55 protein-coding genes, 3 tRNA genes and 1 pseudogene (1 of these 59 running past the window's edge) are annotated in these 56,252 nt (G+C 57.7%); 25 read left to right on the forward strand and 34 right to left on the reverse strand.

The window, feature by feature from the left end:
* Positions 1–380 precede the first annotated feature (380 nt).
* Positions 381–1,050: pseudogene (locus ACR0MV_RS08950) on the forward strand (IS6 family transposase).
* Positions 1,051–1,233: 183 nt separating this feature from the next.
* Positions 1,234–1,905, forward strand: coding sequence for an ion channel (locus ACR0MV_RS08955; protein WP_170390285.1), 672 nt, complete (start codon positions 1,234–1,236; stop codon positions 1,903–1,905).
* A 6-nt stretch (positions 1,906–1,911) separates the two neighbouring features.
* On the opposite strand, the gene ACR0MV_RS08960 is transcribed toward ACR0MV_RS08955, so the two are convergent.
* Positions 1,912–2,706, reverse strand: a complete 795-nt coding sequence (locus ACR0MV_RS08960) for a bestrophin-like domain (protein ID WP_171722199.1) — start codon at positions 2,704–2,706, stop codon at positions 1,912–1,914.
* Positions 2,707–2,733: 27 nt separating this feature from the next.
* Positions 2,734–2,925 carry a hypothetical protein gene (locus tag ACR0MV_RS08965; RefSeq protein WP_171722200.1) on the reverse strand — a complete coding sequence of 64 codons (192 nt, stop codon included), beginning with the start codon at positions 2,923–2,925 and terminating at the stop codon, positions 2,734–2,736.
* A gap of 262 nt (positions 2,926–3,187) precedes the next feature.
* Between ACR0MV_RS08965 and ACR0MV_RS08970 the strand changes: the two genes are divergently transcribed.
* A complete protein-coding gene (locus tag ACR0MV_RS08970; RefSeq protein ID WP_480701873.1) occupies positions 3,188–3,583 on the forward strand; it encodes a hypothetical protein in 396 nt (131 codons plus the stop codon).
* 318 nt (positions 3,584–3,901) lie between these two features.
* Here the strand turns inward: ACR0MV_RS08970 and ACR0MV_RS08975 are convergent.
* Together ACR0MV_RS08975 and ACR0MV_RS08980 are read right to left on the reverse strand one after the other, a co-directional pair.
* Positions 3,902–3,978: transfer RNA gene (locus tag ACR0MV_RS08975), tRNA-His, on the reverse strand.
* A gap of 47 nt (positions 3,979–4,025) precedes the next feature.
* A complete protein-coding gene (locus tag ACR0MV_RS08980) occupies positions 4,026–4,508 on the reverse strand; it encodes an N-acetyltransferase family protein (RefSeq protein WP_480701874.1) in 483 nt (160 codons plus the stop codon).
* Positions 4,509–4,585: 77 nt separating this feature from the next.
* On the opposite strand from ACR0MV_RS08980, the gene ACR0MV_RS08985 reads away from it, so the two are divergent.
* Positions 4,586–4,774, forward strand: a complete 189-nt coding sequence (locus ACR0MV_RS08985) for a DUF6324 family protein (protein ID WP_209224730.1) — start codon at positions 4,586–4,588, stop codon at positions 4,772–4,774.
* A gap of 3 nt (positions 4,775–4,777) precedes the next feature.
* On the opposite strand, the gene ACR0MV_RS08990 is transcribed toward ACR0MV_RS08985, so the two are convergent.
* From ACR0MV_RS08990 to ACR0MV_RS09020, 7 genes are all read right to left on the reverse strand, one after another.
* Complete coding sequence (locus ACR0MV_RS08990) at positions 4,778–5,209, reverse strand: MmcB family DNA repair protein (RefSeq protein WP_480701875.1); 432 nt, start codon at positions 5,207–5,209, stop codon at positions 4,778–4,780.
* 330 nt (positions 5,210–5,539) lie between these two features.
* Positions 5,540–6,922, reverse strand: coding sequence for a PIG-L family deacetylase (locus tag ACR0MV_RS08995; protein WP_480701876.1), 1,383 nt, complete (start codon positions 6,920–6,922; stop codon positions 5,540–5,542).
* A 125-nt stretch (positions 6,923–7,047) separates the two neighbouring features.
* Positions 7,048–7,344, reverse strand: a complete 297-nt coding sequence (locus ACR0MV_RS09000) for a hypothetical protein (RefSeq protein ID WP_480701877.1) — start codon at positions 7,342–7,344, stop codon at positions 7,048–7,050.
* A 61-nt stretch (positions 7,345–7,405) separates the two neighbouring features.
* Complete coding sequence (gene nusB, locus ACR0MV_RS09005; RefSeq protein ID WP_170422055.1) at positions 7,406–7,888, reverse strand: transcription antitermination factor NusB; 483 nt, start codon at positions 7,886–7,888, stop codon at positions 7,406–7,408.
* A complete protein-coding gene (locus ACR0MV_RS09010) occupies positions 7,885–8,436 on the reverse strand; it encodes a 6,7-dimethyl-8-ribityllumazine synthase (protein ID WP_475204160.1) in 552 nt (183 codons plus the stop codon). The genes nusB and ACR0MV_RS09010 overlap by 4 nt, the downstream gene beginning before the upstream one ends.
* Before the next feature lie 2 nt (positions 8,437–8,438).
* A complete protein-coding gene (gene ribB, locus ACR0MV_RS09015) occupies positions 8,439–9,560 on the reverse strand; it encodes a 3,4-dihydroxy-2-butanone-4-phosphate synthase (RefSeq protein WP_480701878.1) in 1,122 nt (373 codons plus the stop codon).
* Between the two features lie 110 nt (positions 9,561–9,670).
* Positions 9,671–10,258: a riboflavin synthase gene (locus tag ACR0MV_RS09020; protein ID WP_480701879.1), complete on the reverse strand. Its 588-nt coding sequence runs from the start codon at positions 10,256–10,258 to the stop codon at positions 9,671–9,673.
* Positions 10,259–10,397: 139 nt separating this feature from the next.
* Here ACR0MV_RS09020 and ACR0MV_RS09025 point away from each other — a divergent pair, with 139 nt between their 5' ends.
* From ACR0MV_RS09025 to ACR0MV_RS09035, 3 genes are all read left to right on the forward strand, one after another.
* Positions 10,398–11,696, forward strand: a complete 1,299-nt coding sequence (locus ACR0MV_RS09025; protein WP_480701880.1) for a capsule biosynthesis protein — start codon at positions 10,398–10,400, stop codon at positions 11,694–11,696.
* An 80-nt stretch (positions 11,697–11,776) separates the two neighbouring features.
* Positions 11,777–12,910, forward strand: coding sequence for a polysaccharide biosynthesis/export family protein (locus tag ACR0MV_RS09030; RefSeq protein WP_480701881.1), 1,134 nt, complete (start codon positions 11,777–11,779; stop codon positions 12,908–12,910).
* Positions 12,910–14,907 carry a capsular polysaccharide biosynthesis protein gene (locus ACR0MV_RS09035; RefSeq protein ID WP_480701882.1) on the forward strand — a complete coding sequence of 666 codons (1,998 nt, stop codon included), beginning with the start codon at positions 12,910–12,912 and terminating at the stop codon, positions 14,905–14,907. Before ACR0MV_RS09030 ends, ACR0MV_RS09035 begins: the two co-directional genes overlap by 1 nt.
* Here the strand turns inward: ACR0MV_RS09035 and ribD are convergent.
* The 6 genes from ribD to ACR0MV_RS09065 form a co-directional block, all read right to left on the reverse strand.
* Complete coding sequence (gene ribD, locus ACR0MV_RS09040; protein WP_480701883.1) at positions 14,904–16,004, reverse strand: bifunctional diaminohydroxyphosphoribosylaminopyrimidine deaminase/5-amino-6-(5-phosphoribosylamino)uracil reductase RibD; 1,101 nt, start codon at positions 16,002–16,004, stop codon at positions 14,904–14,906. The genes ACR0MV_RS09035 and ribD overlap by 4 nt on opposite strands.
* Entirely contained in the window at positions 16,001–16,471 is a 471-nt protein-coding gene (gene nrdR, locus ACR0MV_RS09045; RefSeq protein ID WP_170324479.1) for a transcriptional regulator NrdR, read from the reverse strand. The genes ribD and nrdR overlap by 4 nt, the downstream gene beginning before the upstream one ends.
* A gap of 121 nt (positions 16,472–16,592) precedes the next feature.
* Positions 16,593–17,006: a secondary thiamine-phosphate synthase enzyme YjbQ gene (locus ACR0MV_RS09050; RefSeq protein ID WP_170423251.1), complete on the reverse strand. Its 414-nt coding sequence runs from the start codon at positions 17,004–17,006 to the stop codon at positions 16,593–16,595.
* An 18-nt stretch (positions 17,007–17,024) separates the two neighbouring features.
* Entirely contained in the window at positions 17,025–17,426 is a 402-nt protein-coding gene (locus ACR0MV_RS09055; RefSeq protein ID WP_480701884.1) for a hypothetical protein, read from the reverse strand.
* A gap of 78 nt (positions 17,427–17,504) precedes the next feature.
* On the reverse strand, positions 17,505–17,996 hold the full coding sequence (locus ACR0MV_RS09060) for a DUF4166 domain-containing protein (protein ID WP_480702258.1): 492 nt from the start codon (positions 17,994–17,996) through the stop codon (positions 17,505–17,507).
* Between the two features lie 57 nt (positions 17,997–18,053).
* On the reverse strand, positions 18,054–18,557 hold the full coding sequence (locus ACR0MV_RS09065) for a thiol-disulfide oxidoreductase DCC family protein (protein WP_480701885.1): 504 nt from the start codon (positions 18,555–18,557) through the stop codon (positions 18,054–18,056).
* A 208-nt stretch (positions 18,558–18,765) separates the two neighbouring features.
* Between ACR0MV_RS09065 and ACR0MV_RS09070 the strand changes: the two genes are divergently transcribed.
* Positions 18,766–19,773, forward strand: a complete 1,008-nt coding sequence (locus ACR0MV_RS09070) for a helix-turn-helix transcriptional regulator (protein WP_480701886.1) — start codon at positions 18,766–18,768, stop codon at positions 19,771–19,773.
* A 191-nt stretch (positions 19,774–19,964) separates the two neighbouring features.
* Here the strand turns inward: ACR0MV_RS09070 and rpoD are convergent, their stop codons facing one another.
* The 4 genes from rpoD to ACR0MV_RS09090 all read right to left on the reverse strand — a co-directional run bounded on the left by rpoD (position 19,965) and on the right by ACR0MV_RS09090 (position 25,960).
* The gene (rpoD, locus tag ACR0MV_RS09075) at positions 19,965–21,953 is read right to left on the reverse strand and encodes an RNA polymerase sigma factor RpoD (protein WP_480701887.1); all 1,989 of its coding nucleotides are present in this window, start codon (positions 21,951–21,953) and stop codon (positions 19,965–19,967) included.
* A gap of 114 nt (positions 21,954–22,067) precedes the next feature.
* Positions 22,068–24,014, reverse strand: coding sequence for a DNA primase (gene dnaG / locus ACR0MV_RS09080; protein ID WP_480701888.1), 1,947 nt, complete (start codon positions 24,012–24,014; stop codon positions 22,068–22,070).
* Between the two features lie 80 nt (positions 24,015–24,094).
* Positions 24,095–24,391, reverse strand: a complete 297-nt coding sequence (locus tag ACR0MV_RS09085) for a hypothetical protein (RefSeq protein ID WP_480701889.1) — start codon at positions 24,389–24,391, stop codon at positions 24,095–24,097.
* Positions 24,392–24,529: 138 nt separating this feature from the next.
* Entirely contained in the window at positions 24,530–25,960 is a 1,431-nt protein-coding gene (locus tag ACR0MV_RS09090; protein WP_170422092.1) for a Glu/Leu/Phe/Val family dehydrogenase, read from the reverse strand.
* A gap of 330 nt (positions 25,961–26,290) precedes the next feature.
* On the opposite strand from ACR0MV_RS09090, the gene ACR0MV_RS09095 reads away from it, so the two are divergent.
* Genes ACR0MV_RS09095 through ACR0MV_RS09105 form a run of 3 tightly spaced genes read left to right on the forward strand, consistent with a single transcriptional unit; the run spans position 26,291 to position 29,212 of the window.
* Positions 26,291–28,051: a TadE/TadG family type IV pilus assembly protein gene (locus ACR0MV_RS09095; protein ID WP_480701890.1), complete on the forward strand. Its 1,761-nt coding sequence runs from the start codon at positions 26,291–26,293 to the stop codon at positions 28,049–28,051.
* Positions 28,048–28,581, forward strand: a complete 534-nt coding sequence (locus ACR0MV_RS09100) for a TadE/TadG family type IV pilus assembly protein (protein WP_480701891.1) — start codon at positions 28,048–28,050, stop codon at positions 28,579–28,581. Before ACR0MV_RS09095 ends, ACR0MV_RS09100 begins: the two co-directional genes overlap by 4 nt.
* A 1-nt stretch (position 28,582) precedes the next feature.
* The gene (locus ACR0MV_RS09105; protein WP_170422100.1) at positions 28,583–29,212 is read left to right on the forward strand and encodes a TadE/TadG family type IV pilus assembly protein; all 630 of its coding nucleotides are present in this window, start codon (positions 28,583–28,585) and stop codon (positions 29,210–29,212) included.
* Here ACR0MV_RS09105 and ACR0MV_RS09110 read toward each other — a convergent pair.
* Positions 29,151–29,771: a hypothetical protein gene (locus ACR0MV_RS09110; RefSeq protein WP_480701892.1), complete on the reverse strand. Its 621-nt coding sequence runs from the start codon at positions 29,769–29,771 to the stop codon at positions 29,151–29,153. The genes ACR0MV_RS09105 and ACR0MV_RS09110 overlap by 62 nt on opposite strands.
* Positions 29,772–29,797: 26 nt before the next feature.
* On the opposite strand from ACR0MV_RS09110, the gene ACR0MV_RS09115 reads away from it, so the two are divergent.
* Positions 29,798–30,709, forward strand: a complete 912-nt coding sequence (locus ACR0MV_RS09115) for a pirin family protein (RefSeq protein ID WP_480701893.1) — start codon at positions 29,798–29,800, stop codon at positions 30,707–30,709.
* Positions 30,710–30,722: 13 nt separating this feature from the next.
* Here ACR0MV_RS09115 and ACR0MV_RS09120 read toward each other — a convergent pair whose 3' ends face one another.
* Positions 30,723–31,310: a TetR/AcrR family transcriptional regulator gene (locus ACR0MV_RS09120; RefSeq protein ID WP_170422108.1), complete on the reverse strand. Its 588-nt coding sequence runs from the start codon at positions 31,308–31,310 to the stop codon at positions 30,723–30,725.
* A 100-nt stretch (positions 31,311–31,410) separates the two neighbouring features.
* On the opposite strand from ACR0MV_RS09120, the gene ACR0MV_RS09125 reads away from it, so the two are divergent.
* The 6 genes from ACR0MV_RS09125 to ACR0MV_RS09150 all read left to right on the forward strand — a co-directional run bounded on the left by ACR0MV_RS09125 (position 31,411) and on the right by ACR0MV_RS09150 (position 36,232).
* Complete coding sequence (locus ACR0MV_RS09125; protein ID WP_480701894.1) at positions 31,411–31,659, forward strand: hypothetical protein; 249 nt, start codon at positions 31,411–31,413, stop codon at positions 31,657–31,659.
* Between the two features lie 127 nt (positions 31,660–31,786).
* Positions 31,787–33,073 carry a homoserine dehydrogenase gene (locus tag ACR0MV_RS09130; RefSeq protein WP_480701895.1) on the forward strand — a complete coding sequence of 429 codons (1,287 nt, stop codon included), beginning with the start codon at positions 31,787–31,789 and terminating at the stop codon, positions 33,071–33,073.
* A 69-nt stretch (positions 33,074–33,142) separates the two neighbouring features.
* On the forward strand, positions 33,143–34,126 hold the full coding sequence (gene glpX / locus ACR0MV_RS09135) for a class II fructose-bisphosphatase (RefSeq protein ID WP_170464342.1): 984 nt from the start codon (positions 33,143–33,145) through the stop codon (positions 34,124–34,126).
* Positions 34,127–34,217: 91 nt separating this feature from the next.
* On the forward strand, positions 34,218–35,960 hold the full coding sequence (gene recJ / locus ACR0MV_RS09140) for a single-stranded-DNA-specific exonuclease RecJ (RefSeq protein WP_480702260.1): 1,743 nt from the start codon (positions 34,218–34,220) through the stop codon (positions 35,958–35,960).
* Positions 35,961–36,058: 98 nt separating this feature from the next.
* Positions 36,059–36,133, forward strand: a tRNA-Glu gene (locus ACR0MV_RS09145).
* Between the two features lie 24 nt (positions 36,134–36,157).
* Positions 36,158–36,232 (forward strand) — tRNA-Glu (locus tag ACR0MV_RS09150).
* Positions 36,233–36,243: 11 nt separating this feature from the next.
* Here the strand turns inward: ACR0MV_RS09150 and ACR0MV_RS09155 are convergent.
* The 8 genes from ACR0MV_RS09155 to ACR0MV_RS09190 all read right to left on the reverse strand — a co-directional run bounded on the left by ACR0MV_RS09155 (position 36,244) and on the right by ACR0MV_RS09190 (position 45,225).
* Entirely contained in the window at positions 36,244–38,085 is a 1,842-nt protein-coding gene (locus ACR0MV_RS09155) for a V-type ATP synthase subunit A (protein ID WP_480701896.1), read from the reverse strand.
* The gene (locus ACR0MV_RS09160; RefSeq protein ID WP_480701897.1) at positions 38,082–38,774 is read right to left on the reverse strand and encodes a hypothetical protein; all 693 of its coding nucleotides are present in this window, start codon (positions 38,772–38,774) and stop codon (positions 38,082–38,084) included. Before ACR0MV_RS09160 ends, ACR0MV_RS09155 begins: the two co-directional genes overlap by 4 nt.
* 1 nt (position 38,775) lies before the next feature.
* Positions 38,776–39,453 carry a hypothetical protein gene (locus ACR0MV_RS09165; RefSeq protein WP_480701898.1) on the reverse strand — a complete coding sequence of 226 codons (678 nt, stop codon included), beginning with the start codon at positions 39,451–39,453 and terminating at the stop codon, positions 38,776–38,778.
* Positions 39,453–39,896 (reverse strand): ATP synthase subunit C, encoded by a 444-nt coding sequence (locus tag ACR0MV_RS09170; RefSeq protein WP_170422131.1) that lies wholly within the window; start codon positions 39,894–39,896, stop codon positions 39,453–39,455. Before ACR0MV_RS09170 ends, ACR0MV_RS09165 begins: the two co-directional genes overlap by 1 nt.
* Complete coding sequence (locus ACR0MV_RS09175; RefSeq protein WP_480701899.1) at positions 39,893–41,689, reverse strand: V-type ATP synthase subunit I; 1,797 nt, start codon at positions 41,687–41,689, stop codon at positions 39,893–39,895. The genes ACR0MV_RS09170 and ACR0MV_RS09175 overlap by 4 nt, the downstream gene beginning before the upstream one ends.
* Positions 41,686–42,291, reverse strand: coding sequence for a V-type ATP synthase subunit D (locus ACR0MV_RS09180; RefSeq protein WP_480701900.1), 606 nt, complete (start codon positions 42,289–42,291; stop codon positions 41,686–41,688). The genes ACR0MV_RS09175 and ACR0MV_RS09180 overlap by 4 nt, the downstream gene beginning before the upstream one ends.
* On the reverse strand, positions 42,269–43,630 hold the full coding sequence (locus ACR0MV_RS09185) for a V-type ATP synthase subunit B (RefSeq protein ID WP_170422140.1): 1,362 nt from the start codon (positions 43,628–43,630) through the stop codon (positions 42,269–42,271). The genes ACR0MV_RS09180 and ACR0MV_RS09185 overlap by 23 nt, the downstream gene beginning before the upstream one ends.
* Positions 43,631–43,833: 203 nt before the next feature.
* Positions 43,834–45,225: an MATE family efflux transporter gene (locus ACR0MV_RS09190; RefSeq protein WP_480701901.1), complete on the reverse strand. Its 1,392-nt coding sequence runs from the start codon at positions 45,223–45,225 to the stop codon at positions 43,834–43,836.
* A gap of 222 nt (positions 45,226–45,447) precedes the next feature.
* Between ACR0MV_RS09190 and ACR0MV_RS09195 the strand changes: the two genes are divergently transcribed.
* The 6 genes from ACR0MV_RS09195 (at position 45,448) to ACR0MV_RS09220 (ending at position 52,655) form a co-directional block, all read left to right on the forward strand.
* Positions 45,448–46,860 carry a GMC oxidoreductase gene (locus ACR0MV_RS09195; protein ID WP_480701902.1) on the forward strand — a complete coding sequence of 471 codons (1,413 nt, stop codon included), beginning with the start codon at positions 45,448–45,450 and terminating at the stop codon, positions 46,858–46,860.
* Positions 46,857–47,288 carry a hypothetical protein gene (locus ACR0MV_RS09200; protein WP_480701903.1) on the forward strand — a complete coding sequence of 144 codons (432 nt, stop codon included), beginning with the start codon at positions 46,857–46,859 and terminating at the stop codon, positions 47,286–47,288. Before ACR0MV_RS09195 ends, ACR0MV_RS09200 begins: the two co-directional genes overlap by 4 nt.
* A 126-nt stretch (positions 47,289–47,414) precedes the next feature.
* A complete protein-coding gene (locus ACR0MV_RS09205; RefSeq protein WP_480701904.1) occupies positions 47,415–49,337 on the forward strand; it encodes a DUF3604 domain-containing protein in 1,923 nt (640 codons plus the stop codon).
* A gap of 33 nt (positions 49,338–49,370) precedes the next feature.
* Complete coding sequence (locus tag ACR0MV_RS09210; protein WP_480701905.1) at positions 49,371–50,201, forward strand: peptidyl-prolyl cis-trans isomerase; 831 nt, start codon at positions 49,371–49,373, stop codon at positions 50,199–50,201.
* Positions 50,198–51,199: a HupE/UreJ family protein gene (locus ACR0MV_RS09215; RefSeq protein WP_480701906.1), complete on the forward strand. Its 1,002-nt coding sequence runs from the start codon at positions 50,198–50,200 to the stop codon at positions 51,197–51,199. Before ACR0MV_RS09210 ends, ACR0MV_RS09215 begins: the two co-directional genes overlap by 4 nt.
* Positions 51,200–51,317: 118 nt before the next feature.
* A complete protein-coding gene (locus tag ACR0MV_RS09220; RefSeq protein WP_480701907.1) occupies positions 51,318–52,655 on the forward strand; it encodes a serine hydrolase domain-containing protein in 1,338 nt (445 codons plus the stop codon).
* A gap of 29 nt (positions 52,656–52,684) precedes the next feature.
* Here ACR0MV_RS09220 and ACR0MV_RS09225 read toward each other — a convergent pair whose 3' ends face one another.
* The 3 genes from ACR0MV_RS09225 to ACR0MV_RS09235 form a co-directional block, all read right to left on the reverse strand.
* Positions 52,685–53,467, reverse strand: coding sequence for a COG3904 family protein (locus ACR0MV_RS09225; protein WP_480701908.1), 783 nt, complete (start codon positions 53,465–53,467; stop codon positions 52,685–52,687).
* Entirely contained in the window at positions 53,464–54,744 is a 1,281-nt protein-coding gene (locus tag ACR0MV_RS09230; protein WP_480701909.1) for a hypothetical protein, read from the reverse strand. Before ACR0MV_RS09230 ends, ACR0MV_RS09225 begins: the two co-directional genes overlap by 4 nt.
* 122 nt (positions 54,745–54,866) lie before the next feature.
* Positions 54,867–55,535 carry a TetR/AcrR family transcriptional regulator gene (locus ACR0MV_RS09235; RefSeq protein WP_480701910.1) on the reverse strand — a complete coding sequence of 223 codons (669 nt, stop codon included), beginning with the start codon at positions 55,533–55,535 and terminating at the stop codon, positions 54,867–54,869.
* A 67-nt stretch (positions 55,536–55,602) separates the two neighbouring features.
* On the opposite strand from ACR0MV_RS09235, the gene ACR0MV_RS09240 reads away from it, so the two are divergent.
* A protein-coding gene (locus ACR0MV_RS09240; protein ID WP_480701911.1) for a flavin-containing monooxygenase crosses the window boundary here: on the forward strand, positions 55,603–56,252 show its start. 706 nt of this gene lie beyond the right edge of the window; only the first 650 of its 1,356 coding nucleotides appear in the window; its start codon is at positions 55,603–55,605; the stop codon falls past the right edge of the window.

Below are 56,252 nucleotides of genomic sequence, written 5' to 3' on the forward strand. Positions count from 1 at the left end.
CAGAATGTCTTCGTCCGAGTATCGCTTCCGAGCCATCCCTTGTTCCCCCCTCTCGACCAAAGTAGTGGCCCAATTTTACGGGGCAAAGACATGACATGATCCATCCTCCCAAACAGGATGAATCACAGATCAAGCTTCAAGGGAATCCCAACGATTCAGGTTTTCGGCGGGACGCTTTAGGCATTGTAGAACCTTGTTAGTATAGCGCGAGGTCCGCAATCGTGGTGCAAGCCTCGTCTAAAAACGCCTCTAGATACGAAAATTTCGTAGATATGTCGTTAACGCTTTGAAGGGGTTGTGTCGCGAATTTTGACCGAGGTTGACGAAATCGCGTGCTCTGGTGCTTGTCGCTTTCAAATCAATCGCGAGCAGGTTTCAGATTGGTTTCTTTGAAAGGCTGCCACTTCGCGAAGGATGTGGATTTGTACGCTGTGGTTTTCTATCTGCGCTACACTTTTTCCTATCGCGACCTTGAAGAAATTATGGCTGAACGGGGCGTTTCCGTCGATCACGCCACGTTGAATAGATGGGTTGTAAAATATTCGCCGATGATCGCTGCGCGCGCAATCGAAAAAGCGCCCAACACAGAAATCCTGGAGAGTGGACGAAACCTACCTCCGTGTGCGCGGTAAGTGGGTGTATCTCTAACGGGCCGTCAACAAAGCGGGAAACACCCTTGATTTTATGCTGTCCGAGCGAAGGAACGGTCCCGCAGCAACCAGATTCTTTGCCAAAGCGCTGTCTTCAAACGGAATCCCAGACAAAGTCCTCATCGATAAGAGCGGAGCCAACGCAGCCGGTATTCGAGAAGTGAAGAGGATTTTGAAGCGGTTTGGTTGCCAAGCCAAGGTGCAGACAATCAGGTCCAAATTTTTGAATAACATGATCGAGCAGGATCATCGGTTGATAAAACGGCGTGTTCGACATATGTGTGGGTTCAAATCCCTCGCATCCGCGTCCGCTACGCTGGATGGTATCGAGGTCGCCAACATGATCCGAAAGAAGCAATTCTCCAGCGCAGCTACCTCTGGCTTTCGGGTGTTTGCTTAGACGGCAGGATAGGTGTGCCTGGTAAGACGCTTACTCTGATCGTTCCAAAAATTTGCAACACAACCCTCGCCTCCTCCTTGCGAGTATGACTGCCATTTCTTTGGAATGACAGCGTTCGCAGCCCAAGTACGCACTTCGGAAATTGGTCTCGCGCTTTACCTTCGTGAGATTTAAGCTTGTACAATGAAGCCGATAATCCATCATCATCCGTCGATTGCGGTCTGGGGAGAACTGCTGCTCCCCTTATGTCTGCTTTTGACGTTGCTTTGGTGGCCGTTCTTTTTGGGAACTCAAGTCTCAGAGCAGACCTTTGAGGGCGTTTTTCTGCTTCTCATCGTTGTTGCCGCGGCGGCGGCATCGACCCGCCGCGTCACATTCGTCGCCGTGGTGGCATTCGGGCTGCTCTCCTTCATTCTGGACACGATGTCGAGCGACATGCTCCCGGCTTTCGAGCGGCTTGCGATCATCTTTGACCTGCTGTTCTCGTTGACCCTTGCCATCGGATTACTTGAGAAGATTTTTAGAACAACCGGTGACGTGAACTGGAGAGTGGTTGCCAACGCTCTCAGTGTTTATCTGCTCATCGGGTTCACCTTCGCCGCGATCTACAATCTGGTCGGGCTCGGCGACGTGTCCCTTGAGCTTGGATTCGCCGAGAGCGACCCGGATCTGGCGGCCTTCGTCACCACCTATTTCAGCTTCGTGACCATGACAACGCTCGGATACGGTGACATTGCGCCCGAAAACGCCCGCATTGCGAGCCTTGCGGTGGTTCAGGCGCTGATCGGGCAGTTTTACCTCGCGGTGATCGTGGCCCGGCTGGTCGGACTCGTGGTGGCGAGGCCTGTGAAGTGATTCCGGTCACTGAGCGGTTTCGATAGTCCGCTGCAGAACTTCTAAAAACGGCGTTGGCTGGATAGGGAATGCGGTCGAAAAAGGGTGTGAAAAACCAATGATGGCAAAGAACACTAATCCATTCATTCCCGCGAACATACCCAGAAACGACGAGCGCAGCAGTCCATGCGGCGTCGGAAAAAACGACAGGCAGGTCAAAACAAGCCCGACAACCGCAATCATCCAAAACATCGGGCTGATCGGCTCCTCGATATCGAAACTGCGCTGACCGCGTTCGTTTTCTATGTCGTTTATGTCGTTCAACATCGCTGACGCCGAATTCGATCTTTCCGCGTTATCCGCCAGCACAATGATCTGACGATAAATCGCATCGACCAGCAAATCCGCCTCTTCCAGCGGTCTTCCCGTCGCCATACTCGGCCATTCCTCATTCACGACCAGCCGGGTATAGCGCTCCAAGTCTTCTCGAATCGCTTCAGATTCATCGGTGCCGAACTCCTGAAGTTGGCGATAGAGTTGCTCGATCGCCAATGCCTCGTTGTCTATGCTTTCCCCAAGTTCATTGTATTCTGATCGCACGCTGGAAAAGGCGAGCGCAAGAATAAGGGCATGAACGGCACCGATCCTGACAGCCCCCCATTTGGCTGCATCCAGTGTCTCCTCTGATGGCTTATTCGGAAACAGCGCATGCGCACCCCAATGCGCGATCATCGCAAACAACGCAGGGATTAGGAACCAAAGCGCGGCTTCCAAAATAGGTAATGTCATCATAGCTTCGGCCCGCACTTCAAAGGGTTCCAATGGAACTCTAGATCGAAGGGTAGATAATCACAATCGTGCCATGACTGGTGCATCGGTTTGGCAATTTTCCGTTGAGCCCATCAGCGCTGCTGTGCCGCGAACAGCAGTTTCGTCCGCGACTCGGGCTTCGGTCTTGGACGCGGCGAATGTCGGCAGTCCGCCCTTCATGACGGGTGCTGCGCGTTTTACCAATGTGCAGTTCGGGCTCGACTCGGTCATCCGACTGTTTTTCTCAGATGACGGCTAAGCCCCGCTAAGAGGTCCTTCGGCAGCAGACAGTCCAACTTTCTGCATTTAGTGATCGCTCGGCACGATAGCAATCGCTGGCGATAATAGTCCGCTGTGCCTGTCGTTCGAACAAAACTACCGCCCAGCCATGCCGTAAAAGGCATAAATATTCGCAACTCATGCCGAATTACGATATATAAAATACATACTTATCACCTGGTGCCTTCACCTTCTGAGAACAGAGGAGTCTACTGTGCCAACACCTCTCTTCAAGCCTGGTCATTCTGGTAATCCGGGTGGGCGACCCAAGCTGGACCCAGAGACAAGAAAGTTGATCCAGTCGAACGGCGAGGTCGCTGTGAAACGCATGAACGATCTGTTGTCGATGGACGAACTCTTCAATCGCCGAGATGAGAATGGTGAGTTTGTATCAGGAAAACTTTCGGGGAAAGAACAAATTGCCTTGCTGGCCTTAGCTCAGGACCGAGCATTCGGACGCGCTGATGGCGTTAGCATCACGCACACCCACAGCGGAACTGTAGGCATGAACGTCAATCCAACACAGCGACTCAAAGACATCAGCGACCGCCTTCCAGAGAGATTGGCTCAACAGAAGGTGATTGAGGCAAAGCTGGATGACGATGAATAGCCTCCAACCATCTCGTAGCTGCTGCCAGGTTTGGAGGTTTGGGTTTGTATGCACAGGTCAATCGCTCGCGCGCGATAACGTAAGATTGACCAACCATTCTTGTGCGTTCGGTCCCTTCTGGTGGCATAGTGATCGACGGCGCTTGACACATCGCATCAGGAGAGTTTGGTAACCCTTGGGCTATAGCGCCACAAGAAGTGCGGCTAGAAATCCAATCATTTCGTGTAGCGCAGTTGCCTTAGAGTTGCCTTTAGGTGAACGTCCCTACGATAATCAAGTGGCCTAACCACGTAAAATAATGAAATTAAGATATAAAATTGGTACCGCCTCCCTGGCTTGAACAGGGGACCTCTGGATCCACAATCCAGCGCTCTAACCAACTGAGCTAAGGCGGCACTCGTGAGGGGCGATGTACCGAACGTGCCGGGGGAATGCAAGAGGATTAAAGACGAATTTTCCAGCTTTGTTCGACAAGATCGACCCCGAACGAGTGAACCTTTTTGCTGCCTGTCAGCTGCCAGCCAGACGCCCTGTACAGCCCACACGCCGCCCGGTGGCTTTCATGGGTCCATAGCGCCATTTCGCGGTAACCAGCGCTGCGCGCAAACGCCATGCAGGTCTGCAACAACCGTTTGCCCAGTCCCTGCCCTCGCGCCTCGGGCAGCAGCAGAAACAACCGCAGTTTCGCGGTGTGATCGTTCAGCGCAACGCAGAATATACTGCCCAGCCGCGCACCTGCCTGTTCGGCAATCCATCCGCGTTCACGCTGTGGGTCATGCGAGGCTACGAACTCAGCCAGGATCCCCTCCACCAAAGGCGCAAAGGTGTCATCAAACCCCTCGTCCCTTTGATACAGGCGGCCATGCTGTTCAACCAGCCAAGGTGCATCTGTAGCGCGGAAAGGTCTGATCCGAATCTCATCCATGCCTTAGCAGACCGCAAAGGCGGCTTGATTCTCAACCCTTTGCGCGCTAGCACGAACGTTCAGTCCCGGAGGCGAACATGGGCATCAACACCGAACGTGACATTCAGGCAAACCTGCAGATCGGCCCGACCGATCATGGAATGGTGCGCCTGTTCATCGAGGCCGACAATATCGAGATACCGATGGATTTCGATCCCGAAGAAGCCGAAGAGATTGCGGACGAAATCCGCGCTGCCGCACAAGCTGCTCGGGCCGTCAAAAGCTGACCCTTACAGTCTGGGATCGCGCAACGCCTGCAGCCTGCGAGCGGTGTCTGTTGCGAACTTCTGGATCATCTTCTTCCGCCGCGCCGGAGCAAGCTTGTCCTCGGGTGCCATACGGACAATTTCCGCGTCATATGCATCGGCAATGATCAGGCCGGTTTCCGTCGGCAGCAGCTCGGTCGGGAACTCGGTATCGACCGCCCAGAAAAAACGGTCACACCATTCCAAATAGCCCTGCCACTTGGAATCCGACAGATAATCGGCTCGGCTGGACTTACACTCTATCACCCAAAGCTCGCCCTTTGGCCCCAGGCCCATTACATCCACGCGCAAACCGCGTGCCGGGACAAATTCCTCAACAGATACAAAGCCATGCGCCAACAAGTGGCGCGAGACCCCGCGCGCGAGCCTCTGTCCGGGTTGCAGATCCAGTGTCATATGGGAAATGTGAACAATTCGTGAACAAAAATCAAGCGGAACAAGAGTTCCACAAAATCCAAGGCTCAATCAGCGCGCAATACAACATCGCCGCCGGATTGAATGGAAACTGTTGGGTCAGCCCCCTTGCGCAAAGCCCCGACGCACCCTAGTTAAGCCCTTGGCGGGTTCTGCCCTTCTTGTGATTGGTAGCATTCTGGTGGCCTTAAGCAATTCCGAGGGGGCTGGCTCTGTTCAGGTCCTGGCCTGATTACCTGGCGCCCACCTGTACATACAGGTCCTCGGGAATCACACCGCACGGTTGACTGGTGGTCCCGCCACATCACCACCCTAGTCGTCGACCGAAAGCTCCTGTTGCACAAACCCCTCATCCGACAGAGCGAAATCATACAAATTCCTGCCCTTCCACTGCGGCATGTATTCGTCGAACAACTGGTTCTTCTGTTCGGGGCAGGACGGCACAACAAAATCCACATCGGGCAACCCGACACCAAAGCTTAGAACCTTTGCGCCCTGGTACCGCTGTGCGGCCTGCAGAACCGCGTGGTGCAGCAGGACATGTTCGATGTGACCGTACTCTCCCACTTGATTATGGGTGATGATGGTCGACGGCCCAATCTGTCGCATCAGGGCAAAGGCCGATCCGCTCAGCAGGTCGAATAGAGGATGCCGACGCAAAGGGCGCAGCAACTCAGGAGGATTGTCCGTCGGCTCGGACGGCATCCTGATAAAGCGCCGTAACCGCCTGTGATCCTCCTCGACGGCAAAGGGAAACTGAATCCTCCGGGCCCCGACCGCATCGCATACTCGCTGCATTGCTGCTTCGCGCGTGTTTGTATCACGGCGGTTGGGCGCGGGTCGAAAGAAGCTGGCGACCGTCACATCTGCCTTTCCCTTCAGGCGTGCCAGGGTCGATCCGCAAAACAACGTCTCGTCATCCTGATGGCACACACACACCAATATCCGTTGACCCAACAGGTTTTCGAAATTGGCCTCGCTCGCGACAATATCCGGCCCGGTCGTCAACACATCGTAGGTGGCGTTTTGGATATCCTGAAACTGCGCAGAAGTGACCCGACGTGCCCGCCCCTCCGCGATCATTTTCTCAGAACTGTCCTGAACATGGCCGTTCTTATTGTCGCCCTGCAATAGATAGCAGCGCCCGGCCAATCCTGGCCAAACGGCCTCGACCTCTTGAATTCTGGTTTTCTTCAATGCGTCGAGGTGCAACAGGTCGATCTGGCCAAAAGGTCGTTCTGCCGCCGCCTGACGCAACCCGTCGATGGCGTCCGAGATGTACAGTTTCACACGCCCCGGAAACCTGTCTTCCAACCATTTGAAAACAATTGGAACATAGATGTCCACCGGCGGCCAGGACGACCTGAGCCGCTGCCCTAGATCGATCCCAATAAACTTGAGTTCAGGGTTGGAGTGCAAGGCCAGCAAAGCTGCATGTCCCCCGGCGACGCCGACCTCAACAAAACAGGAACTGTCTTGCGCCAACAGATGCAGAGCCCGTCGCTTGGGTTCCATTCCGGGTTCCAGATCGCCCAGATGGAAGTCCGGGCGCATATGGCCGTAGCAGACGTTCCCGTTGATGGCGACAGGTTCGCCTGCCCGTTTTAGCCCCTCTGCAATGACATGGTTCAGGTCTGCAAGATCCTCGCGAAACGCCCGAGAGTCGACGACCTCTTCGTAAGTTCTGGTGTTCACAGAATGTTTTCTTTCGCTGCCGGTTGCTGTGTTTGGCCGGCATCAGATTGTAACATGTTCCGACATTCAAGCGATTTACGCGCAACCGCTGTGAAAAGGTCAGGCCGCCAACCCTGATTCAGGTATCAGCTGTTATCGGCCTTGACCATCACGGGCTCGAATTTGGCGGCCACCGGCGTTCCGCTGCGCGGATCCTGCGGCTTTTCGGCCATGCTCATGATGGCATAGGCGAATTGCACCCCTGCGAAGACGATCCCGTTCATGAACCAGATCATGCCAAGCGCGATCAAGCCCATTTCCGAGCTTGTAATCAGATGGCGCAGATTTGCGACGTTCAGCGCCATAAGAACACCGACAAACACCGCGGAAATCACAAACCCCCAGGCAACCTGAGCGATATACAGCCGGATCAGTTTGGGCATGGCGAAACTCCTTGCGCTATGTCTCATTCTGTTTAGCGCATGCAAGTCCCGCGTAAAGGCGTCAGAACGCCTCGGGCTGGGCCTCACGCGCCATGTGATCCAGAACAGCGTTGACGAATTTCGGCTCTTTGCCTTCCGGGAAAAATGCGCGGGCCACGTCGACGAATTCGTTGATCACGACCTTGGGCGGTGTGTCGTTTTGGGTCAGCTCGGCCCCGGCGGCGCGGAACGCCGCGCGCAGGGTCGGGTCGATCCGTGCAATGGGCCATTTGGCCACTAGCGCGCGGTCGGTCATCTGGTCGATGGGGGCCTGATAGTTCACCGCATCTTCGACCAGTTTCCGGAACAGGCGAATGTCGCCGTCCAGCATTTCCTCGCCCTCATAGACAGCGCCGAACCGGTGATCCAGAAACTCGTTCACAACCTGTTCGGTCGTCTGGCCCGATTGCTCCATCTGGAACAGAGCCTGCACGGCATAAAGCCGGGCGGCGGATTTCATCAGGCGTTTCTGGTTGGCCGGTTTCGGCGCGTCGGTCTGGGTCATGCTGTCGTGGGTCCGTTGCTGTCGCCCGCCACAAGGATGGACTCGGACGGCGGCTTAAATCCGACGCCCTTTTTGGAAGAGCCCCACTTACGGCTGAGCGCGATCAGATGCAAGGCCGCAGCGGCTGCTCCGCCGCCTTTATTCATCTTTTTGGGATCTGCGCGAACTTCTGCCTGATCATCGTTTTCAACAGTCAGGATACCATTGCCGATGCACAGCCCCTGCAGACCCATCAACTGGATGGCACGGCTGGAATCGTTGCACACCGTTTCGTAATGCGTGGTCTCACCCCGAATAACACAACCCAGCGCGACATAGCCGTCAAAGTTGCACTGACGATCTGCCATTGCGATGGCCGTGGGAACCTCAAGCGCGCCCGGGACCTCAACGACCTCACAGGTTCCACCTGCGCCCTCGATCTCGGCCTTGGCCCCCGCGACAAGGTTATCCGCGATCGCGCGATAGAACGGAGCCACCACGATCAGCAGTTTAACCGGCTTGTCGAAGGTCGGGGTCGGCAATACGCCGTGTTTGTCTTGTTCAGCCACGATTATTTGTCCTCAAGTATCGAACGGGTACCGACGATGGACAGACCATATGCGTCCAGCCCCAGGTATTTCGTTTCCGGTGTATTGGTCAGCAGGACCAGTTCCTGAATGCCCATCTTGGACAATATCTGCGCGCCCAGACCAGTCTGCTTGATGGTCCGGGGACCTTCGTCCTCGGCCGCATACAGCGCATTGCGCGGTTCGCGGAACAAGCAGACGACCCCGCGCCCTTCCGCAGCGATCTTTTTCATCGCCCAAGGCAATTCCATCGGTGATTTCGGGCCAAGGCCCAGAATGTCAGGGGCTTCGTGCAAGGCATGGGTCCGGGTCAGGACCGGCTCGGGCGTGGTGATGTCTCCCTTCACCAGAACGACATGCTCGATGCCATGGGTCTGATCGGTGAACAGGCGCATCTCCCACACGCCACCATATTCAGAAGTCACTGTCTGGCGCGAGGTTTCGACGACCAGATTGTCATTTCGCGACCGGTAGGCAATCAAATCGCTGATCGTGCCGATTTTCATGTCGTGCTCTTTGGCGAACTCGACCAGATCAGGAAGGCGGGCCATGGTTCCGTCAGGTTTCATGATCTCGCAAATCACACCCGCCGGATTTAGCCCAGCCAAACGAGAGATATCCACGGCTGCCTCGGTATGACCGGCGCGCACCAGCACCCCGCCCCGTTTTGCGCGAAGCGGGAAAATATGGCCCGGCGTCGCGATTTGAGCCATGGTGTTCTGTTCGTTGATCGCAGTGGCCACGGTCAGCGCACGGTCTTCGGCAGAGATCCCGGTCGACACACCTTCGCGTGCCTCGATCGACACGGTGAACGCGGTTTCGTGACGTGAAGAGTTGTTGACGGCCATCATCGGCAGGCCAAGCGCTTCGACGCGCTCCGCGGTCATCGGCAAGCAGATCAGGCCGCGCCCGTGGGTGGCCATGAAGTTGATCGCAGCCGCATCCGCGAACTCGGCGGCAATGACCAAATCGCCTTCGTTCTCACGGTCTTCGTGGTCGACCAGAATATACATCCGGCCCTGGCGCGCCTCTTCGATGATATCTTCAATCGGGCTGATCGCATCGCGCAGCTGGGCCTCGACCGGGCCGGGTGTTTCAAAGCTCATAGAGCAGCCTTTCGAAAGAGCATGTTTGAACGGCTGATAGACCACCAAGCGCTCAAAAGCCAGAGCACTTGGTGGTGCAGATCGCCAAAACGCGGCGTCGAAACTTGCGGTCAGGCCATCTCGTTCAGGCGCGCGACATAGCGAGCCAGAGTATCAATCTCGAGGTTCACTCGATCCCCGACCGAAACGTCGCCCCAGGTCGTCACCTCTTTGGTGTGTGGAATGAAGTTGATGCCGAAATCGCGGCCGTCGACGTCGTTGACGGTCAAAGACGTGCCGTTCAACGCAACGGAACCCTTGGGGGCGATAAACCGCGCGAGGTCTTCGGGTGCCTTCAGGGTCACGCGGGTGCTGTCGCCTTCATCCTCAACCGCAACCACATCGGCTACGCCGTCGACATGGCCCGACACAATATGGCCACCCAACTCATCCCCGACCTTCAGGGCACGCTCAAGATTGACACGTTTGCCGACCGCCCAGCTGTCCAGATTGGTTTTCGAAACCGTCTCGGCGCTGATCTGCACGTCATACCAATCATCGCCCAGGGCGATCACGGTCAGGCATACACCGTCGCTGGCAATGGATGCGCCAATGTCGATACCCGCAGTGTCATAATCCGTTTTGATCCGAGCCCGCAAATCGCCCTGCTGGTCCAACTCGGTGACCGTTCCAATATCGGTGATGATCCCTGTGAACATTGCCTTTACCCTTTGTCTTTAACCTGTGCCTAGTTTTCCACATCGAGGTAAGCCCATGCAGCCCTGCGAGCAAGCCCTGCCTTGCCGGGATTGGCGCAAAAGGGCATAATTTCGGAACCAAACAAAAAGAGCAGCACGGATGCCATCACTCACCGCAGGCTCGCATCGCCGCTTGTTCCTGTTTCTGCAAGGACCTCACGGCCCTTTCTTCAGCGCGTTGGCGCGCGCATTGCGCGCGGCCGGAGCTGACGTTCTGCGTGTGGGCTTCAATGCGGGCGATCAGGCCTTTTGGTTCGATCGGCGCAGCTATATCCCGTTTTTGAAGGATCCCGAGAAATGGCCGGACACGCTGCAAGAGTTGATCCGGTCGCGCGACGTGACGGACATCGTGTTGTACGGGGATACCCGCCCAAATCACTCTCGGGCAATCGAAGTCGCCCACGCCATGGGCGTAACGGTCCATGTATTCGAGGAAGGCTATCTGCGCCCTTGGTGGGTGACCTATGAACGTGCCGGATCAAACGGAAATTCGCGCCTGATGGAACTGGATGTCGCGCAGACGCAATGCGCGCTGGACCAGTCGGACGCGCAGACCCCACCGCCTCCGTCGCATTGGGGAGACATGAGGCAGCACATATTTTACGGCGCGCTGTATCATTGGTTCGTCCTGTTTCTGAACCAGCGCTATCCCAACTTCAAACCGCATCGGGAACTGCCCGTGTCCAAAGAGTTCCGCTTGTATTTCAAACGCCTTGCACTGATGCCGTTTCACAGGATTCGGCGGGCTTGGGCCACTGCTCGCGTGCGGCACAGCGGTGCGCCTTATCACCTGGCCCTATTGCAACTAGGGCATGACAGTTCGGTTCAGGCGCATTCGGATTACACCTGCATGGCAGACTTTCTTGAGCATGTGATCTCAGGTTTCGCCAAAGGCGCCCCGCGCCACCACCGGTTGGTGCTTAAGGAACATCCGCTGGAAAACCATCGTGAACCTTTGCGTCGCAAGGCCCGCGACATCGCCCACGCACATCAGGTGGCGGATCGAGTGCATTACGTGCCCGGCGGCAAACTCGCGCGATTGCTGGACGACGCGAAATCGGCCGTGACCATCAACTCGACCGCAGGTCAGCAAGTTCTGTGGCGCGGCATCCCTTTGCGCAGTTTCGGCAGATCGGTCTATGACAAACCGGAATTTGTGTCCCGACAATCCATCGCCGACTTTTTTGCGAACCCGGATACACCCGACCACGATGCGTATAGGTCGTATCGCCAGTTTCTATTAAAAACCAGCCAGTTACCCGGCGGCTTTTATTCGCTCCGCGGACGCAAACAACTGCTACGCCGTGCCGCTGATATGATGCTGCAGGATCATGACCCCTATCAGCAGGTGTTGTCCCATAACGCGGCACCACCGCCACAGTTAAAAATCGTCAACTGACACGGGTGGGTTGGTGCTGGATGTTGTAGATCGAACAGGCTAACTTGTCGCAAACAAAAGACGACCGAGGATTAACGGCAGTGCAATGCGTTCCATTTCGTTGGGTACGAGGGGCATCCCTTGTGGCCGTGTTCGGCCTTCTGGCAGCTTGTCAGCTTCCCAAATCGGGTCCAAACAAGAACGAAATTCTGGCAGGAGCTGTCGAGAACGGCGGCAACGCCTTTGTTGTCGAGGTCGATGACAGGGTAGCCCAGGCCACATCCGCGGTGCCGCAATTCGGCTTTTCATCCTCTTTCACCAGTGCGCCCAGCCTGACCGCAGATGTTGTGCGTCCCGGGGACGTTTTGGGGTTAACGGTCTGGGAAAACGTCGATGACGGGCTGTTGTCCGGCGAAGTCGGCTCCGCGACCACGCTCAATGAAGTGCAAGTGGACAATGATGGGTTTATTTTTGTTCCCTATGCCGGACGTGTCCGCGCGGCAGGCAACACGCCCGAACAATTGCGTCAGTTGATCACGCAAAAACTGCAAGACCAGACACCTGACCCACAGATCGAGGTTCGTCGCTCTGCCGGGAGTGGCGCAACTGTTTCGTTGACCGGCAACATTGGGGTGCCAGGCCTATACCCGATTGAACTTCCGACCCGCACCCTTTCAGGCATGCTGTCAGAGGCGGGTGGCGTATCAGTTGGCTCGGACATCGCGCTTGTGACGCTGATCCGAGGCAATCAAAAAGGAACAGTCTGGTACGAAGATCTGTTCAGAAATCCCAAGCTGGATGTCGCGCTGCGCGGTGGCGACCGCATCCTGGTTGAAGCTGACAGCCGGTCCTACATCGCGTTGGGCGCGACCGGCGGGCAGTCCCGCGTTGCATTTGATACTCAGGACCTTTCGGCCCTTGAAGCCTTGGCGCAGGTTGGCGGCCTGCTGTCACTGTCTTCGGACCCAACCGGAATCTTTGTTTTGCGCGAAGAACGTCAGGACATCGCTCGTAAAGTCATGGGCCGTCCCAGCCTTCAAGGCAATCAGCGCATGATCTATCTGCTGAACCTGACAGCTCCTAACGGGCTGTTCGTGGCGCGGGACTTTGTGATCCGCGACGGTGACACGATCTATGTGACCGAAGCCCCGTATGCGCAGTGGACCAAGTCCATCTCTCTGATTGCAGGTGGTCTTACACCGCTGGCCAATGTCGCCACGCTGACGGGCAACTGATGTCTTTTGAAACAACAGCCGGGTCAGAACGCACCCGGCTGCTTGTTTACAATGGTGGCTTTCTGACATCTCGCCGTATTCGGCGCATATTGTCCCTGTCCGGTTACGACATCCGCCTCGGGCGCCCCAAAGACGGGGACATCGTGGGGGTTTGGGGCAACAGCCCAACATCACATCGCGGCCTGGGCGTTGCCGAACGGCACAGTTTTCCGGTTCTGCGGGTCGAGGACGCTTTTCTGCGTTCCTTGCATCCCGGACGCAGCGGAGAAGCCCCCTTGGGCTTGCTGCTGGACCGGTCCGGTCTGCATTTCGACCCTGCGCGAACCTCTGATCTGGAAACGTTGCTTGCCACGCACCCGCTGGACGACACCGCCCTTCTGAACCGAGCGCGCGGCGGAATCGCGAGGATGCGCGAGCTGCATCTCAGCAAGTATTCGGCCTATGACCTGAGTGTTCCACCACCAGACCCCGGCTATGTGCTCGTGGTGGATCAGGCCAGCGACGATGCAGCCGTCACAGCCAGCAAGGGTGATGTGGCCCGATTCCGGGAAATGCTTGTAATGGCGCAAGAGGAAAACCCAGGCGCCCGCGTTCTGATCAAGAGGCATCCCGACACGATTGCCGGGCATCGCTCCGGCTATTTCTCCGAGGCGGACCAATCCGACCGCGTATCCATCCTAAGCTCATCCATTAGCCCATGGGCGCTGCTTGAGGGTGCGGTTGGCGTGTATACCCTGTCTTCTCAGATGGGGTTCGAGGCGATCCTGGCAGGACACAAACCACGGGTTTTTGGTCAACCATTCTATGCCGGTTGGGGGCTGACACAGGACGAAGACCCGCTGGCGCGCCGCCAGCGCAGCCTGACGCGCGCACAGTTATTTGCAGCCGCGATGATCCTTTACCCCACATGGTACGACCCATATCGCGACCAGCTTTGCGAGTTGGAAACAGTATTGGATACGCTTGAGGTACAGACACGCGCCTGGCGGCAGGATCATAAGGGTTGGACCGCTTCGGGTATGCGCTTGTGGAAACGCAAGCACCTGCAGCAGATGTTCGGACGCGAGAAAAAGATCCGATTTACCGAGGACCAGCCTGCGCAACCCGACCGTCCTCATATGATCTGGGCCAGCAAGGTTCGTGTTGCTGAAAATGCAGTCCGGGTTGAGGACGGTTTCCTGCGGTCGCGTGGGCTGGGGGCCAGCCTGGTACCACCGCTTTCGCTGACGACGGATGATAGGGGCATCTACTATGACCCCACGCATCCCAGCCAGTTGGAAGACCTGATCGCAGCCAGAGAAACGCTAAGGTCCGATCAGGCGTTGCGCGCCGAGAAACTGATCGCAAAGATCGTGGCGGCTCGGATCACCAAATACAATTTGGGCGGCGGCGCGCCGGAGCTGCCGAACGGGTACCGCATCCTTGTTCCCGGACAGGTCGAAGACGACGCCTCGGTCCTGCTCGGCACAAGCACCGTCCGGACCAATGCTGATCTTTTGCGCGCGGCACGCGAGGCCAATCCGAAGGCAATTCTGATCTATAAACCACACCCTGATGTAGAGGCCCGCTTGCGCGATGGCGAGCTGCACGACACCGACCTCGCAGATGTCGTCGCCACACAGTGTGATCCAACAGCCCTTTTGCCCGAGGTTCAGGAGGTCTGGACCATGACCTCATTGCTGGGGTTCGAAGCCTTGATGCGCGGGATTCGCGTGACCACGTTGGGCGCGCCTTTCTATGCCGGCTGGGGTCTGACGAACGATTTGGGCAACGTTCCGGCGCGGCGCGGCGCACGGCCCAGCCTGTTGGGCTTGGTTCACGCCGCCCTGATCGACTATCCCCGATACATGGACCCAACCACTGGTGAGCCCTGCCCCGCCGAGGTCGCAGTCGAGCGTCTGGCGCAAAACAATATACCCGCGGGCGGTCCGGTGGTTCGCCTACTGTCCAAATTGCAGGGCGCGTTCGCGACCCATGCGCACGTCTGGCGACGTTAGCGCAGGGCTCGTGCCCAACGATGCATGACGTCCGGGCCAATCACCTGCGTCTCGATCAATTCAAACCGGGGCGCTGCGTCCAGTTTATCCAGCCCGAGCGTCCCAATGGCCGACAACCCTTCGGCCCCGATAGCCAGACCGGCTGTGAAGCCGACCAACTCGTCTACCAGATCAGCGGCCAGTAACGAGGCCGCCAAGGCAGCCCCACCTTCGCAGAATACGCGGGTCAGACCCGCCTGCCCCAACTGATGCAGAAGATCTGCGGCGTCGATCTGGTGTTCGTCCAGCGCGCAGGGCACCAGTTTGGCCCCCAACCCTTCCCATGCGCGGGCGCGTTCGGCGTCCGGCCCGGGACCATGGCAAAGCCAAACAGGTATGTCTTTGGCCGTGCGCGCCAGTTGCCCCATCAAGGGAATGTCCATATGGCGCGAGACCACAATCCGAACCGGCTGCGCCTCGACCCCAATATCCCGAACGGTCAGCGACGGATCATCGGCGCGAGCCGTACCCGCCCCAACCATCACCGCATCATGGCGCGCCCGCATTGCATGTACGGCACGACGGGCCTTTGGCCCCGTGATCCATTTGCTGTGACCCGTTACCGTGGCGATCCGACCGTCGAAACTGCTGGCGAGTTTGAGCGTGACGAAAGGACGGCTTTGTTCGGTCTTCAGAAAGAAGCCAGCCAGATCGCGCTCGGCCTCTTCAGCCAGCACGCCCGTCGTTACTTCGATCCCCGCCTCGCGTAACATGGCAAACCCCTGACCGGCCACGCGTGGATCGCTGTCTTCGATTGCGCACACAACGCGTGACACCCCGGCGGCGATTAAAGCCTCGGCGCAAGGCGGTGTCTTTCCATGGTGGGAACAGGGTTCCAGGGACACATAAGCCGTTGAACCACGTGCGGCGTCACCGGCCTGCGCCAGCGCTACGGGCTCGGCATGCGGTCGACCACCAGGCTGTGTCCAGCCCCGCCCCACAATGCGTCCGTCGCGCACAATGACGCAACCAACGGCAGGGTTTGGCCAGCACGTCCCTTGACCGCGTCGCCCCAAGGACAGGGCCAACGCCATGTATCGCTTATCTGTTTCGCTCACTCGTCCGTCGAAGGCTGCGGCGGGCGCAGTTCGTGGACAAACTCCTCGAAGTCATCGGCCGCCTGGAAATTCTTGTATACGCTCGCAAAGCGAACATAGGCGACGGTGTCAATCCGCGCCAGAGCTTCCATGACGATCTCGCCGATTTTGCTGGATGGGATATCGGTCTCGCCCATGCTTTCCAGACGGCGCACGATCCCCGAGATCATCTGGTCGATACGGTCGGGTTCAATCGGGCGTTTCTGCATCGAGATACGGATCGAGCGTTCCAGCTTATCCCGGTCGAAATCTTCTCGCTTTCCGTTGGTCTTGATCACAACCAGATCGCGCAGTTGCACACGTTCATAGGTCGTGAAACGACCGCCGCAGGCAGGGCAGAACCGGCGCCTGCGAATGGCTACGTGATCCTCTGCCGGGCGAGAATCTTTGACCTGAGTGTCGATATTTCCGCAAAACGGGCAGCGCATCCGCCGTCTCCTCGTCCCTTGTTCCGCCTCCATTTGTAAGCGCTACGGCTTACTTATCCACAACTATAGGGCAGCCGCTAGGATTTGGGTAGTCGGAATTTTTCACCGCAAGATAAAGGGGTCAGGCGAAATGCGCCGCAACCCGCCTTTGATGCGCTGCGGTACGGTGTTCGAACAAGTAGATACCTTGCCATGTTCCCAAAGCGGGCTGGCCGCCAGACACGGGAACAGACAACGAAACGGGTAACAAAGCCGCCTTGATATGGGCCGGCATATCGTCGGGCCCTTCGTAGGTGTGGCGCAGATAAGCCATCGCCGGGTGATCGGACGGCGGAACCAACCGGTCCAAAAATGCCTGCAGATCTGTCTGCACTTCTGGGTCTGCGTTTTCCTGAATAGCCAGCGAACACGAAGTGTGGCGCACGAATAGCGTCAGCAACCCATTCCCTGAGACCGAGTTGAGCCAGTTGCGCACGTCCGAGGTGAATTCGTACAACCCCGGACCATCCGTCGAAATAATGAACTCGGTCTGCATCTTGTTGGTCACTATGGATCAGTTGAGGAACGGACGAACGTTACAGCGCCCATTGGCCCCTTGAACAGACATGCTTTCACCGGGATTAAAACCGGAAGACACAAAACTGCCCTGCTGTGGCGTACCTCCAGCAGGTGGGCTGATCGAGAACTTAACTGATGTCCGACGACCTGTTGCCTCGCTGGGGCCATAGCCACGCACAACGTAAATTCGATCCTGCCAGCCTGCGCCCAACGTTCTGCGGGCGAAATCCGCGGCCGCACACCAGTAACCATCGACGTCCCGCCGCGCGCGCGGGATCACTTCGAACTCGGTGTTGTTAAGGGCGACGGTCTGAAATCCGTTTCGCGCCGCAGAGGCCACGGCGGGCACACTAAGCAAGATCGCGGCAGCCGCCGCCAATGTCATAACCTGTTTCATAATCATACTCTTTCCTGTTTCGAGGTAATTTCTGAAATAGTGTACATCCCTGCCGGACAAAGCCGCATCACAATCAATTCAGCCTTCCCCCTTTTGCCCGTGATCAGACGTTAACCAACCCTGGTAGCGGATCAAAGGGCCCAGAACCGGCATCTCGGCTGACACATCGAACCTGAAGCGGCCTCTTTCATCCTGCCATTCAACGGTCTTCGAACGGGGTAGAAAAAGCTTAGGAAACGGAATCCCCAGGAACTTGAGTCGGAGAATCTGCACCGACAAGCGATCCCCCGAAAAAACCGGCTTCAGCCAAATCGACACCGGACCAAATTGCTCACGCACGCAGTCAAAACGGTGATCAAAGTTGAGCCGCGATTGAGTGATATGCCCACCGAAGTTGCGTGTCCAAATCCACCCGGTCTGATCCCTTGCAATCGAGACCTTCACCTCGACATCCTGCCCATCCGGCGGCATTCGAGCACAGCGCAAGGCCAAAGCCACCAGCTTTCCACCCCCAGCTGTGACCGTGCAACGCCCTGAGTATTGGGCACAGGTGCTGTGCAATGCCCGCACCGCATCAGGCAGTTCCGTTCCGGCGGGCAAGGCTTGCAGAAATGGGTCGGTATGCGCTCAGAACCCCTCGGGCAGGAAACGAGACCGAAGGTCTGCGTCAGGCACCATACACGTCGCAGACCGACCAAAAATCGCATATCGGTTACGCGCTATTGCGTGGTAGAGCGGATCCTTGATGAACCTCGGCAACCATCTGCAGACCGACAAAACAGGCCAAAAACCGGGTAAGCAGCGCATTGCAGCCGCGAATGCATCCAAATGCTGGTGGATGACGCCGTCCGTGACCACAAGGTTTGTTTCAAAATCCTGGGTCGGCAAGCCGAGGTCGGAATAAAGTCTTTGCCCCAAGGGAGATTGCGCGGTTGCGAATTTGAACCGTTGAGCTTTGTCCCGCGCAACCATGAACCGAAAAAACCGCGAACACAGAACGCATTCCCCGTCGAAAACGATGAGATCTTGCCCTTCGGTTAGGTTTGCTAAGTGTTTGGTCACGCCGAAAATGCCTGCTCGAACTTGTGCAACAAAACGTGGCACCAGGAAGTGCGGCAGACAATGCGACACGGAAGCCTCATCGCTGCCGGGGAGCCTACGGCGGTGACCCGGGCTCTGACCTCATCCCCTCAAAGATCGCAACCCGACAGCACGCGCAAAATAGGTATCCCTACTGCTGCGGTCTTGCGAAACACGGCCAAAATTATTTGAATAGATGCCAAGTGCTTGGCTTTCCCCTATATTCAGGTGCAGCCGATAGACATCAAGGGTTGTGAGTATGGACGTCGACATCGCCCGCATTCAAGTCTTGTCCAGAACTCTGGATCAGAGGGCAACGGATCCCTCGATCGTCGACCGCGTGCTGGCCAAATCCGGCCTGAGGCGCGCAGATATCGAACCGCCTGCGACGGCCTATAGTGCGCACAAAGAGGCCCTGTTCGCTCGTTTTGCCTGCGATGCGCTGCATGACACCACCTTTGCCGCACAGGCTGGTTTGGCGTTCAACGCATCCTCAAGCCTGACGGCCTATATCAGTAAATATTCTCGTGATCTGAAGCAGGTGGTCGAAAACTCATCGCGGTTTCACGGCATGATTGATCCGGCGCTGCAGCTGAGCCTGCGGGTTGCCGGAAACTTTGCTTCTATCGAGGCCGAATGGAAGGACGCGAGTTTTGCCCGATACCACCGCCGGACCGAGTTTCTGATTTTCGCGGCCCTCGCCCGGATGCGATCGCTGACGCGAACCGCTTTCTTCCCAATCGAAATCCGGTTTCAGCACGAGGTGGGCGACATCGAAAAAAACTATCGGCAACTTGCGGGCTTTCCGGTGAGTTTCGGGGCCGAGCGACTGGAAATCGTTCTGACACTGTCCTCATTGGACTTACCGGTGCCGACCTATGACCCAAGCCTACGGGAGCATCTGTTGGCCTATGGCGACCGCATACTCGCCGAGCACCAAGAGCCCAAGCAAAAGCTGAGAGCACAGGTTGAAGGGCTGATAACGCGCTCTCTGCCGGGGGCAATCATACAAGCTGAGGACGCGGCGTCGAACCTTGGGATGAGCCCGCGTACCTTTGCCCGGCGACTAAGCGAAGAAGGCACGAGCTATCGCGAGATCGTCGAAGACCTGCGATCCGATCTGGCGCAAACCTTTATCACCAACGGGATGCCTTTGTCGGAAATTGCCTACTCGCTGGGTTACGCCGATCAACCAGCCTTTTCGACCGCGTTCAAGCGCTGGACAGGCCAAGCCCCCAGCACGTTTCGCGGCCGTCTGGATCTGTAATCTGAAGAGGCGGGTGGCCGGGGGTCGTCAGCGGCACAGCCTCGCCCCGGCCTGTCCCATGAGTGGACAGAGCTGAGATAAGGTCACATAGCGAAAATGCCTTGTGAGTTCTCGCCAAATTGAAGTGCTATCCGGTCACCGTGAGGGCCGCGTGATACAAAAAAGGCGCCTCAACCGAGGCGCCCTTCTGTTTACTGATCCAGGAAGGACCGAAGTTTCCGTGACCGACTTGGATGCTTCAGCTTGCGCAGCGCTTTCGCTTCGATCTGACGGATACGTTCGCGGGTCACGCTGAACTGCTGGCCAACTTCTTCCAGCGTGTGGTCGGTGTTCATGCCGATGCCAAAGCGCATCCGCAGAACCCGTTCCTCACGCGGCGTGAGAGAGGCCAGAACCCGTGTGGTCGTTTCCTTGAGGTTTTCCTGAATGGCGCTGTCCAGCGGCAGTACGGCATTCTTGTCCTCGATGAAATCACCCAGCTGGCTATCTTCCTCGTCGCCAATCGGCGTTTCCAGAGAGATCGGCTCTTTGGCGATTTTCATCACCTTGCGGACCTTTTCCAGCGGCATCTGCAGCTTTTCGGCCAGTTCTTCCGGCGTCGGCTCGCGACCGATTTCGTGCAGCATCTGACGACCGGTCCGTACCAGCTTGTTGATCGTTTCGATCATGTGAACCGGAATACGGATCGTGCGGGCCTGATCCGCGATCGATCGCGTGATCGCCTGACGGATCCACCAGGTCGCATAGGTCGAGAACTTATAGCCGCGGCGGTATTCGAACTTGTCCACCGCCTTCATCAGGCCGATGTTACCTTCCTGAATAAGATCAAGGAATTGCAGGCCACGGTTCGTGTACTTTTTGGCGATCGAGATCACCAGACGCAGGTTGGCTTCGACCATTTCCTTCTTGGCCTGCCGCGCCTCTTTCTCGCCCTTCTGGACCTGCTGCACGATGCGGCGGAATTCAGGGATATCCAGACCGACATACTGGCCGACTTGGGCCATATCGTTGCGCAGCTCCTCGACCTTTGCGGTCGAGCGTTCAATGAACATCTGCCAGCCCCGGCCCGGCTTTTCAGCCATCTCCGACAGCCAGTTCGGGTCCAGTTCGCGGCCACGATAGGCGTCGATGAACTCGCGGCGGTTGATCCGTGCCTGGTCGGCCAGTTTCACCATTGCACTGTCCAACGACATGACGCGGCGGTTGATGCCGTAAAGCTGGTCGATCAGCGCTTCGATCCGGTTGTTGTGCAGGTGAAGACCATTCACCAGCTCGACAATCTCGGAACGCAGCTTCTGATAGGTCGCTTCGTCCTTGTCCGAGAACGTGTCATCCTCGTTCAGTGTCGCTGAAATCCTGCTGTCCTGCATTTCCGACAACATGGCGAAGTCGGTCGAGATGCGTTCCAGCGTGGTCAGAACCTGATCCTTGAGCGCGGCTTCCATCGCAGCCAGCGACATGTTGGCCTGATCGTCGTCGTCGTCATCGTCGTCGTTGTTCAGCGGATTGCCATCGGCGTCCAGCTCAGGGCCTGTGTCCTTGGCCGGCTTGGCGGCTTGAACGGCCGAGGTATCGACAACCGGTTCTTCCACGTCGCCGTCTTCGTCCATCTGGTTGCCGAAGGTGGCCTCCAGATCGATGACGTCGCGCAACAGAATGTCTTCGGACAGAAGTTCGTCGTGCCAGATCGTGATCGCCTGGAAGGTCAGCGGGCTTTCGCACAGACCGGCGATCATGGTGTTGCGACCGGCTTCGATCCGCTTGGCGATGGCAATCTCGCCCTCGCGGCTCAGCAATTCCACCGAGCCCATTTCGCGCAGATACATGCGGACGGGGTCGTCAGTGCGATCCAGCTTTTCGGTCGCCGCCCCGGCCAACGCAACCTCACGGTTGCTGTCTGTCGTGGTCAGTTCGGTCGAGCCTTTGTTCTCTTCCTCTTCGGCCTCTTCATCTTCGATGATATTGATGCCCATTTCGGACAGCATCGACATGACGTCTTCGATCTGTTCCGAGCTGACCTGATCGGGCGGCAGAACCTGATTGAGCTGGTCGTAGGTGATGTAACCTTTCTCGCGGGCCTCGGCGATCATCTTCTTGACCTGGGCCTGGCTCATGTCCAGCGAGATTTCCTGTTCCTGCTCTTCGGATTTGCGATCTTCGGTCGTGTCTTTGGCGGCCATTCAATGCTCCTGCAGGGATGGGTGATTCGTTAGAACCGAATCATTAGCGCGTAGAAGTGATTCGGCTACCCGTTTACCCGTTTTTCTTTTCCAGTGCCTTACGAAAACATCACTTTAGCGACGTTTCCGTTCGAAATTGATGCCGGACATGATCGCCTTGAACGCGTCTTTCTCGTCGCGGTTGATTCGCGCACCGTTGTCGGCGATGTCGAACACCGCCCTGTCCTCATTCTGGCTGCGACTCGTACGGTTGCGCTCTTCGGCGGCTTGCGCCAGCCGATATGTCAGCGCCTCATCAGCCAGTTCAGAAAGTTCCTCGGCAGCTTCGGCAATCTCGGCGTCCAACCCCCGGAGCGCTTTGATCTTTGCGAGTTCCTCGGCCAGTGTCATCTCGGCCTTTTCGACGTCGCCTGGTTTGAACACACAGGGGATTACTGCGACATGGCGAAGGGCCAGCAGGTTTTCAAGGACTTCGCCGCCTAAAGTTCCAATTATGTGGTCTTTCAGGTGATCCGGATCGTCAATCGCATGCCGCAGAATGGCCGCGCGCAAGGCCGCGTGGTCAGGATCATGGCACTCCATCTCTTCCAGCTGAACTTCGAACTGGATCACGACACTGGGGTTGAGAATGGCGATGGCGAGAATAGCCGCCTCGCGCATCCTGATGTCTGCGTTTTCGGACGACGCCAGGAATGAGGCGCGCGCGCCGGGTGTCGCGGCTGGCTTTGGTTGCCACTTGCCGCGCGGCTGCCATTGGCGGTTCTGCGTCTGGCGTTGCGGGCGAAACAACTGCCAGCGCAGGTCTTTGATCTCTTGCCCGTAATGCGACCGGATCGAGGGGTCTCGGATCAGTTTGATCTTGTCGCGCAGGGACTTATCCAGCGCTGCTTTTCGTTCCGGGCTATCGAACACCTTACCCTCGGTCTCGCGCTGCCACAGCAGTTTGACCATCGGGATCGCGCTTTCCAAGACTTCCTGCACGGCGCCCGGCCCATCGGCGCGCAACAGATCATCAGGGTCCTTACCCTCGGGCATCAGCGCAAAACGAAGGGATTTTCCAGCCTCGAGCAGCGGCAAGGCCAGATCAACAGCGCGCATCGCAGCGCGGAGACCGGCGGTGTCGCCATCCAGCGCAATGATCGGCTCGTCCGAGATACGCCAAAGCAATTGTAACTGATGTTCGGTGATTGCCGTTCCCAGCGGCGCGACCGACGCACCGAATCCGGCTTCGGCCAGCGCGATCACATCCATATAACCTTCAGCCACGATCAAAGGCTGCCCTTTGCCTGCCGCCTGACGGGCGGGTCCGTGGTTGTACAGGCTGCGCCCTTTGTCGAACAACTCGGTCTCAGGAGAGTTCAGGTATTTCGCGTTATCATTAGGGTCCATCGCCCGACCGCCAAACGCAATACAGCGCCCTCGGGGGTCGCGGATCGGGTACATGATCCGGTTGCGAAACGTATCATAGGGCTTTTTGCCCTTGTTCGAGGGCTTGGCCAGACCTGCCCCAAGGATCAGATCCTCGGCTACATTCTTGCCGCGCAAATGATCCCACAGACCTTGCCACCCGTCCGGGGCAAAACCGATTTCCCATCGATCCAAAGCCTGCGCGTCCAGACCACGACGGGTTAGGTAGTCTCGCGCCGCGCCCCCTGCCCCGGTCTTGAGCTGCAGGCGAAAGAACTGCACTGCCTGCTCCATGACCTCGGCCAGTTGCGAGCGGCGGTCATGTTTTTCCTGCGCTTTGGGATCACGCGCAGGCATCGGCATCCCCGCTTCACGCGCCAGAATTTCCACCGCTTCGATGAACGAGACATTCTCAGTCTCTTTCACAAAACTGATCGCGTCACCTTTGGCATGACACCCAAAGCAGTAATAGAACCCCTTTTGGTCATCGACGTGGAAGGACGCGGTCTTTTCATGGTGAAACGGGCATGGTGCCCACATATCACCCTTGCCCTGATTGGACTTGCGCTGATCCCACATGACCTTTCGCCCAACGACCTGAGACAGGCTGAGCCGGGTGCGAAGTTCATCGAGAAAACCGGGGGGCAAAGACATGGCCTAAACCTGCCAGAAATGGAAACGCTCGCCAAGGGACTGGCGAGCGTTTGTCCACAAGGAAATGATCGCGCTGTGGATTATTGCTGCAAGCACAGCTCAAGCCACGCCGCACCCAGATCTTTCTTGCGCACATCGCGCATCTTTTGCTCATAAACCCACGGGGTGATCAGCGGGATCGCCGCGTTATAGTTCTCGGGCCAGGACGGGCTTGTTTCTGCAACCGCCTGCGGCACGTCACGTTCTTTGACCCGGTCCAGTCGGGCCTGCTGAATCGCCTTAACAACATCAGACTGGTACTGGCAGCTTTGTTCCTTGGTCTCGGCGGCGGCCAAAGGTGTGGCCAGCAAAGCTGCAGCAAGGGCGATACGCAACATGGGGTACTCCGAAAATCGATTCTGTCACCGCAGCTTACCTGCCGCGGGCGTAAGCTGCCATTGGCGTTTTCATCGCATTGGGATGTACACCTGCAAGAGTTTCGCGCAACCCGGTCAAAACCGGATTGCGCAAGGCACTTAAAGCCCCTTGGCGCGATAGCTTTTCGCGACACGATCAATGGCCACGATATAAGCTGCAGTCCGCAGATCCTCGACATCGTCGCGGCTGTGCCAGACCTCACGCATCGACTGATAAGCAATGCGCATGGTGTCATCGAGCCCCGAACGCACCAGTTCGAGCTCATCCGCGCCTCTGAGATACTTGGACTTGAAGTCCGGCGACATCGACCAGGCATCACCCAGATAACGATCTAGCCGCTCCAGTTCACTGACGATCAGCTCGTGTCGCGCCTCTTCCTGACGGCGCTGCATGCGTCCAAAGCGGATGTGGCTGAGGTTTTTGACCCACTCAAAGTAAGACACCGTCACACCGCCTGCATTGGCGTACATGTCCGGAATGATGACTGTACCCTTCTTGCGCAAAATCTCATCCGCACCGGCAGTGACCGGACCATTTGCCGCCTCGATAATCAAAGGCGCTTTGATGCGTTCGGCGTTGGACAGGTTGATAACCCCCTCCAAAGCCGCCGGGATCAGAATGTCGCAGTCTTCTTCCAGAACGGCAGTTCCCTCGGCCGAATGGGTCGCATCAGGATAGTCGCTGACGCCGCCATGTTTGATGATCCACTGACGCACCGACTCGACGTCGATTCCTTCGGGATTGTACAGCGCGCCGTCCCATTCGATGATGCCGACGATTTTCGAGCCATCCTCCTCGCTCAGGAACTTGGCGGCGTGGTAACCCACATTCCCGAGGCCCTGAACGATGACACGTTTGCCGTCCAGCTTGCCGGAAAGTCCGGCCTTTTGAATGTCTTCCGGATGGCGGAAGAACTCACGCAGGGCGTATTGGATACCGCGACCGGTCGCCTCGACACGACCAGCGATGCCACCGGCATTCAACGGTTTACCTGTCACACAGGCCCGCGAGTTAATGTCCGTAGTGTTCATCCGCGCGTACTGATCTGCCATCCAGGCCATCTCACGCTCCCCCGTTCCCATGTCAGGGGCCGGTACGTTCTGAGACGGGTTGATCAGGTCCCGCTTGGCCAATTCATAGGCAAAACGTCGGGTGATCTGCTCTAGTTCATGCTCTTCATATTTTCTGGGGTCGATGCACAGCCCGCCTTTTGATCCGCCAAACGGCGTTTCAACCAAAGCGCACTTGTATGTCATCAGCGCTGCAAGCGCCTCAACCTCATCCTGATTCACGGCGGTGGCATAGCGAATGCCACCTTTTACGGGTTCCATGTGTTCAGAATGAACTGAGCGATAGCCAGTGAACGTGTGGATATCGCCACGAAGCCGAACACCAAACCGCACCGTGTAGGTGGCGTTGCAGACCCGAATCTTTTCCTCCAACCCCGGAGGCAAATCCATCAGGGACGCCGCCCTGTTAAACATCAAGTCTACACTTTGGCGAAAGCTGGGTTCGTTGTTGGGCGTCATGTGATCCTCCGTGCCAGTGAACGCAAAGCGTTCTGACGTTTTGTCGCACCCATTGTCTAAACGATCAATATTTAAGCAAAGATAAAACGCGGAATCCTGCGAAAGACCCGCAAACTTGGCTGAGTCGCATCTGCCCTCCAAACCGCTAAAATTGTCGCCGCTGCGAAAACAGAACCCCACAAAGACATGAAATTATCCCCAGTCCGCCCGGAAACTAGCCAATTCCCTGGCGGTTTTGCCCAATTCACGCCACGTTTCACCGTTAATTTTCCAACGTTAACTTTTCCTTAGCAGTTTGAGTGTCTGCTCAGCGAGGTCGGCAATATGGCAATGCGCGTATTTAAGTGCGGTTCAAAAAAGCAGGATAATGCAACCTCTTCGGCGCGGCGTTTCGCGCGAGACGAAGAGGGCGGCGTATTCACCATCTTTGTGGCTATTATGTTCATGTTGATCTTTTCGACGGCTGGCATCGGCGTCGACATCATGAACTTTGAACGTGACCGGGCGAGCCTGCAAGGGACGCTAGACCGTGCGGTGCTTGCTGCAGCGAACGTCAAACAGAAACTCCCTCCTGCCGAGGTGGTGAAGTCATATATTGAAAAGTCCGACATCCGGGGCGAGTTGGTTGGTGAGCCTTTGGTGGTCGAAGGAATTGGCTCACGGAAGGTGACGGCTAACGCCAAAGTTGAAGTGCCGATGCATTTTTTGCGCTGGTTCGGCTACCTGGAGTTAACAGCAGACGTCACGAGCGTCGCAGAAGAGGCCATCGGCTCGATCGAAATCGCAATGGTGCTCGACATCTCGGGCTCCATGAATTGGGATTCTGCGACAGCTAACAAGAAAAAAATTAAAGCGCTTCAAGAAGCGGCCGTGGAATTCGTGAACACGATTTATGCAGAAGAAGACCCCGACAAGATCTCGATTTCGATCATCCCCTACAACAATCAGGTGAATGCTGGTGCGAATATTCTGGACAAGATGCCTGGCGTAACGCGTGAGCACACCTATTCAAATTGCGTCGACTTCAAAGAGGCTCAATTCTCAGAAATAGCGCTTGATCCGAACAAAAGCCTCAACCGCACCGCACATTTTGATCGGCGGAACTACGGCGATCGTTACGATCGCGAGTCTCACAGGAGTTCGGTTTGCACCACGCGGGCCGGTAGCTCGATCACGCCGATGACCAATGTCATTTCGGACCTGCACAAACAGATCAACGCCATGACGCCGGGCGGAAACACTTCGATTGATATCGGGGTCAAATGGGGAGCCGCGATGCTGGACCCCTCGTTCCAGCCCGTGATTGGCAAACTGGCACAGCAGAACTTCGACCCGAATGTCCAAATTGACCCCGATACCGGTCTGGTTCAGGGAACCAATCAAGAACCAAAGAAAGTTGTTCCGCCAGTCTTCAAGAATCGACCAGTGGCATACGACACGAATGTCAAGAAAATCATGGTCGTCATGACCGACGGCGAGAACACAGAAAACTGGGTACTGGACGAACATCTGCGCGATGGGCCCTCGGATGTTTGGTTCAACTCTGATGACATCGTCGGAGAAGTTTGCACCTATTACCCGGACTGGGGAACATGGTGCCGTGATGAGGTCATTCACAACAATGAGTACAGCGTTCTAACCTCGACAGATCCGGATCGCTATTACTGGACCCGACAAAAGCTAAAAGACCAAACTGAACCTTACGGTGGCGCAGACAACAATACGCGTCTGACCTACCCTCAGTTGTGGAATCAGGTGAACTTGGACTGGAATGCCCGGTACAACTATGAGTGGCAGAACAACAACAACACAGAGTGGTACACGAACGCCTTTACCGAGATTAACAGAACCGTCAAAGACACCAGGCTGAATAGCGTCTGCTCCAAGCTCAAAGCGAAGAATGTCGACATCTATGGAATCGCGTTTGAAGCCCCGGACGTAGGCGTCAAGGCAATCAAAAGCTGCTCAAGCGGCGAAGGGTTCTTTTTCCCTGTAAATGACGGCGGCTCTTTGGGTTCAGAAAACCTGACGTTGAAGCAGGTCTTTCAGACCATTGCGGTTTCGATCAAACGCCTGAGGTTGACGCTATGATCCTAAAAGCGCTGGCAAAAAGGGCTCGTTTCAGACGGGGTGAAGATGGCGGAATGACCGTTGAGTTCGCTATTTTCTTCCCTCTTTATATATTCATCATGCTGGTCGTGATCGAATATGCGCTTGTGACGATTCAACAAGCGATGCTGGAACGTTCGATGGATTTGGTCGTGCGTGATATTCGGCTTGGGATCAACCTGCCGGACACGGAGCATGATACGATCAAGGATGCGATTTGTAGCAACATGGTCGGCATGCGAAACTGTTCGCAAAACATGCTGCTCGAGATGATCGTTCAGGACGCCTATGTTGGCATAAATTTACCGAATTTACCCACCTGCGTTGACCGTGAGGAAGAAGTTCAACCCGCGACCACGTTCCAGAATGGCGGCTCGAACTCACTGATGATTTTGCGGGCCTGCGCACAGGTTGATCCGCTGTTTCCGACGACACAAATTGGCCGAACTATGTCCGGTGAAGATGACCTTATCAATCTTACGGCGACAACCGCTTTTGTTCAGGAGCCTTAAAATGAAGCGTTTCCTCCCACGCATCCAATGCTCCCTTCGTGAATTTGCAGGCCGCGAGAACGGCAGCCTTTCTATGGAAACGGCGATTATCTTCCCCATACTCGTTTGGGCGATTACGCTTACCTACACCTATTTTGACGGTTTCCGGGAAAGCACGGCCAATCTGAAGGCAGCGTTCACGATAAGTGACTTGATATCCCGCGAAGGGGACAGAGAAATCACCGATACCTACGCGGAATCGATGTATGTCATGTTCAATCGAATGGTCGAAAATGAGTCACCATTAGAGATGCGTTTGACAAGCATCACCTATGTCCAAGCCGATCCGATTGAAGGCGTTGAAGAACACTATATCGTCAATTGGTCAACGCATTGCGGCTATGATGGCCACTGGACAAATGACAACTATGGTCCACTGGTTGAAAGGCTTCCGGCGATGGCAGACCTAGATTCGATGATTGTTGTCGAAACGTCCAAGGAATACATCCCGCGTTTGAACACGAACTGGCTGACGAAAGACTACGTTTTCAACAACCTTGTCTATACGCGTCCCCGTTTTGTGCCGGTTGTCAAAGGGAATCCTTCTGCTGATTTCTGCCCGCCAGAAGCTGCGCAAGCCCCTGGAGCATGAATTTGGTTTCGGCGGCCGTGGTCAGGCCGCCCACGCCAACCCGGCGCCCCAACCGCCACCACAAACCCGGTGCCCAGCTGTTGCCCGCCTTTTCTTTGGTTTTCAGCAAAAACCCGTTTGAAGGCTTGAACGCAAACACGCCTTGATCAATGGCCTCGATGTCTTCGATCCGAGCGATCAAGTGCCCTGCCCCGGTTCTGAGTTCAGTCTCCGTCAATTCGATCCAATCGCTTGTGGTGTGCCACATCCGGTAGGCAAGCCAGAACGACGCCCCCCCAACAACAAGCAGAAACACCTGCCAGACCGGCTCTGGCGGCGTGGCAAGGGCGACATAAATGACTAGCACGCCCACGGTAGACAGCATTCCCACACCCACCCATCGTCTTGCTGATGATGGGCGGACCGTGGCCAGAATTTCCTGTTGCATTAGCGTTCCCTGCTCTGTTTCGCATGGGTTTAGCTGCTTTGCGCGACAAAAAACAGAGGGCAGCGCCCTGCGAATTTGCGCACAGTCCCCGTGTTTACCTGCAAATTGACGCAAATGGCGCACAGCATACATGATCCTCACAACTTCAGGAGGCCACCATGTCCCTTAGACCAACACTGGAAACCCGCAAAGCCATGCCGACTATGGAAGGCGCAGGCGTCAAATTGCACCGGGCTTTTGGGTTTCAGGACCCGTCCGAGCTTGATCCGTTCCTGTTGTTCGACGATTTCAGGAACGAGCGCCCAGAGGACTACCAGGCTGGTTTTCCGTGGCACCCGCATCGCGGCATTGAGACCATTACCTACGTGCTGTCCGGCACAGTTGAACATGCGGATTCGCTTGGGAACACCGGGACCTTGGGTGCAGGTGATGTTCAGTGGATGACCGCCGGATCCGGGATTTTGCATCAGGAAATGCCCAAGGGAAACACTGCTGGCCAGATGCACGGGTTCCAACTATGGGGCAATTTGCCGTCAGATCAAAAGATGACCGCGCCCCGCTATCAGGATGTCCAAAGCAAGGATATTCCCGAAATCATCGACGATGACGGAACAACCGTGCGCGTTATCGTGGGTGAATTCTGGGGCAAGACGGGTCCTGTTGATGGCATAGCAGCCGATCCACAGTATTTGGACGTGCAAATCCCGGCCGGGGTCAAAAAGACCTTTCGGATCGACACTTATCGCCGCGCCTTTGCCTATGTGTTCCAAGGACAGGCGGCCTTTGCCGACGCATCGCAACCCACCGGCGTGCTGCTCGAGAAAGAAGTCGCCGGGCAAGAGGTCAACATCCGAGATCTGTCCGGGGACCGTACTCTGGTCCGGTTCGGAACCGGCGATGAAGTAACCGTTCAGGCCGGGCCTGAAGGCGTAAGGTTTCTGTTGATCTCGGGTGCGCCGATTGACGAACCAGTTGCGTGGCATGGCCCGATCGTGATGAACACGCGGGCAGAATTGGAACAGGCGTTTCGCGAGCTGCGCAACGGTACGTTCATCCGCGCGGCGCACTGATAAACAAGCTTGGTCAGGCGGTTACGGCGCGCCTGACCATATCCCAGTAGATCTGCTCGACCTCGTCCAGCGACAAACGTCCGCCTGTGCGATACCAGGTCATCACCCCGTTCAACATGGCAATCACCGCCAACGTCGCAATCTTGGTATCTGCGACCGAGAACAGCCCGGCATTCTGGCCGTCCTGCAATATTCCTTCGAGTGAGTCTTCGTAGGAGCGGCGCAAGACTTCTATTTCCGAGAAGTTCTCGGGCGTAAGGTTACGCAGTTCCATGTAGGCGATGAACACCTCATCCGGGCGCTCCAAGTGGAACCGAATGTGAAAGCCGACAAAGCGGCGCAACGCGTCCTCAGCATCTGATGGTGTGTCCAACGCCGCATAGGCGGCCAGAAGGTCCTGCAGATGGTCCTGCATCAGTCGATACAGCAAGCTCTGCTTGTCTGGGGTGTAGTTGTACAAAGCTCCCGCCTGCACGCCCACTTCCTTTGCAATCTGGCGCATGGACACAGCTGCATAGCCATGCCGGGCGAACAGACCCAGCGCCGCTTTGCGAATGCGTGGGCCAGTGATGTCGGAATGTGATCCTTGAGTACGTGCCATACCCACACCGTATATGAACAAGCGTTCATATAGAACCCCGCTTGAACGCCCGTCGCAAAAGGTGCATCACAGGGTCAGGTGCAAACAAAAAGGGTTCAGCATGAAGCCTCTGCCATTGTTGGTTCTGCTTCTGATCTGCGCAGCCTGCGCGGATTTCCCGGAACTGGAGGGGCGAGAGCAGCCGAACGTGCGCTCGGCCAAGTATCCCAAGCTGATCCCGGTTCAGGACATTCTGGGCCCGCCTATTGATCCTGTGAACGAAGCCGCCGAGGTCGAAGAGGATTTGACCGCACGCGGCGAAGCGCTGGCCCAAAAGGCCGAGGCGCTGCAAAACGCGCAAACCAACTGATCTATCGCGATTCAAACACCTGTTACCGCTGTCTCGGATTGCGCCCCGTCGCTGAACCCGCTAAGGCACCGTTGAACGGGCGTACAGCCTGATACCAAGGACATTCGAGCGGAAAGGAACCCACGGGATGACACAGGCGCTGCGGCTGGGAATTGCGGGCTTGGGAACAGTTGGCGTGGGTGTCGTGCGGATCGTCCGCCGCCATGCCGACCTGCTACAGGCGCGCACAGGCTGCGCGATTGAGATCACCGCAGTATCCGCGCGCGATGCGAACAAAGATCGCGGTGTGAACCTGTCGGACTACGCGTGGGAAACGGACCCGGTGGCTCTGGCCCAACGCGATGACATTGACGTGTTTGTCGAGCTGATGGGTGGCGAGAATGGCCCAGCCAAAGCCTCGGTCGAGGCGGCGCTGGCTGCAGGTAAGGATGTGGTCACCGCCAACAAGGCGCTGCTGGCCATCCACGGTCAGGCGCTTGCCGAACAGGCCGAGGCCGCAGGTCGCGTGATCCGCTTCGAGGCCGCCGTTGCCGGTGGCATCCCGGTCATCAAGTCCCTGACCGAAGGTCTGGCAGGAAACCAGATCACCCGCGTCATGGGTGTGATGAATGGCACCTGCAACTACATTCTGACGCGGATGCAATCGCAAGAACTGGGCTATAACGCCCTGTTCGAGGAATGCGCTGAACTGGGATACCTCGAAGCTGATCCGAACCTCGACGTAGGCGGCATCGACGCGGCGCATAAGCTGGCGCTTTTGTCCTCAATCGCGTTTGGCACCAAACCGAATTTCGACGGCATTCAGATCGAAGGCATCCAGCAGATCAGCCTGGATGACATCCACCAAGCCGACGACATGGGATATCGCATCAAGCTGCTGGGCGTGGCACAACGCTCGGCCCGTGGCCTGGAACAGCGGATGCAGCCCTGCCTTGTGCCCAGCGGCTCTCCCTTGGGTCAGCTGGAAGGCGGCACCAATATGGTGGTGATCGAAGGCGACGCCGTCGATCAGGTTGTTCTTCGTGGGCCCGGTGCAGGCGAAGGCCCCACGGCCAGCGCCGTGATGGGCGATGTCTGCGATCTGGCGCGTGGTCTGCAGATCCCGACCTTTGGCCGACCCGCCACCACCTTGGAAGACGCCAAACCCGCCATCACCGGCCTGCCTGCACCCTATTATCTGCGCCTTGCCCTGTTCGACAAACCCGGCGCACTGGCCAAAGTCGCCGCAATTCTAGGCGATGCGGGTGTATCCATCGACCGGATGCGCCAGTACGGCCACACCGATAGCACCGCGCCTGTTCTGATCGTGACCCACAAGACAACCCGCGCCACGCTGGACGTCGCGCTGGAGGGTCTACGCGCAACTGACGTCGTTGCGGGCGAGCCCGTCGCATTGCGGATTGAAGAGGTTTGACCCTTGCGGCCTGCCGTAAACGCAGGCTATCCCCGATAAAACGCCTTTACTGACCTGAGGATACCTAAAATGACCGCTGCCAAAATCGACTTCAACGACCGCCTATTGTCTTTGGGCCTTGCGCGGGTCGCGGAACAGGCCGCATTGGCCTCGGCCTCGCTGGTCGGGCGTGGCGACGAAAAGGCTGCGGACCAGGCGGCTGTGAACGCGATGCGCGAACAGCTGAACCTTCTGGACATTGCTGGTGTCGTTGTGATCGGCGAAGGCGAACGCGACGAGGCACCGATGCTTTACATCGGCGAAGAGGTTGGCACCGGTAACGGCCCCGGCGTAGACATCGCGCTGGATCCGCTGGAAGGCACCACGCTGACCGCCAAGGATATGCCGAACGCGCTGACCGTTATCGCGATGGGTCCGCGCGGCTCGATGCTGCACGCTCCTGACGTCTATATGGACAAGCTGGCCATCGGTCCGGGCTTCCCCGAAGGCGTCGTGAACCTGGACATGAGCCCGCGCGAACGCGTCGAGGCACTGGCGAAGGCCAAAGGGTGCGAGCCTGCCGACATCACCGTCTGCATTCTGGAACGCCCCCGTCATGAGGCCATGATCGCCGAAGTGCGCGAAACCGGCGCCTCGATCCGCCTGATCACCGACGGCGACGTAGCGGGCGTGATGCACTGTGCCGAAAGCGAAGAGACCGGCATCGATATGTACATGGGCCAAGGCGGCGCGCCCGAGGGCGTTCTGGCCGCTGCGGCGCTGAAATGCATGGGTGGTCAGATCTTTGGCCGCCTGCTGTTCCGCAATGACGACGAACGTGGCCGCGCCGCAAAGGCCGGCATCACCGATCTGGACCGTGTCTATGCGCGGGATGAGATGGTCACCGCCGACGTGATCTTTGCTGCCACTGGTGTGACCGGAGGATCGCTGCTGCCGCGCATCAAGCGTGAACCGGGCTGGGTCGAAACCACCACCCTATTGATGCGCTCGAAGACAGGATCCGTCCGTCGCATGTCCTACCGCACGCCGATGTGGTCGCACGACAACGCGTAACCGCTTGCGCCAGAACCGCGCGCAAGGATATTCATACAAGTATTGAGGCCGGGTCCGAGAGGGTCCGGCCTTGGCATATGAAAGGCAGGGCATGAGCTTTTTAGGGGTTGAGCAGTCACTGACCGGGCGGCGTTGGATCGGACCCGAGGCCGAGGTGGAGCGCGCGACAGAAATGCTGGTGCAACAAGCCGGGCTGCCTCGGGCCGTGTGTCAGGTTCTGGCACGCCGCGGCGTCCCGCCGATGGAGGCCAAAGGGTTTCTGGACCCCAAACTGAAGGAACTGCTGCCTGACCCCCGCGCGATGAAAGATATGGAAGCCGCAGCGACGCGCTTTTTGACCGCTGTACGGGAAAAGCAGCGGATTGCGGTCTTTGCCGATTACGACGTGGATGGCGGCAGCTCAGCCGCCTTGTTGCTGGTCTGGTTGCGTCAGATGGGTCTGCAGGCGACACTTTATGTGCCTGACCGTATCGACGAAGGCTATGGCCCCAACGTGCCTGCGATGCAGGATTTGGCCGCGTCGCACGACCTGATCATCTGCGTGGACTGTGGGACGCTCAGCCACGAACCGATTGCGGCTGCAAAAGACGCGGATGTCATCGTTCTGGACCATCACCTTGGTGGTGAGACCCTGCCTGATTGTGTGGCCGTGGTGAACCCGAACCGGCAAGATGAAAGCGGCGATCTCGGCTATCTCTGCGCGGCTGGCGTGGTGTTCCTGATGCTGGTCGAGGCCGGTCGGCAATTACGCGAAGCTGGGGTCAAGGCTCCCGACCTGATCAGCCTGCTGGATCTCGTGGCTCTTGCCACCGTGGCCGATGTCGCGCCGCTGATCGAGGCCAACCGGGCGTTGGTGCGGCAAGGTCTGAAAGTCATGGCGCAGCGCCAACGACCGGGCCTTGTGGCGTTGTCGGATGTGGCGCGCATGGATTCGTCCCCCAACAGCTATCACCTGGGTTTTTTGCTGGGCCCGCGCGTCAATGCAGGTGGGCGGATTGGCAAGGCTGATCTTGGGGCCCGACTGCTGAGCACCGACTCGGTGACCGAAGCGGAGGCGCTATCGCAAAAACTGGACGAGCTGAACACCGAGCGGCGCGATATTGAAAATGCCGTGCGTGCGGCTGCTTTGGAACAGGCCGAGGAACGGGGGCTCGACGCGCCGCTGGTCTGGGCGGCAGGCGAAGGATGGCACCCCGGCGTTGTCGGTATCGTCGCCTCGCGCCTCAAGGAAAACGCCAATCGTCCCGCCATCGTCATTGGATTTGACGGGAATGAGGGCAAGGGCTCGGGCCGGTCGGTCTCGGGCGTTGATCTGGGCGCGTCGATCCAACGGTTGGCAGCAGAGGGGCTTCTCGTCAAGGGCGGCGGTCACAAGATGGCTGCCGGATTGACCGTCATGCGCGATCAATTGGAGCCCGCCATGGCGCGGTTAAGCGAACTGCTTGCCAAACAAGGCGCAGGTCAAGGCGGACCGGCGGACCTGAAACTGGACGGAGCCCTGATGCCTGGCGCAGCCTCGGTCGAATTGATCGAGCAAATCGACAAGGCCGGTCCCTTCGGGGCCAGCGCGCCTGCCCCGCGCTACGCTCTGCCGGACTTGCAGGTTCGCTTTGCAAAGCGCGTCGGGGAATCGCATCTAAAGCTTTCTCTGTCCGACGGAATGGGCGCAGGACTGGACGCCATCGCCTTTGGTGCCTTTGACGGGCCGATGGGTGAGCGGCTGTCCAATCACGGCGGTGCCCGGTTCCATTTCGCCGGGCGGCTTGAGGTGAACACCTGGGGTGGCCGCCAAAGCGTGCAGCTAAGACTGGAGGACGCGGCAGAGGCAAACTAGGCCAGATTTCAGCCCGGCCAAAAAAGTTTCGTATCCCTGCATTTTTCGGCTTGCGGGGGTCAGAGGTAAACCGTAAAAGGCCCTCCACAAGCCAGCGTGGCCCGTTCGTCTATCGGTTAGGACGCCAGGTTTTCAACCTGGAAAGAGGGGTTCGATTCCCCTACGGGCTACCACTTGTGCTTGAGCCATTGGCAAATGGCCCGTTCGTCTATCGGTTAGGACGCCAGGTTTTCAACCTGGAAAGAGGGGTTCGATTCCCCTACGGGCTACCATTTCTCCTGATCTACACTCCGAACTTTTCGTGGCACAGGTCCGTGATCTGACCCCAGATCGACTTGAATTCCGGCGTGTTTTCCGCAGCATAGTGGAAGTTCTTCATCAGCCCCGTCAGCTGAGTGAACACCTGACGCACTTCGGCCTTATCAGCAAAGCTCGCCGTTGATTGCGTGACATCATAGACCAGCTTGAAGGTCATCTTCTGACGCTCCAGCGGGACGGTGGCGTCCACTTTGTCAAATGCGTCTTGCTGCAAATAGACCATGTCGACAAACAGCGCCTTTTGCTGGGTCACAAAGTCTTCGATGGTGACGCCTTCTTCGCCGGTAACCTGCATCATCTGGTCTACCTGCTCACCCTTTTCGATCAGTGCCAACAGATCGCGCACTTTCCCTGTCCAGCCTGGCTCGGCGTTTTTGTCGTACCAGTCCGACAGTTGATCGGTGTAGCGTGACCAGCTGAGCATCGGATCGACCGCCGGGTAGAACCGCTTGTAAGCACGCTCGGATGACAGGCCGAGGAAGCACTTCACCGTAGACAAAGTCGACTGTGTCACCGGCTCGTCAAAGTTCCCGCCGGCCGGGGAAACCGTGCCAATCAAAGTCAGACTGCCGAGATCACCATCGTTGGTCTTCAACGCCCCAGCGCGCTCGTACAGCCCCTTGATCGAGCTCTCCAGGTAGGCCGGAAAGCCCTCTTCGCCCGGAATTTCTTCAAGCTTGCCCGAGGTTTCGCGCATGGCCTGCGCCCAGCGGCTTGTACTGTCGGCGATCAGCAGCACGTCATAGCCCATCTGTCGGTAATACTCGCCCAGAGTGATGCCCGTGAATATTGACGCCTCACGGGCCGCGACGGGCATTGAGGACGTGTTACAAATGATAATCGTCCGGTCCATCAGGCTGCCGCCAGACATCGGATCGGTCATCTTGGGGAATTCGTGGATCGTTTCCACTACCTCGCCCGCGCGTTCTCCGCAGGCTACGACGATCACGATATCCACCTTGGAGTTCCGCGCGATCAGGTTCTGCAGCACGGTTTTGCCCGCTCCAAACGGTCCAGGAATACAGGCTGTGCCACCGCGCGCGATGGGAAAGAACGTGTCGATCAGTCGCTGCGAGGTCAGAACGGGTTCGGTCGGATACAGCCGTTCCGACAGGGTCCGCTTCAGGATGCTTTCGGGCAAAGGCCGACGTACGGGCCACTTCTGACACAGGGTCAACGTGTGCTCGCCGCCTTGTTCATCCTCAAGACGCGCAACAATCTCATGGATCGAGGCTGCTCCTTTCTGAACCCAGACGACCTTGTAGTCGCCCACCCAGTTAAACGGCAGCATGATCTTGTGGGTAAACCGTCCCTCGGGCACCGTGCCGATGCTGTCCCCCGCCGTAACGGTATCTCCGACCTTGACCGAAGGCGAGAATGACCACTTTGCCTGATCGTCCAGCGGAGCAACATCCGCGCCGCGCGGCAGGAATGTCCCGAACTCGGCGGCGACTTTTGGCAGGGGTGACTGCAACCCATCAAAAACCTGCCCCAAAAGTCCGGGCCCAAGTTCGACTGACAGCAATTGGCCCGACTGTTCCACAGGGTCTCCGACGGCGACACCATCCGTGCTTTCGTAAACCTGAACGTCCGCCGTGTCGCCACGTACGCGCAACACCTCGGCTTTCAGACGTTCCTGACGGCCACCGGGTCCTGGCCGCGTCGGCAGAATGAACACCACTTCGTTCTTGACCAATTGCCCGGGAACGCCCGCGGCATCATGGTTTGCCTGAATTTGAACCAGCCCTTCCTGGACCGAGACGACACGGGCAGTTGTGGTTTGAACCGAAGGGGATTGGGCAGTCATGCGCTTACTCTCTCAAAATCGAAATCTGCGACATTGGCCATGGCCTGTTGGGCCAGCTTCTCAAATCGTATGGCCGCATCGTGAGCGTTGCTTTGCGCCCAGCGGTCAAAAATGTTCCAGATCAGAACGTAAATCGCCACAGCTTCGAAATCGAACAGGTGGCGACCGGCGTGCCGTTTCAGTTGCTTGTGGCTGACAGACAGCAACAGACGTTCGAGGCCCAACGGGTCTTCGGCCTCCAACAGCTGTCGCGCTTCTTTGATCCATGGCATCGGCACCGACAGGCGAAAGTCGGGATCGCCCCAGTTGGCGGGGATATGGCGGCTCCAACGGCCAAAGCCAAAGGCACCCGCAGGCGGAGAGCCCCCCTGCCCGCGCAGACGCAATGCGGCAACGACAGTACGCAAGTCCATCCGTTCTTGAAATACACTGCGCAAGGAAGGTTGCGGGATGTCGGCAAGCGCCTTTTTGCACCGCTCCACGGCCTGAGCGTCGGTGACGTCCATGTCGTATTCGTTCCAGCTCAGCGCGTGTTCCATCACTTTAAGAACCTGCGCGTCTTCGGGCGTCAATGCCTTGAGGCGACGATCCAGACGCAGCCGTGACAGCGGAGGCTGCTTGGCCACAAACAGCCGCTCAGAGCCTGGCAGGCTGCTGATCAGGGCGATATAGGCGTCAGGGTCCGACATCTCAGCGGATCACACCTTCCAGCACGGCACGGAACCGTGGCTGTAGATGTTCCATCAACAAAGACGCGACGGCTTTGTCGGTCAGATCCAGAACCACGCCCTGATCCTCGGCCCGAACCCGGATACCGTTTTGCGCATCGTCAGAGGCATGCAGTTCGACTTGCTCGCGCAGCATCTTGGCGGTCAGGCCTAAAACATATTTGGTCAACTTTCCCGATTGAATGTCGTCTGCGTTTTGCTTGATGTCTTCCTGCGTAGCGACTTTGGCAGGCAGAATGACCTGAACCTTCCCATCCAGATTAACGCCTTCAGCCTCGCGTCCGACGACCTCAAGGATCATCTGCTTCAACAGGTCCGGGTCAGCCATTTCCTTGGTCACCAGGCGTTCAACATCTTCGCGAAACCGGTCGGTCAGCCCGCCTTTCATCGTCAGCACCGCATCCCGCATCGCAGTGTTCAGCGCCTCTTCCCCGGCCGCGCGGTAGTTGTCGGATTCCGTGCGGGCCTTTTTCTGGTAGTCATCCGCTTCGCGCTTGGCGTCGGCCAATATCTTGGCCGCTTCGGCCTTGGCGTCGGCACGCAGCTTTTCCGCATCCGCCTGACCTGCGGCCACGCCATCATTGCGCAGCTTGTCGATCAGGGCATCCACACCATGAGAAATCTTGCCATCCTGTGCCATCAGCTAATCCCCGCACTGATGACGAGAGCAAAGACGAAGGCAAAGACGCCGAACCCTTCAATGATCGCTGCCGGGGCAAGCGCAAGACCGAAGATCTCAGGCTTTTCCTTGGTGGCGTTGATTGCCGCCGCACAGGCCCGACCCTGCCAGATCCCGCAGTACATCAGTGCTATGCCGGACAGAATGCCGATCCCGAACAATCCACCCGCGTTTTCGGGTGTTACGTCCCGGTTCAGGGTGAACATGATGACAATGCCGTAAATCACCATGGTCGAAGGAAAGGCCGAAACGCCGACGAAACGACCATAGCCACCTTCGGTCTCGGTCATGGCACCGATACTGGCCTGCCCGGCGATGGCGCAGCCGATGGCGCTTGCTGCTGCGCCCAGCGCCATTGGCGCATAGATACCCAGCCAACCCAATGTCAGTACAAGCTCATTCATTCCTGAACCTCCTTACGGGCGAACGGACGAAAGACGATGCCTTCGTCCGGCAAACCCCATTTAAAAAATTCGATGTAATTGAGACGTAATCCGTGGACGACGCCGCTCATCATAGCGAGGGCGAAGTTGAGAACATGGCCGATGATCAGGATCAGAAGGCCGAACAGTATCCCCGGCCCCTTCAGCGCCTGCATGACCGAGACCGCCAGATCATTGAACGTGATCGCCAGCGAGGCCGACGCCAGACCCAGTGCGAACAGGCGCATATAGCTGAGCACATCCCCGAACGCGCCCATGGCACCGGCGAGGCTTTGAAGACCTTCGATCAGACGCCAAAGCCAATCGGTTGGCTTCTTGATGACGCGCTCGCTTGAGAACCAGACAATTGCCAGAACTCCAACCCCCATCAGGACCCCGCCCGGTACTGCCGAATTGCCTTTCATGTAGCTGAGCCAAAGGACAAAGCCGCCAATCAGCGCCGCGATCCAGCCCAGGTTGGCGATGGCCTTCCGGTGCCCCCATGCCGCCCGTGCGGCCAGTACGTTGGCCAGAACCAGATGCAGAACGCCCACGACGATAGAAACCATCATCATCGCGCCGAAATTGTTCAATTCCAAAATTTTGAGTCGCGCCCAAAACGACCCATCCGGCGGCGATACGCCAAAGTAACTGCCCACCAGAATACCGTAGAGGATCGTGGCACCCGATATGATCACACCGAAACGTCGCCACGACCTTTCGCCGGGCGTGACATCCATCCGTTTCCAGAACAGCAAAAGACCCAGCAGGATAACCGCTCCGTACCCGGCATCGGCCACGATCATCGCGAAGAAGATCGCGAAAGACGCCGCGACGATCACGCTGGGATCCCAATCCTTATACCCCGGAACTTGATAAAACAGCGCCAAGTCCACGGCAGCACTGCGTTTTTCCGGCTGCTCCAGCAGTGTCGGCGGGCTGTCATCGGGGCCGGGTTCTTCGATCAGAACGGCGGCGTCTTTGGCACCTGCCATCTCCAGCACCGCATCCACGCGATCCTCGGGGACCCACCCCTGCAGGGCAAACATCGCCTCTTCGTCACGCACCTTTTGCGTCGCATGCGCCAACTCGGCCGCGCTTTCGGCAACAGACAGGTTGCGACGCATCAAAGTCAGGTACCGGGTCTGCGCGATCCGTTCAGCTTCCAGAGATTCAATCGCGATCTCCGCGTCTTCCAGCTGCGCCTCAAGTTCGTGAATGGGCAGCGATCCGGTATGTGTCCGCGGGACCGGCAGGATGTCATCATCCGGCTCCTCCGGAGCGATCAGGACGGCATAGATGAACCGGTGGTCCTGTTCCAGTATAGCCCAAGGCAAGTCCAGCGCTTCAAGTGCATCCCGGTGCTTGAGCGGTAGTTGATAAAACCATAGGCGATTGCCCGCGAGCACGTCATCAGGTGGAAAATCCAGATCCCCCCAAGGGCGCACCTGCGCGATCCGGTTGGCCAAGAAATCCCTGCGGTCTGTCATATCCCGAGTGCGCTGCATCAGGTCCAGCACGTCTTTGACGAACTGGTCCATGTCAAACCCCGGATCGCGCTGAATCTGCCGACGCTGTTCGGCGGCGTCATTCAGAAACCGAAGCGCCTTATAAGCATCCCGCGCGCCGCGTTCGCTGATCTTCTCGGGCTCGCTGGGTGGAGGGGCAAGTGGCAGGACGTGCATACAGCCCAAATCCTGCAGCGCTTCAAGCGTCTCGGTTTTCTGGGAGGCCCGCCCGACCAGCGAAAGTTTCTTGAGGCGCGCGACACTCATGACACCGTCTCCTGCGCATGTTTGCGCTTTGAAATTTTCGACCGGACCACTGCCTGCATCTGTTCATCACTCAGATAGATGCGGATTTTCTTGATGTTGGCTTTCGCGCGTGGGATCAGAACCTTTTCAAAAAGGTTGACCCGCTGCGTAATCGTCGCGACAGCCTTGTCGAATATCTTCACCCGCTCTTCGGCCACTTTGACGCGCAGGCGCGCCTCAATCATATCATGCAGCAGGTTTGCCGCCGCATCGACCCAATGGGGCTTTGCCAGATAGGAGTACGGACGCACCGCGACCTCGATCCGATCCAACGCGGGCATCTTGACGCCCACCACGTTGACCTCTTTGACCTGATAATCCTTCAGCTCGACCAGCCCGTCCAGATCGACACCCTGCTGCGCCAGCATGGGCAGCCTTTCCCCGACCTTCTGAGCCAGGTCCTGCACCTCTTCTTCCAGGCGCTTCACATCTTCTCGCGCCTTGGCGCGTTCCGCCATCAATTGCTGACGCTTGAGGTCCAGCGATGGCAAGAACCTCTCATAGCTTTTCAGCTGGGTCTGCTGGCGTGCCAGCGACGATTTATTCAGCTGCAACCGCGCCATCGGCATCCTTTGGGAAATATTTGTCGATCAAAGCCTGCTTCATCAGCAGCTGTTCTGGTGCGAAACACTCGGCCAGTGTTTTCCAGCCCAAATCCAGCGCCTCCTCCAGCGGGATCGAGACGTTGATGTCCATGAACCGCGTTTTGAAGAGGTCGCCGAACTTCAGCAACTGATGGTCGTAATCCGACAGATCAAACGCCATCGCCTGTTTCTGTGCGGCGTCACGACTTTCCGAATAGAACCGGATCATGGTGTTCATGATCTGACTGTGATCCTCGCGCGTGGTCTTGCCGATCACGTTCTGCTTTAGGCGCGAGAGGCTGCCGAACGGATCGATCACGCCGGAATGCAAATAGAACTGCCCCTCGGTGATATAACCGGTATTGTCCGGCACCGGATGGGTCACATCATTGCCCGGCATGGTCGTAACTGTAAGCACCGTGACCGATCCGCCTTTGGCATAGTCGCAAGCTTTCTCGTACCGGCGCGCCAGTTGAGAATAGAGATCACCCATATAGCCCCGCTGCGAGGGCACGCGTTCCTGGCTGATGCCGACTTCTTTCATCGCGTCGGCATAGGCGGTCATGTCAGTCAGCAGAACAAGCACACGCTTGCCCTCTTCGACCGCGAATTTCTCGGCCACGGCAAGTGCCATATCGGGCACCAGCAACCGTTCGACCAGAGGGTCCATCGCCTGATTGACGAACATCACCGTACGCGAGAACACGCCCGCATCCTCGAACGAAGTGCGGAACGTGTGATAGTCGTCAAAGATCAACCCCAGCCCGCCGAACACCACGATATCGGCATCCGCCTGAATGCCGATGCGGCTGAGGAAGGCATTGAACGGTTCGCCCGAGACCGAAAAGATCGGGATTTTCTGACTTTCGACCAGAGTGTTGAACACGTCGATCATAGGCACATCGGTGCGGATCATCTTGTTAGGCACCGCCCGTTCTGCCGGGTTCACGGTCGGCCCACCGATATCGACACGCGGCTCGGACGACAGGTCAGGCCCGCCATCAATGGAAACGCCTGCGCCGTCAAACACGCGCCCCAGAATGTTCTGCGAATACGGCGTCTGCATCGGGTGGCCCAGAAACGTGGCCGTCGCCTCAGTCGAGATGCCCTTGGTGCCCGAAAACACTTGCAACGTGACGACATCCCTGTCGATGAAGATCGCCTGCGCCAGCGTTTTGTGACCGTCCACGGTCTCGATCACAGCCAGATCGTTGAACCGCACCGCCGCGTCGGTTGAGCCGTCCAGCGGCACCCTGACCTTGATCGTATCCCCGACAATTTCAAGAACACGCGTATACTTTAAAAGACTACGGGACATTGCTCATCCTCGGTCATTTAAGAATTTTTCAAATCGTCGCAGGAAAATCAGCAACCGTTTTCTGCAATCATAGGGTCAGCTTACAACGAATTCATGAATTGGCAAATGAGGATGCGACGGACGAAAGGCCGCGCCCAAAACGTGTCAAATTATTGCCCATACAGTTGGCGCGAAAGGGTGCCACCATTGCGGGCCAACCCAACTCACCAGCCTCTGCGCCCGAACAAGGACTGCAAACGGCTTTGGCCAGCAAATGGGTCGACCGCCGCGGGCGCGGTCAGACCCGAAACGACGCGACGCACCAGTCCCCAGCAGATCACAGCGAAGATGACGCCGCCCAGCGCCTGCCCCAGCAGCACCCCTGGCGCGCCGGCCAGATAAGCGCCCGCAACCGCAAAGGGCCATGTCCCAAGCGTATGGCGGCCCCAATTAACCCACGTAGAATAAATGGGATAGCCAAGGTTATTGAAGCTGGCATTTGCAACGAAGATCACTCCGTTGAAGAACGATGCCAGCGCCAATGGCCCGCAAAACAGATAGATCAGTGTCCGCGTCTCGCCTTGTGCCTGAAACAAATCCGCGATGGGTGCGCGCAAAACAAACAGAACGGCTGCCATCAAAACCACGTAGACGGCGGTGAACTTCACTCCGGCCAAAAATGCGCCCCTGACGCGATCATATTGTCCGGCCCCAAAGTTCTGGCCAACGATTGGGCCAATGGCACCGGACAGAGCAAACACAACGGAAAACGCAACGGGCATAAGCCGCCCGATCACGGCCATCCCTGCCACTGCATCGGTGCCGAATTGGGCGACCTCTCGGATAACGATGGCATTGCCGACCGGCGTAGCGACATTGGTCAATACCGCTGGGATAGCAATCGCGCGGACCGGCGCGAGATCATCTCTCAATTGCGCAAGCGAGGGTTTTGCAAATCCGCGGTGGAAACGTATGGCAGGTCGGACCGCTGCGATCAGCATACAGATCCGCGCGATCACAGACGCAATTGCCGCACCGTCCAGCCCAAGACCCACGCCAAAGATGAGGATCGGGTCCAGAATTGCATTCGCTAACCCTCCGTAAATCGTTGCCTGCATGGACCTGCGCGCATCGCCGAATGCGCGCAGAACGGCCATGCCAGTCATCGCCACAGCCATGACCCACATAGTTGGCAGAATGATGGTCACGTATCGCACCGCCAGTTCCAGAACCTCACCCTGCGCCCCCAGAAGCGACAGGCAAAACTTGAGGTTGATCATGACGAGGGCAGATATGACCAGACCGGTGAGAATGCCCAATAGGGCTACGCTGGTCCCGAATTGCCGCGCTTTTTCCGGCCGCCCTGCCCCTAACTCGCGGGCGACCAACGCCCCTGCCGCGATGGACAGGCCCACGTTGATCGAGTTGGTGAAGAACAGCAGTGTTCCAGCATAACCAACTGCCGCCGCCAACGCGTCATTGCCCAGCATCGAGATGAAGACCATGTCCACAAAGTCGACGGCAAAAATCGCCATCAGGCCGATGCTGGTGGTCAGCGACATGCGGGTCACATGCCGCATCAGGCTACCGGTCAGAAAGACGGCCTGCTGTGTCATTGGCTGGTCCTAGTGTTTTGATGGCCAATCTGCCTGCCAATGGGGTCCGACAGCAAGGACAAAGATACGTGCCCCGGCTTCTCCTTGAACCGCCGCCAAAACTCGCGTGTAGGTCATTCAGTCTCGTTGCGCGCCGTCATGATCATGCCATAGTGTCATGGCTTGTTACGGTTGCTGTTTCTCAGCCTTTTGTTTGAAGAGTAAAAAGGTCATCCTGTTGCCATGCGGCGCATATCCCTAGATCAGGCCAGCTCACGTGAATGGGACGTCATCATTGCGGGATCCAGTTTTTCCGCGATGTTCTTTGGCTATGGGCTGCCGCCCGATCTGAACGTCCTGTTCGTCGAAAAAGGTGTCGAGTACTCGCACGCAGATCAGATCGAAAATGGCTGGGCCGTGCGCGAGGCGTTCAACCAGCGCAACAGCTCTGCTCTAAAAAAGAACTGGATCGCCTTTACCTTGTTCGGCGGCAATTCGAATTATTGGTGGGGCAATGTTCCCCGTTTTCACCCGGATGATTTTGCGCTGAACAGCAAGTTTGGCGTCGGAATGGACTGGCCGATATCCTATCAAGACCTTGAGCCGTTTTGGGAAAGGGTCGAGGACATCATCGAAGTGGCCGGTGGTGAAAATGAACACATACTGCCCCGCCGCAAGCCGCTCCCCTACCCACCACATACGCCATCTCGCGCAGATGTTGCGTTGCGCGCGTCTTCGCCGCTATGGGTTCCAGTCTCAAGCGCGACATCGAACGGCGGATCGCGCCCGAACTGTTGTGTCAACGGCGTGTGCAGGATTTGCCCTATCGACGCAAAGTTTACCGTGTTGAATGGGTTCGAGAAACTCGCCCATCCAGGTGCGCACTACCTGTTCGGTGCCGAAGTTCGGACCCTGGACATCGAGGGTGGTCGCGCAACCGGGGTCCATGTCAAAACCGCGGACGGCGCCGATGCACGCCTGCGCGGTGACATCGTCGCGCTGGGAACCAACGGAATTTTCAATGCAGCCATCCTGCAACGCTCGGGCGTACGCAATGAAGCGCTGGGCAAATACCTGCACGAGCAGGCGGTCATTAACGTCTATGCCGACACCGCAAACATCAAGGGGTTCTTTGGCGGCACCTCGGAAACCGGGCATGGCTATCATTTCTATCACGATATTGACCGCAGCACGGCGGCGGCAGCACTGATCGAGACGGTGAACGCCCCGGCCTCAATCCGGCGCGAGCGGGGAAAATGGGCCAATCGTATCCACATGCGGATCGCTGTCGAGGATATGCCCCTTGCCGAAAACCGCGTATTTCTGGAAGAGGATGAGCCTGTCATCGAATGGACCGGATATTCGGATTACGCAAAGCGTGGCGTTGAACGGGTCAAGGCAGGCCTGCCTGATATCATCCCGGACACAATTGAGCATCTGGAAGTTTCGGACATTCTGCCCTCAGACGCGCATATTCAGGGTACGCACCGGATGGGTCTGTCCGCCGACGACTCGGTCGTCGATGACCGGCTGCGTCTTCACTCTGCACAAAACGTGTTTGTGCTTGGATCGGGTGCGTTTCCGACCTGCTCTCCGGCCAATCCATCGCTTACGCTTTCAGCACTGGCGTTGCGCGCATCGGAGGTCGTCGGATGAAGCTGTCACGCCGCAAAGTTATGGCCTTGGGAGTCGGTGCGGTTGGTGCCGGTCTCGCCTATCGGGGGCTGAAAGGACATGGCATCGCCGGGCACGCACTGGACGTCATCCGCGACGTCTATGGCCCGGACATTGCAGCCGATCCGGCCGCGTTGGAGTTTGCGCAGGCCTATGAGGCATTTGTCCTGGAAAAAGGCGTACAGGGCCGGATGCTGGATATGGGCTATTGGGCCGGTCTTCAGACCCTGCCTTATGTCAACGACAAACTTAGCCGGATTAATGACAGCGTGATAGATAAATTCGCGACGTCGACCAATGTGATCCTTGCCACCGAGCGAAACGTCCCGCTTGAGTTTGTGGCCCTGTTCTCCCCCTACGAAAACAGCTGTCAGAACCAATTGGGCGCGCTTGCTTATTCTGTCGCCTAGCGCAGTTGCGCGAGGCAAGGGCCGAGTCGACCAAAAATCTGTACAAAAACCCGCGCTTATACATTATAACAAATGAATATACTAAAGTTGATATATACATGCGACCGAACATCTGGGGAGGGTTCAATGCGCCGAATTTCAACCTGCTTGATTACATTAATGGTGCTGCCGACGTTGAGTTGGGCAGATGCCGTTCCCAGCCAAAAGGCGGCCGAAGGCACCTTTGCCGACCGCCCGTTTTCGCCTTATGCGAACCGATCCTTTCCTGAACGCCCGCTATGGGGTGACACTCATTTGCACACTGGCCTCTCGCTGGATGCGGGGGCCTTCGGCAACACATTGCTTCCCGATGATGCCTGGCGATTTGCCAAGGGAGAACAGGTGATCTCATCCACTGGTCAGCCCGTTCGGTTGGCACGGCCCCTGGATTGGATGGTGTTGACGGACCATACCGACCTCATGGGCTTTGCCCCCGATCTGCAGGCCGGGAAACCCGGCGTGTTGGCTGATCCCAAAGGCCTGGAATGGTACGAAGGCTACAAAGCGGGTGGTGAGAATGCAGCCAAGGCAGCGTTTGACATTATCACTAACTTCTCACAGATGACCCTGCCCGAAGTTTTGCTGGAATCCTACAGCCCCGGTGCCGATGCGTTTGCCTTTACGTGGGAGCAGATCGTTCTGGCCGCCGAGCGTCACAATGACCCCGGCAACTTTACTGCTTTCATCGGGTTCGAATGGACGTCGGTCCCCAAGGGTTTCAACCTGCACCGCAACGTGATGCTGCGCGACGGACCAATCCGTGCCTTGCAAGTCGTTCCGCCGGTGACGCAGCCGCCGTATGGCGACACCGATCCCAAGGCGCTGTACGCTTGGCTTGAAGAATACGAGAACAAGACCGGCGGGCGCGCAGTCGCCTTTGCCCATAACGGCAACCTCTCCAACGGCTGGATGTTCCCCACCGAAGACACCTATCACGGCGGTCAGGTGGACGAGGAATACGTTCAGAACCGCAACAAGTGGGAGCCGCATTACGAAGTCACCCAGATTAAGGGCGACGGCGAGGCGCACCCCTATCTCAGCCCCGATGATCCGTTCGCCGACTATGAGAACTGGGATGTCGGCAACCTTGATATCACCGAATTGAAAACCGACGACATGCTGGCCGGTGAATACGCGCGCGAGGCGCTGAAACGCGGTCTGGCGCTGGAAGAAAAGTTCGGTGTGAACCCCTATAAGTTCGGCATGGGCGGAGCGACCGACAGCCATACCTCGCTGGCCACTGCAGAGGAAGAGAACTATTTCGGCAAATCCGTTAGCGCCGAGCCGTCACCCACCCGCGTCCTGCACCCCTTTGTCGAAAGCGATCTGGGCGCATTCGAAGGGCACACACTGGTGGCTTCGGGCTATACGGCGGTTTGGGCCACCGACAACACCCGCTCGGCCATCTTCGATGCGTTTAAACGGCGCGAAACCTATGCCACCACCGGCCCGCGGATTGGGCTGCGTTTCTTTGGCGGTTGGGATTTTCAGGACGATGACCTGCTGACGCGTCTTGTTGCAGATGTGGGCTATACCAAAGGTGTGCCCATGGGCAGCGACATGCGTCCGCGCGAAGGCGACGGTGCACCGACCTTTCTGATCGGTGCCTTGCGTGACCCGATCGGTGCCAATCTGGACCGCGTTCAGGTGGTCAAAGGCTGGCTGGATGCCGATGGCGCGCTGCAGGAGAAAGTGTTCAACGTAGCATGGTCCGACGACCGTGCGCTGGACGCAGATGGCAACCTGCCCGAGGTCGGCAACACCGTCGATCTGGAAACCGCGAGCTGGAGCAACACGATTGGCGCGTCCGAGCTGTTGACCGTCTGGACCGACCCCGAGTTTGATCCCAGCCAACGGGCGTTCTACTACGTTCGGGTGCTGGAAATCCCGACGCCACGCTGGGTTCTGTACGACAAGTTGCGCTATGGACTTGAGCTGCCGCCAGAGGCGCAGTTGGTACATCAGGAGCGCGCATACTCATCGCCCATCTGGTACACTCCTGAGAATTGATCGAACGGCAAATACTGGAAGTTCGGACCACGCATGCGTTTTTTGAAAGAACCTCTGTTCCATTTCATTATGATGGGCATTGCAATCTTCTGTTGGTTTGCTTGGGTCTCGCCCGCCGAAGACGTGGCCGAAGAGCCTGATACGATCACCATCGACGACAATGACGTGGCCTTGTTGAAGACGCGCTTTGAAGCCAGCTGGAATCGCCCGCCCACGGACAGTGAACTGCAATCCCTCATCGCCGCAACGGTACGAGAGGAAGTCCTGGTGCGCGAAGCCCGCAAGCTGGGTCTGGATCAGGGGGATCAGGTCATTCGCGCAAGGCTATCGCAAAAGATGGACTTTCTGACCGAAGCAATAGCCGCATCTGTCGAACCTGTACCCGAAGTTCTGCAAGCTTTTCTGGAGGATAACCCAGACCGGTTCACCACCTCGCCGCAGATCGCGTTCGACCAGGTGTATCTGGGCGAAAGTGCCGGGCAGGACGCTGTCGAAAGCGCAATCGAGGCTGCCAACGCAACCCAGAACTGGAGCGATATCGGCTGGACAACCTTGTTGCCCAAATCCATGCCTCTGACCACGTTGCGCGTGGTCGATGCCGGGTTTGGCGTCGGTTTCGCCTCAGCCCTGAACGAGGTGGAACCGGGCAATTGGACCGGCCCTGTCCGCTCTGCTTATGGCACCCATATCGTGCGCGTGACCGATAGACGCCCGCCCGAACTTCCTGAATTGGACGACATCCGTGAAACTGTCCTGCTGGAATGGCGTCGCGCAACGTCAGATGAGTTGGCACAAGCGCAATATGAAAGTCTGGCGTCGGGCTATCGGATCGAAACACCTCAGGCCGAGGTGACGCCGGAATGAGGCTTTTTCTGTGCCTGCCCCTGGCCCTCTGGCTGCTTTTCGCGGCACAGGCAAGCCACGGCCACGCGCTTGACCCCGGCTATTTGGACCTGAGGCAACTGGCAGCCAATACGTGGCAGGTTCTTTGGCGAAAACCGGACGTAAACGGGCAACCGATGGATATCGACGCCGTCCTGCCCAGCCAGTGCACCCAGTCCCGCGGACCAGATCCGCAATCCGATGGTTCAGCGTGGATTGCGACATGGGTCACCGACTGCAGTGGCGGTATTGCTGGACAAATCATCGCCATTGAGGGGTTGGAACGGCAACGCAATGACGTGTTGCTGCGAATCCAACCGCTCTCGGCCTCTCCTGCGACCTTTAGGTTCACTCCAGACAACCCCGCTCTGACCGTTCCCGAACGGCCTACGACCTGGTCAGTTCTTGGCAGCTATTTTCAACTTGGCTTTGAACACATCCTAGAAGGCTGGGATCACCTTCTGTTCGTCTTTGCGCTTTTCATTCTGGTACGCGACCCATGGCGGCTGGTCGGCGCAGTGACAGCGTTTACCGTCGCGCATTCCATCACTCTGGCTCTGGCAACGTTAGGGGTTTTGCACGTGCCCGGCCCGCCAGTTGAAGCGGTCATTGCGCTATCAATCGTGTTTCTTGCGCTCGAAATACTCAAACACAAAGACGGCACCCTGCGCCTGTCCGAGCAATACCCGTGGATCGTCTGCTTTTGCTTCGGGCTGTTGCACGGCTTGGGATTTGCTGGCGCGCTGGCCGAGATCGGCGTGCCTTCGGATGACCTGTTTGCCGCGTTGCTGGCTTTCAATCTGGGCGTGGAAGCCGGGCAGCTGTTGTTCATCGGCGCATTATCGGCCGTGATCCTGACCTGGCGCTTTGTCCTGCCCACCGTCTCAAAGGCAATCACTCCGATTGTGATTCCCGTGACCGGATACGCCATCGGCTGCGTGTCGATGTACTGGCTGGTGGAACGGGTCAGCGGTTTCTAAACGACCCAAGATCGGATCTGTACGCAACGGAACGGTGGTAACCCGCAACCGAACTCTTTTTACTCAACCCCAAGTGAAACCTGAGGAGGAGACCGGTCTGGCCGGTTCGGGTAACTGAGTGATCGTCAAAGCATTAAAGATCGTCGCAGGCACATTGATTGTGGGTGTCGTTGCAATCGTGGGGTATCTGCTTGTCGCGCCACCCGACCTGCTGAAGGTTGGAACGAACTATTCGGCCAAGATGGTCTGTTCCAACGTCTTTATCGCGGGCCGTGACCCGGACGAGGTTTTGAAGGTCGACGTGCAGGCACCGGGTCACCCCCTGCTCCGCCAGATTTCCATCGACGTGGACCGGGATCAGCAGGTGGTAACGGCGCGCATCTTCCGGTTCTTTGCGCCGGCCACCTCGCAATTCCGCGAAGGCTTGGGCTGTGCCAATGTCCATGACGCGACGCTTAGCGATGCATCCCTTGCGGCGTTGCCGCCATTGTCCGACGCGCTCTGGCCCGCTGGAAACAACGTCGCTGTTCCCCAGAACCCAGAGGTCGCCCGAATTCTGTCGGACCAGACGCTTCTTGGCGAAGGATACCGCGCCGTTGTCGTCGTGAAGGACGGGCGCATCATTGGCGAAACATATGCCGAAGGGTTCGATGAAAACACCCCGCTGCTGGGGTGGTCGATGACCAAAACCGTGACTGCCGGTCTGATTGGCACGTTGATCAAATCCGGCCAAATGTCGCTGGAGGATTCGCTGACGGCCAGTTACCCCAATTGGGCAGAAGACCAGCGCGCGGACATCACGATTGCAGACATGCTGGCCATGGCCAGTGGCCTGCAGTGGAACGAAGGCTATGGCGACGTTTCGGACGTGACCAGAATGCTGTTTCTCACCGACGACATGGCAACGTTCGCCGCCGACCAACCGGCAGCCAGCGAGATTGGAACGGATTTCAACTATTCATCCGGAACGACGACCGCTCTGTCGCGAGCCTGGCAGGACAAGCTGGGCGATGGCAGTCTGGCCTATCCGCAACAAGCTCTGTTCGCGCCGCTGGGCATGACATCGGTCGTGCTTGAAACCGACGCGAAGGACAGCTTTGTCGGGTCCAGCTATATGTACGCCACCGCACGGGACTGGGCGCGTTTTGGGCAAATGCTGCTGCAGCAAGGCGAATGGAACGGACAGCAAATCCTGCCCGAAGGCTTTACGGATTGGATGTTTGAACCTGTCGCCGTGTCGGATGGAGCGTATGCCCAAGGGCACCTGTGGCTGGAATCTCCGGGTGACTTGCCGCCCTACGAGGATGCCGTCTGGTTGCAGGGCCATGACGGGCAGTTTATCGGCGTCTTCCCCTCGGAAAACATGGTCGTGGTCCGACTGGGTCTGACCCCGTCCCGGCAGGGGTATTCCTCTCTGCCGCTGGCTGAGGAATTGATTGCGGCATTCCGGAACTGATGTGAAAGGCCCACCTTCAGGGCCTTTATTCACTCCAGAATTTGCGTTGCGATACGAGTCTCTGTCAGTTCTTCTTCGACCAGAGCATAGATTTGATCCGGCGGTGTATTCAGCGAATAGAGCATCAACGCCGGATCAACGCCCATGTCGATCAGATGTTCCATCGTTTCGCCCTGCCCTTTCTGAATGCCCTCAACAGCAAAGACGACCGGGATCAGGCGCGGCTGGTCATAGTAGTGCTGATGTAGCCCCACAATGCCCTGTAGCGATACCAGACGCTCGACTCCGCCTGCTAGAATGTACGGGCAAGCAGACATGCAAACCGCACCCTCCAGCACCGCCGAGGACAGGTCGGCCTCACGGATATGACCGCCAATCAACAGCGCCTCGGACACCTTGCCACCGGGGCTGTGCAGCGCCACCAGATCGGGTTGGTCCTGCATGCCGGACAAGTATGACCTGAACCGCTCGGCGTCCCCGGATTCGATTTGACCACTCACAAGCAAGACACGCCCCAGATCGTCGACCGTCTGTTCCTTGAACTCCAGTCGCGTTGGAAAATTCTGAGGCACCGGCACGTCTAGCGGGCGGTCCTGCGGGAATAGCGTCGGATCCGTGCGGTCAGTGCGGTACTCGCGGCGTTGGTCCCCCGGTGAGATCGGCCCCGTCGGCAGTTCAACTCCGGGCCTGAATGGGTTTTGCACGACATCAACTACGTCCGACAGGATCAGGACACCCGCTATACCCAACTGAAGCACCAGCACGTATCGCAACCCCGTGCGCAGATCAACTTTGGACAGCAACCCCATCATGTTTCGTCTTTTTTCGGCGCTGCGCGATCAAGGATTGCCGCGTCGGCGACGCCCATCGTCGCCTCAACATCCTTCATCGCGTTCATTGCGGCACGCAGGTCGGAAAGGGTCAGAGTGTCCTCGATACTCATACCATCCTTTCCGCTGCGAATAGCGGCCTGCGTGATCGCCAGAACGAACACCAGCACGGCGGGCAGCAGATCAATCGCGATGGCCCCAGCCCAGGACGGCACAAAGTTGTGGGCGTATTTGATCACAGCGTCGGCACTGGAGATTGGATTGTACGCCGTCTCAATCGGAGGCTCGATTTCCAGCGCCTCTTCCGCAGCGTTCTGCAGGGTTTTGCCCCGCTGATCCAACGCATTCAGGACTGAGTTGATGGTCGAGGACTGCGCGTCTCGGACCTCGGAGCTACGCCCGTCAAGCTCGGGCAAAACGACCGACGAGGGCAAATCCTGCGCTGCCCGCGCCACAAGCGGCGCGACATTGTACTGGTTCAGGCGGGAAATCACCCCGGCCAGTTTGACGCTTTCTTCGGAAAACTGAACCGAGCGGCGGTCGACCGGCCCCGGTGCCACGGTCAGTTCGCGCATTGTGGCGAGGATCGCATTGCCTTGCTGGAACGCGTCTTCGATCAATGGTTGCTGATTGGCGATCTGCTCTTCCAGATTGCGCAGCTCTTCGGCCTTTTGGGTCAGAACCCGAAACACCGCGCCCCTTCCGGCCGTGCCCGACAAATCCCCGGACTGCTCAAGCTCGGCCAGTTCTTCAAAGCTCTGGCGCGCGCGTTCGACCTCACGCCCCAAGGCCTGACCACTGAGCGCGATGTCATGGGCCTGCTCAAGCGCGGCCTGATAATCGCGCACGGTATTTTCGAGGTGCTGCTCAACTGCAGCCGCCCCGGCCAGTGCAGCGGCGTTCAGCCAACTGGACATCGCAATGATCGCGACCGAGCCCACAATCGTGGAGATCGTCAAGCCAATGAACCCGCTGGCCGTCCGCATCGACGGCAACAAGCGCAGCATGTAGCTCCAGAACACAAAGATACCGACGGAAACCGCGATGGAGTACGCGACGGCGGCGAAAAAGGTCACCGCGCCATTGTCCTCCAACAGGGACGAAACTCCGAGATAGGTGTAGATCCCCGATGCAATTGCCAGAACGCCCAAGGCTGCGGGCGTGAACGTGTCCAACCAGGCCAGATGGGCTTCAAGCTCTTTGGCCGTGCGCAGGCCCCTCGCCTCCTCCGCGGTCAGGCGGTCCTTTTTGTCTGTCATGTCACCCCACGCTCCAAATCGTTAATAACAAGATAATAACGCGCAGGTGTAATTGATACGGTTGGGCCCATAACTTCAAGTTGAGGAGGCAGATTGGCAGCCAGGTAGCCAGCCCAAGGCTCTCACTTGGCAGGCTCAAGAACACTGGCAAGCCCGGCCTGACAGAATTGCAGCAGGTTCTGGATTGCGTCCTCGGGGTCCGGTTGACCATCAGGTCCGGACAGCGCGGTGATCCGCCACTCAGACGTACACAACGCCAGCATCGACGACACCGAAAAAACCAAGGCTCCTGCAGCCCGCGCCGGGTCAGCTTGAGGGTAGCGCGCGCACAACTTCTGAACGACCAGCGACGCGACTGGATCGAAATGGGTTTTCGCAAGCGCATGCCAGCGCGCATCCGCGGATACGATCGCCACGATACGTGCATAGGCCAGCCATTGGCGATCCTTGCCAAACGCGCGGGTCAGAAGCGGTCGCATGAAGGCCGAGATGAGGTCCGCCGCATCCCATTCGCCCTGTGCGTCCAATTGCGCTATGGCCTGACGCCGTTCCTGAGACAATTCGCTGGCGCGACGCGCGACGATGCGCTCGAACATTTCATCCTTGGGGCCACCGTGAAAGTTCACATTGGCCTTCTGAACCTGCGCCCGTTCGGCAATGTCGCGAATCGATGCACCTTCGAATCCCCGCTCGGCAAAGACGAGTTCCGCAGCGTCAAGAATACGCTCTCGCGCCGCGATGGATCGCTGCGAAGGTGCCCTTTTTCTTTCTTTTACAGCGTGTTGTGCCATTTCAAAAACCAGTTTGCCTTATTTCGAACGATCGTTCAAGATAAAAGCATTGCGGGAGGAGAGACGCATGGAACAGGTGCAAGTAGGAGCGGGCCAGCCGGTCACGGTGAAGGCTCGCCCGGAGGAGTGTTATGCTCTGATCGGAGCCGGACCGATGGGTCTGGCGATGGCAAAGACGCTTGTCGAGCAGGGAGTGCCATTTCAGGGATTTGAACTGGCAGATGATGTGGGTGGTCTGTGGAACATCGATGCACCACGGTCCACGATGTACGAGACCGCCCACCTCATTTCCTCGAAGAAGATGACTGAATTCACCGACTTCCCCATGTTGGAAGAAACGGCGGAGTACCCGTCGCATCGCGAATTGAAGACCTATTTCCGCGACTTCGCAAAGGCGTTTGACCTGTATGAGCACTTTCACTTCGGTGCCGAGGTTCTGAGCACCACGCCGCTGGACGCGGGCGGCTGGGACGTGAAATGGCGCGACAAGGATGGCACCGAGCATAGCCAAACCTTTGCCGGCGTTCTGATCGCCAATGGCACCCTGTCCGAACCGAACATGCCACAGTTCGAAGGTGAATTCACAGGCGAGATCATTCACGCGTCGGACTACCGCTACCCAACGCAGTTCACAGGCAAGCGTGTGTTAGTCATCGGGGCCGGAAACTCGGGCTGTGATATCGCCGTGGACGCCATTCACCACGGGCAGTCCTGCGA

The organism is Ruegeria sp. BC3, assembly GCF_056539265.1.

Excerpts from the sequence above, each read along its gene's own strand:
- recJ (WP_480702260.1), top strand. The coding sequence starts at position 34,218 with ATGAGCTTTTTAGGGGTTGAGCAGTCACTGACCGGGCGGCGTTGGATC.
- ACR0MV_RS09130 (WP_480701895.1), top strand. The coding sequence starts at position 31,787 with ATGACACAGGCGCTGCGGCTGGGAATTGCGGGCTTGGGAACAGTTGGC.
- ACR0MV_RS09070 (WP_480701886.1), top strand. The coding sequence starts at position 18,766 with ATGGACGTCGACATCGCCCGCATTCAAGTCTTGTCCAGAACTCTGGAT.
- ACR0MV_RS09180 (WP_480701900.1), bottom strand. The coding sequence starts at position 42,291 with ATGGCGCGGTTGCAGCTGAATAAATCGTCGCTGGCACGCCAGCAGACC.
- nrdR (WP_170324479.1), bottom strand. The coding sequence starts at position 16,471 with ATGCGCTGCCCGTTTTGCGGAAATATCGACACTCAGGTCAAAGATTCT.
- ACR0MV_RS09050 (WP_170423251.1), bottom strand. The coding sequence starts at position 17,006 with ATGCAGACCGAGTTCATTATTTCGACGGATGGTCCGGGGTTGTACGAA.
- ACR0MV_RS08990 (WP_480701875.1), bottom strand. The coding sequence starts at position 5,209 with ATGACACTGGATCTGCAACCCGGACAGAGGCTCGCGCGCGGGGTCTCG.
- ACR0MV_RS08985 (WP_209224730.1), top strand. The coding sequence starts at position 4,586 with ATGGGCATCAACACCGAACGTGACATTCAGGCAAACCTGCAGATCGGC.
- ACR0MV_RS09160 (WP_480701897.1), bottom strand. The coding sequence starts at position 38,774 with ATGTCGGACCCTGACGCCTATATCGCCCTGATCAGCAGCCTGCCAGGC.
- dnaG (WP_480701888.1), bottom strand. The coding sequence starts at position 24,014 with ATGTCTTTGCCCCCCGGTTTTCTCGATGAACTTCGCACCCGGCTCAGC.
- ACR0MV_RS09175 (WP_480701899.1), bottom strand. The coding sequence starts at position 41,689 with ATGAGTGTCGCGCGCCTCAAGAAACTTTCGCTGGTCGGGCGGGCCTCC.
- ribB (WP_480701878.1), bottom strand. The coding sequence starts at position 9,560 with ATGAGCTTTGAAACACCCGGCCCGGTCGAGGCCCAGCTGCGCGATGCG.
- ACR0MV_RS09085 (WP_480701889.1), bottom strand. The coding sequence starts at position 24,391 with ATGTTGCGTATCGCCCTTGCTGCAGCTTTGCTGGCCACACCTTTGGCC.
- ACR0MV_RS09230 (WP_480701909.1), bottom strand. The coding sequence starts at position 54,744 with ATGACAGACAAAAAGGACCGCCTGACCGCGGAGGAGGCGAGGGGCCTG.
- ACR0MV_RS09185 (WP_170422140.1), bottom strand. The coding sequence starts at position 43,630 with ATGTCCCGTAGTCTTTTAAAGTATACGCGTGTTCTTGAAATTGTCGGG.
- ACR0MV_RS09020 (WP_480701879.1), bottom strand. The coding sequence starts at position 10,258 with ATGTTCACAGGGATCATCACCGATATTGGAACGGTCACCGAGTTGGAC.
- ACR0MV_RS09115 (WP_480701893.1), top strand. The coding sequence starts at position 29,798 with ATGTCCCTTAGACCAACACTGGAAACCCGCAAAGCCATGCCGACTATG.
- ACR0MV_RS09210 (WP_480701905.1), top strand. The coding sequence starts at position 49,371 with ATGCGTTTTTTGAAAGAACCTCTGTTCCATTTCATTATGATGGGCATT.
- glpX (WP_170464342.1), top strand. The coding sequence starts at position 33,143 with ATGACCGCTGCCAAAATCGACTTCAACGACCGCCTATTGTCTTTGGGC.
- ACR0MV_RS09025 (WP_480701880.1), top strand. The coding sequence starts at position 10,398 with ATGCCATCACTCACCGCAGGCTCGCATCGCCGCTTGTTCCTGTTTCTG.
- ACR0MV_RS09055 (WP_480701884.1), bottom strand. The coding sequence starts at position 17,426 with ATGAAACAGGTTATGACATTGGCGGCGGCTGCCGCGATCTTGCTTAGT.
- ACR0MV_RS09190 (WP_480701901.1), bottom strand. The coding sequence starts at position 45,225 with ATGACACAGCAGGCCGTCTTTCTGACCGGTAGCCTGATGCGGCATGTG.
- ACR0MV_RS09195 (WP_480701902.1), top strand. The coding sequence starts at position 45,448 with ATGCGGCGCATATCCCTAGATCAGGCCAGCTCACGTGAATGGGACGTC.
- ACR0MV_RS09170 (WP_170422131.1), bottom strand. The coding sequence starts at position 39,896 with ATGAATGAGCTTGTACTGACATTGGGTTGGCTGGGTATCTATGCGCCA.
- ACR0MV_RS09120 (WP_170422108.1), bottom strand. The coding sequence starts at position 31,310 with ATGGCACGTACTCAAGGATCACATTCCGACATCACTGGCCCACGCATT.
- ACR0MV_RS09125 (WP_480701894.1), top strand. The coding sequence starts at position 31,411 with ATGAAGCCTCTGCCATTGTTGGTTCTGCTTCTGATCTGCGCAGCCTGC.
- ACR0MV_RS08980 (WP_480701874.1), bottom strand. The coding sequence starts at position 4,508 with ATGGATGAGATTCGGATCAGACCTTTCCGCGCTACAGATGCACCTTGG.
- ACR0MV_RS09155 (WP_480701896.1), bottom strand. The coding sequence starts at position 38,085 with ATGACTGCCCAATCCCCTTCGGTTCAAACCACAACTGCCCGTGTCGTC.
- ACR0MV_RS08955 (WP_170390285.1), top strand. The coding sequence starts at position 1,234 with ATGAAGCCGATAATCCATCATCATCCGTCGATTGCGGTCTGGGGAGAA.
- ACR0MV_RS09225 (WP_480701908.1), bottom strand. The coding sequence starts at position 53,467 with ATGATGGGGTTGCTGTCCAAAGTTGATCTGCGCACGGGGTTGCGATAC.
- ACR0MV_RS09215 (WP_480701906.1), top strand. The coding sequence starts at position 50,198 with ATGAGGCTTTTTCTGTGCCTGCCCCTGGCCCTCTGGCTGCTTTTCGCG.
- ACR0MV_RS09095 (WP_480701890.1), top strand. The coding sequence starts at position 26,291 with ATGCGCGTATTTAAGTGCGGTTCAAAAAAGCAGGATAATGCAACCTCT.
- ACR0MV_RS08965 (WP_171722200.1), bottom strand. The coding sequence starts at position 2,925 with ATGACCGAGTCGAGCCCGAACTGCACATTGGTAAAACGCGCAGCACCC.
- nusB (WP_170422055.1), bottom strand. The coding sequence starts at position 7,888 with ATGACCCAGACCGACGCGCCGAAACCGGCCAACCAGAAACGCCTGATG.
- ACR0MV_RS09090 (WP_170422092.1), bottom strand. The coding sequence starts at position 25,960 with ATGACGCCCAACAACGAACCCAGCTTTCGCCAAAGTGTAGACTTGATG.
- ACR0MV_RS09105 (WP_170422100.1), top strand. The coding sequence starts at position 28,583 with ATGAAGCGTTTCCTCCCACGCATCCAATGCTCCCTTCGTGAATTTGCA.
- ACR0MV_RS09205 (WP_480701904.1), top strand. The coding sequence starts at position 47,415 with ATGCGCCGAATTTCAACCTGCTTGATTACATTAATGGTGCTGCCGACG.
- rpoD (WP_480701887.1), bottom strand. The coding sequence starts at position 21,953 with ATGGCCGCCAAAGACACGACCGAAGATCGCAAATCCGAAGAGCAGGAA.
- ACR0MV_RS09165 (WP_480701898.1), bottom strand. The coding sequence starts at position 39,453 with ATGGCACAGGATGGCAAGATTTCTCATGGTGTGGATGCCCTGATCGAC.
- ACR0MV_RS09235 (WP_480701910.1), bottom strand. The coding sequence starts at position 55,535 with ATGGCACAACACGCTGTAAAAGAAAGAAAAAGGGCACCTTCGCAGCGA.
- ACR0MV_RS09100 (WP_480701891.1), top strand. The coding sequence starts at position 28,048 with ATGATCCTAAAAGCGCTGGCAAAAAGGGCTCGTTTCAGACGGGGTGAA.
- ACR0MV_RS09110 (WP_480701892.1), bottom strand. The coding sequence starts at position 29,771 with ATGTATGCTGTGCGCCATTTGCGTCAATTTGCAGGTAAACACGGGGAC.
- ACR0MV_RS09035 (WP_480701882.1), top strand. The coding sequence starts at position 12,910 with ATGTCTTTTGAAACAACAGCCGGGTCAGAACGCACCCGGCTGCTTGTT.
- ACR0MV_RS09000 (WP_480701877.1), bottom strand. The coding sequence starts at position 7,344 with ATGCCCAAACTGATCCGGCTGTATATCGCTCAGGTTGCCTGGGGGTTT.
- ACR0MV_RS09200 (WP_480701903.1), top strand. The coding sequence starts at position 46,857 with ATGAAGCTGTCACGCCGCAAAGTTATGGCCTTGGGAGTCGGTGCGGTT.